This window comes from Burkholderia sp. AU45251, assembly GCF_030482905.1.
In the GTDB taxonomy this organism is placed as follows: Bacteria; Pseudomonadota; Gammaproteobacteria; order Burkholderiales; family Burkholderiaceae; genus Burkholderia; species Burkholderia aenigmatica.
The window spans coordinates 1-41,092 of the sequence record NZ_JAUJQH010000042.1 but is presented as its reverse complement, the minus strand read 5'-3'; the positions used below and the strand labels follow the sequence as shown (position 1 = coordinate 41,092).

General features: G+C 65.8%; 40 protein-coding genes and 1 pseudogene. 17 read left to right on the top strand and 24 right to left on the bottom strand.

Features of this window, described 5'->3' with window-relative positions; all coding sequences use genetic code 11:
- Both QZM67_RS38005 and QZM67_RS38000 read right to left on the bottom strand, forming a co-directional pair.
- The coding region (locus tag QZM67_RS38005) for an SDR family NAD(P)-dependent oxidoreductase (protein WP_131932263.1) at positions 1-142 on the bottom strand (142 nt) is incomplete at its 3' end.
- Between the two features lie 52 nt (positions 143-194).
- Complete coding sequence (locus QZM67_RS38000; protein ID WP_301811246.1) at positions 195-935, bottom strand: acetoacetate decarboxylase; 741 nt, start codon at positions 933-935, stop codon at positions 195-197.
- Positions 936-1,378: 443 nt separating this feature from the next.
- On the opposite strand from QZM67_RS38000, the gene QZM67_RS37995 reads away from it, so the two are divergent.
- Positions 1,379-1,960, top strand: coding sequence for an undecaprenyl-diphosphatase (locus QZM67_RS37995; RefSeq protein ID WP_301811244.1), 582 nt, complete (start codon positions 1,379-1,381; stop codon positions 1,958-1,960).
- 26 nt (positions 1,961-1,986) lie between these two features.
- Here QZM67_RS37995 and QZM67_RS37990 read toward each other — a convergent pair whose 3' ends face one another.
- From QZM67_RS37990 to QZM67_RS37980, 3 genes are all read right to left on the bottom strand, one after another.
- A complete protein-coding gene (locus tag QZM67_RS37990; RefSeq protein ID WP_175023570.1) occupies positions 1,987-2,211 on the bottom strand; it encodes a hypothetical protein in 225 nt (74 codons plus the stop codon).
- A 176-nt stretch (positions 2,212-2,387) separates the two neighbouring features.
- Entirely contained in the window at positions 2,388-3,209 is an 822-nt protein-coding gene (locus tag QZM67_RS37985) for a siderophore-interacting protein (protein ID WP_175023571.1), read from the bottom strand.
- 38 nt (positions 3,210-3,247) lie between these two features.
- Positions 3,248-3,958 carry a PadR family transcriptional regulator gene (locus QZM67_RS37980; RefSeq protein ID WP_301811241.1) on the bottom strand — a complete coding sequence of 237 codons (711 nt, stop codon included), beginning with the start codon at positions 3,956-3,958 and terminating at the stop codon, positions 3,248-3,250.
- Positions 3,959-4,441: 483 nt separating this feature from the next.
- On the opposite strand from QZM67_RS37980, the pseudogene QZM67_RS37975 reads away from it, so the two are divergent.
- Positions 4,442-4,600 (top strand): annotated as a pseudogene (locus QZM67_RS37975) (integrase); the annotation flags it as partial.
- 171 nt (positions 4,601-4,771) lie between these two features.
- Here the strand turns inward: QZM67_RS37975 and QZM67_RS37970 are convergent.
- Positions 4,772-5,035 carry a hypothetical protein gene (locus QZM67_RS37970; RefSeq protein WP_301811238.1) on the bottom strand — a complete coding sequence of 88 codons (264 nt, stop codon included), beginning with the start codon at positions 5,033-5,035 and terminating at the stop codon, positions 4,772-4,774.
- A 702-nt stretch (positions 5,036-5,737) separates the two neighbouring features.
- On the opposite strand from QZM67_RS37970, the gene QZM67_RS37965 reads away from it, so the two are divergent.
- Both QZM67_RS37965 and QZM67_RS37960 read left to right on the top strand, forming a co-directional pair.
- A complete protein-coding gene (locus tag QZM67_RS37965) occupies positions 5,738-7,192 on the top strand; it encodes an aldehyde dehydrogenase (RefSeq protein WP_301811236.1) in 1,455 nt (484 codons plus the stop codon).
- A gap of 85 nt (positions 7,193-7,277) precedes the next feature.
- Positions 7,278-8,891, top strand: coding sequence for a GMC family oxidoreductase (locus tag QZM67_RS37960; RefSeq protein ID WP_301811234.1), 1,614 nt, complete (start codon positions 7,278-7,280; stop codon positions 8,889-8,891).
- Positions 8,892-8,958: 67 nt separating this feature from the next.
- Here QZM67_RS37960 and QZM67_RS37955 read toward each other — a convergent pair whose 3' ends face one another.
- On the bottom strand, positions 8,959-9,846 hold the full coding sequence (locus tag QZM67_RS37955; RefSeq protein WP_301811231.1) for a transporter: 888 nt from the start codon (positions 9,844-9,846) through the stop codon (positions 8,959-8,961).
- Between the two features lie 426 nt (positions 9,847-10,272).
- On the opposite strand from QZM67_RS37955, the gene QZM67_RS37950 reads away from it, so the two are divergent.
- Positions 10,273-11,247, top strand: coding sequence for a helix-turn-helix domain-containing protein (locus QZM67_RS37950; RefSeq protein WP_301811228.1), 975 nt, complete (start codon positions 10,273-10,275; stop codon positions 11,245-11,247).
- A 150-nt stretch (positions 11,248-11,397) separates the two neighbouring features.
- Here the strand turns inward: QZM67_RS37950 and QZM67_RS37945 are convergent, their stop codons facing one another.
- From QZM67_RS37945 to QZM67_RS37925, 5 genes are all read right to left on the bottom strand, one after another.
- Positions 11,398-12,489 carry a porin gene (locus QZM67_RS37945; RefSeq protein ID WP_301811225.1) on the bottom strand — a complete coding sequence of 364 codons (1,092 nt, stop codon included), beginning with the start codon at positions 12,487-12,489 and terminating at the stop codon, positions 11,398-11,400.
- Between the two features lie 175 nt (positions 12,490-12,664).
- The gene (locus tag QZM67_RS37940) at positions 12,665-13,387 is read right to left on the bottom strand and encodes an SDR family NAD(P)-dependent oxidoreductase (protein WP_301811222.1); all 723 of its coding nucleotides are present in this window, start codon (positions 13,385-13,387) and stop codon (positions 12,665-12,667) included.
- Positions 13,365-14,486, bottom strand: a complete 1,122-nt coding sequence (locus QZM67_RS37935) for a 2,3-butanediol dehydrogenase (protein WP_301811220.1) — start codon at positions 14,484-14,486, stop codon at positions 13,365-13,367. The genes QZM67_RS37940 and QZM67_RS37935 overlap by 23 nt, the downstream gene beginning before the upstream one ends.
- A 1-nt stretch (position 14,487) precedes the next feature.
- Positions 14,488-15,792 carry an MFS transporter gene (locus QZM67_RS37930; protein WP_175025952.1) on the bottom strand — a complete coding sequence of 435 codons (1,305 nt, stop codon included), beginning with the start codon at positions 15,790-15,792 and terminating at the stop codon, positions 14,488-14,490.
- Positions 15,793-15,810: 18 nt separating this feature from the next.
- Positions 15,811-16,344 (bottom strand): 2,4'-dihydroxyacetophenone dioxygenase family protein, encoded by a 534-nt coding sequence (locus QZM67_RS37925; protein ID WP_043186175.1) that lies wholly within the window; start codon positions 16,342-16,344, stop codon positions 15,811-15,813.
- A 175-nt stretch (positions 16,345-16,519) separates the two neighbouring features.
- On the opposite strand from QZM67_RS37925, the gene QZM67_RS37920 reads away from it, so the two are divergent.
- Entirely contained in the window at positions 16,520-17,500 is a 981-nt protein-coding gene (locus QZM67_RS37920; RefSeq protein ID WP_175025954.1) for a helix-turn-helix domain-containing protein, read from the top strand.
- A gap of 91 nt (positions 17,501-17,591) precedes the next feature.
- On the opposite strand, the gene QZM67_RS37915 is transcribed toward QZM67_RS37920, so the two are convergent.
- The 3 genes from QZM67_RS37915 to QZM67_RS37905 form a co-directional block, all read right to left on the bottom strand.
- The gene (locus tag QZM67_RS37915) at positions 17,592-19,157 is read right to left on the bottom strand and encodes a GMC family oxidoreductase (RefSeq protein WP_301811212.1); all 1,566 of its coding nucleotides are present in this window, start codon (positions 19,155-19,157) and stop codon (positions 17,592-17,594) included.
- Between the two features lie 467 nt (positions 19,158-19,624).
- Entirely contained in the window at positions 19,625-20,605 is a 981-nt protein-coding gene (locus tag QZM67_RS37910; RefSeq protein WP_175025956.1) for a helix-turn-helix domain-containing protein, read from the bottom strand.
- A gap of 447 nt (positions 20,606-21,052) precedes the next feature.
- Positions 21,053-21,673, bottom strand: coding sequence for a LysE/ArgO family amino acid transporter (locus QZM67_RS37905; RefSeq protein WP_301811209.1), 621 nt, complete (start codon positions 21,671-21,673; stop codon positions 21,053-21,055).
- A 110-nt stretch (positions 21,674-21,783) separates the two neighbouring features.
- Between QZM67_RS37905 and QZM67_RS37900 the strand changes: the two genes are divergently transcribed.
- Positions 21,784-22,677 (top strand): LysR family transcriptional regulator ArgP, encoded by an 894-nt coding sequence (locus QZM67_RS37900; RefSeq protein WP_175025957.1) that lies wholly within the window; start codon positions 21,784-21,786, stop codon positions 22,675-22,677.
- A 48-nt stretch (positions 22,678-22,725) separates the two neighbouring features.
- Here the strand turns inward: QZM67_RS37900 and fnr are convergent, their stop codons facing one another.
- The 3 genes from fnr to QZM67_RS37885 form a co-directional block, all read right to left on the bottom strand.
- A complete protein-coding gene (fnr, locus tag QZM67_RS37895; RefSeq protein ID WP_043186160.1) occupies positions 22,726-23,472 on the bottom strand; it encodes a fumarate/nitrate reduction transcriptional regulator Fnr in 747 nt (248 codons plus the stop codon).
- A gap of 103 nt (positions 23,473-23,575) precedes the next feature.
- Positions 23,576-24,043 carry a universal stress protein gene (locus QZM67_RS37890; RefSeq protein ID WP_043186158.1) on the bottom strand — a complete coding sequence of 156 codons (468 nt, stop codon included), beginning with the start codon at positions 24,041-24,043 and terminating at the stop codon, positions 23,576-23,578.
- Positions 24,044-24,615: 572 nt separating this feature from the next.
- Complete coding sequence (locus QZM67_RS37885; RefSeq protein WP_301811206.1) at positions 24,616-25,026, bottom strand: DUF3005 domain-containing protein; 411 nt, start codon at positions 25,024-25,026, stop codon at positions 24,616-24,618.
- 278 nt (positions 25,027-25,304) lie between these two features.
- Between QZM67_RS37885 and QZM67_RS37880 the strand changes: the two genes are divergently transcribed.
- Entirely contained in the window at positions 25,305-25,538 is a 234-nt protein-coding gene (locus QZM67_RS37880) for a hypothetical protein (protein ID WP_043186155.1), read from the top strand.
- A gap of 137 nt (positions 25,539-25,675) precedes the next feature.
- Complete coding sequence (gene epsC / locus QZM67_RS37875; RefSeq protein ID WP_301811204.1) at positions 25,676-26,596, top strand: serine O-acetyltransferase EpsC; 921 nt, start codon at positions 25,676-25,678, stop codon at positions 26,594-26,596.
- Positions 26,597-26,632: 36 nt separating this feature from the next.
- Here epsC and QZM67_RS37870 read toward each other — a convergent pair whose 3' ends face one another.
- The 3 genes from QZM67_RS37870 to QZM67_RS37860 form a co-directional block, all read right to left on the bottom strand.
- Positions 26,633-27,436: an SDR family oxidoreductase gene (locus QZM67_RS37870; RefSeq protein WP_043186151.1), complete on the bottom strand. Its 804-nt coding sequence runs from the start codon at positions 27,434-27,436 to the stop codon at positions 26,633-26,635.
- A complete protein-coding gene (gene folE, locus QZM67_RS37865) occupies positions 27,436-28,068 on the bottom strand; it encodes a GTP cyclohydrolase I FolE (protein ID WP_021157584.1) in 633 nt (210 codons plus the stop codon). The genes QZM67_RS37870 and folE overlap by 1 nt, the downstream gene beginning before the upstream one ends.
- An 89-nt stretch (positions 28,069-28,157) precedes the next feature.
- Positions 28,158-29,084, bottom strand: a complete 927-nt coding sequence (locus QZM67_RS37860) for a LysR family transcriptional regulator (RefSeq protein ID WP_301811200.1) — start codon at positions 29,082-29,084, stop codon at positions 28,158-28,160.
- 116 nt (positions 29,085-29,200) lie between these two features.
- Between QZM67_RS37860 and pobA the strand changes: the two genes are divergently transcribed.
- From pobA to QZM67_RS37825, 7 genes are all read left to right on the top strand, one after another.
- Positions 29,201-30,433, top strand: coding sequence for a 4-hydroxybenzoate 3-monooxygenase (gene pobA, locus QZM67_RS37855; protein WP_301811198.1), 1,233 nt, complete (start codon positions 29,201-29,203; stop codon positions 30,431-30,433).
- Positions 30,434-30,575: 142 nt separating this feature from the next.
- Positions 30,576-31,292 (top strand): 3-oxoacid CoA-transferase subunit A, encoded by a 717-nt coding sequence (locus QZM67_RS37850; RefSeq protein ID WP_043186141.1) that lies wholly within the window; start codon positions 30,576-30,578, stop codon positions 31,290-31,292.
- Positions 31,293-31,311: 19 nt separating this feature from the next.
- Positions 31,312-31,968 carry a CoA transferase subunit B gene (locus tag QZM67_RS37845; RefSeq protein ID WP_034189746.1) on the top strand — a complete coding sequence of 219 codons (657 nt, stop codon included), beginning with the start codon at positions 31,312-31,314 and terminating at the stop codon, positions 31,966-31,968.
- An 88-nt stretch (positions 31,969-32,056) separates the two neighbouring features.
- The gene (locus QZM67_RS37840) at positions 32,057-33,430 is read left to right on the top strand and encodes a 3-carboxy-cis,cis-muconate cycloisomerase (RefSeq protein WP_301811195.1); all 1,374 of its coding nucleotides are present in this window, start codon (positions 32,057-32,059) and stop codon (positions 33,428-33,430) included.
- Entirely contained in the window at positions 33,430-34,215 is a 786-nt protein-coding gene (gene pcaD / locus QZM67_RS37835; protein ID WP_043186128.1) for a 3-oxoadipate enol-lactonase, read from the top strand. The genes QZM67_RS37840 and pcaD overlap by 1 nt, the downstream gene beginning before the upstream one ends.
- Before the next feature lie 10 nt (positions 34,216-34,225).
- Positions 34,226-34,612, top strand: a complete 387-nt coding sequence (gene pcaC, locus QZM67_RS37830) for a 4-carboxymuconolactone decarboxylase (RefSeq protein ID WP_034206288.1) — start codon at positions 34,226-34,228, stop codon at positions 34,610-34,612.
- A 372-nt stretch (positions 34,613-34,984) separates the two neighbouring features.
- Positions 34,985-36,343, top strand: coding sequence for an MFS transporter (locus tag QZM67_RS37825; RefSeq protein ID WP_301811190.1), 1,359 nt, complete (start codon positions 34,985-34,987; stop codon positions 36,341-36,343).
- A 60-nt stretch (positions 36,344-36,403) separates the two neighbouring features.
- Here the strand turns inward: QZM67_RS37825 and QZM67_RS37820 are convergent, their stop codons facing one another.
- The 3 genes from QZM67_RS37820 to QZM67_RS37810 all read right to left on the bottom strand — a co-directional run bounded on the left by QZM67_RS37820 (position 36,404) and on the right by QZM67_RS37810 (position 38,767).
- Positions 36,404-36,652 (bottom strand): hypothetical protein, encoded by a 249-nt coding sequence (locus QZM67_RS37820; RefSeq protein ID WP_043186116.1) that lies wholly within the window; start codon positions 36,650-36,652, stop codon positions 36,404-36,406.
- 110 nt (positions 36,653-36,762) lie between these two features.
- Positions 36,763-37,377: a LysE family translocator gene (locus QZM67_RS37815; protein WP_301811187.1), complete on the bottom strand. Its 615-nt coding sequence runs from the start codon at positions 37,375-37,377 to the stop codon at positions 36,763-36,765.
- Between the two features lie 694 nt (positions 37,378-38,071).
- A complete protein-coding gene (locus QZM67_RS37810) occupies positions 38,072-38,767 on the bottom strand; it encodes a TetR/AcrR family transcriptional regulator (protein ID WP_301811183.1) in 696 nt (231 codons plus the stop codon).
- Positions 38,768-39,179: 412 nt separating this feature from the next.
- Here QZM67_RS37810 and QZM67_RS37805 point away from each other — a divergent pair, with 412 nt between their 5' ends.
- On the top strand, positions 39,180-40,586 hold the full coding sequence (locus tag QZM67_RS37805) for a glycoside hydrolase family 1 protein (RefSeq protein ID WP_301811180.1): 1,407 nt from the start codon (positions 39,180-39,182) through the stop codon (positions 40,584-40,586).
- The last annotated feature ends 506 nt before the right edge of the window (positions 40,587-41,092 follow it).

Below are 41,092 nucleotides of genomic sequence, written 5' to 3'. Positions count from 1 at the left end.
CGGCGACCGCGTTCGCGCCGTCCTGGTTCAGGTCGGCGATCGCGACCGCCGCGCCCGCCTTCGCGAGCTCGAGTGCGATTTCCTTGCCGATGCCGCTCGCGGCGCCCGTGACGACTGCGGTCTTGCCATTCAGGTTGCTCATGTTCGAATTCCCGTGGTGAAAGGATTGACAGGGAGAAAGGACTGCGGACGTGTTACTGAGCCAGGTAATCGTAGACGACTTCGCCGAGGCCCAGTGTCAAATCTGCGACCAGGTGGCGGGCTTCGACGATTTCGAGCACGGGCAGGTCGGCCACGGGTGCGAGCGCGTGCGGCGCCAGCGCGAGCGATGCGGGGCCCGTCCACGCGCCCTTCATCTTGATGTCCTGCATGTAATAGCGCACCAGTTCGCAGACGCGTGCGGTGCCGTCGACGTGCGGAATGATCTTCAGCAGGAAATTGGGACCGGCGAGACGCTTGGTCTGCTCGTCGATGTCGAGTTCCTTGTGCTTGTAGCCCATCGTGCCGGTGGCGACGCGCACCTTGCCGTAGTCGAGCGTGCCGAGGATGTGGTCGGTGTTCACGTGCAGCGTGGGCGACGCGAGCTTCTTCGGGAAGCCCCACAGTTCGCGGCCGCCGGCGATCGGCGGGTGATCGTCGAGATACATCGCGAGCGTGTAGCCGCCCGGCTGGCCGTTGTATTCGACGGGAATCACCTGGCCACTTTCGGTGTAGTCGCCGAAGCCGGTCGAATCGGCCATGCGGATGAATTCGTAATGCACGAGCGGCTCGGTGATCTGCAGCGGCTCGGGGACGATTTCGCGGAGACGGTCCGGATCGGTGCGATACGTGATGATCAGGAACTCACGATCGACGAAACGGTAAGGGCCCATCGGGAAGGCAGGGCTGGTCAACGGCATCGCAAACGCTTTCGATCGGACATCGCTGGGTTTCATGCGGACTCCTTGTTGTTGATCGCTTCGTGGATGAGTGCTCGTAAGCTCGTAATCCTATGCCTGTGCGTTGCCGTTGTGCGATGCCGCATTTGGAATTAATTGTTGCCGATTTCGAAGAATTCGCGACGTAAATATTGAGATGAATGATGCAAACGGCATGGATGGCACCCGGCGTCCCGATGTTCGCACGCGTCGATGACGCCGCGATGTGAAAAAGGTGAGTCTTTACGGGATGCCGAGTGAGCCTTTTCGGGAGACGGTTGCGCGGAAATGTGACAAATGTGTGAACTTGTGCTGCAGTGCAGGCTCTAAGTGCGTTCGCCGCAGCGGGCTTCATCGCGTGCGGCGTCCGTATTAAGCATTGCTTAAGCGGGTGCGCCTTAGCATCGTTCGTATCTGGCCGGGAAACCGGCTGATTTTTTACGCCCCACGCAACCGGATTCATGCAGACCCTCAATCTCACCCTCTTTTCCGTCATCAACGCCGGGGTTGCGCCGCAGCCGGGCGTTGCCCGCCTCGCCATCTTCGCCGCCGACTGGCTCGTCTATGCGTTGCCCGCGATGCTGCTGCTGACCTGGATCTTCGGCGCGCGCCCGACGCGGCGCCAGGCGATCGAAGCCGGCGTCGGCGTGTGCGTGGCGCTCGCGCTTGCGCAGGTCATCGGGCATTTCTGGTTCTCGCCGCGCCCGTTCATGGCCGGCGTCGGCACGCAACTGATTCCGCACGCGCCGGACAGCTCGTTTCCGAGCGATCACATGACGTTCGCGTGGAGCATGGCGGCCGGGCTGATGCTGGGCGGCACGACCCGGCTCACCGGGTTCGTGATGGCCGCGATGGCCGCGGCGATTGCATGGGGGCGTATCTATGCGGGCGTGCACTGGCCGTTCGACATGGCCGGCGGCGTGCTGGTCGGCACGGCCGGCGCGCTGGCCGCGCACCTGTACGGGCAACGCGTGACCGCGCTGCTCGAACGGCTCGGCGATTCGGTGCATGCAGTCGTGATGGGCCGCCGGCACGCGCCGTAAGCGGCAGGCGATCGGGCAGGACGCCGTCAGTTGGGTGTCTTGGCCGATTCGGCCGATGCGGACGGGCCGCCGCCCGCATCGTGCAGTTCCGGCGTATCGGCCGGGTGTTGCGCGGAGTCGCGGTCCAGCGCGCTTTCCTTCAGGATCGCGCACATCGCGACGAACAGCGCGAGTACCACCGCGGCAAGGCCGCAATAGCCGGCGATCTTCAGGTTGCGAAGGAACGGCGAAGCGTGGCTTTCTTTTGTCATGACCGGGCGCTCCTGGGCTGGCTGCGGCGGCTGTCGCCCGACAGCGGCGTCGCACACACAGATATATACCAGCCACGATAGCGGTGCCAAGCCCGCTGGTGCGCCGACGCGACGATTGTGACATCGGCCGTTCGATTTCAACCGGGTACCGCTTTGTCGGGTACCCGCACCCCTTCTCAGTCTTCCAGCGTTTCGTGCACGGCCGCCGCGCCGCGCTTCCAGTACGCCGCCGCACGGATGCGCGACTTGTCGACGCCGCGCTCGCCAGTCAGGTGCTGGCGTACCGCGCGCATCGACAGCGCTTCGCCGGCCGCCCAGACGTAGCCGTCGCCGGACGGCGGCAGCGGCAGGTCGCGCACGGCATTCAGCAGCGCGTCGCCGTCCGCCGCGTCGGCTTCGGCGCGAAAGCGCCAGATTTCATGCACGTCGGCATGCGTGTCGAACGCGATCTGCGCGGTGCGATCCGCGACTTCCAGCACGACCGCCACGCGCGCACCGGCCGGCATTTCCGCGAGACGCCGCGCGACCGCCGGCAGCGCCGTATCGTCGCCGATCAGCAGGTGCCAGTCGAAACCGGTCGGGACGACGAACGAACCGCGCGGGCCGCCGATGCCGAGCCATTGGCCGACGCGTGCCTGTGCGGCCCACTGCGACGCGGGGCCCGGATGGTTCAGCACGAATTCCAGATCGAGTTCGCAGGCAGCGCGGTCGAAGCGGCGCGGCGTGAAGTCGCGCGCGACCGGCTTCGGTTCGCCTTCCGGAAACTCGGGACCGTTCGCGCCGAGCGTCGGCAGCACGGGCCGTTCGGCACCGGGCGGCGGGAAAAATACTTTCACGTGATCGTCGAACGACGCGGATTCGAAATCCGCGAGATCGGGGCCGCCGAGCGTGACGCGCAGCAGGTGCGGCGTCACGGTGTGCACGCGCAGGACCTGCAGCAAGCGGAACTTGAGGGTGTGGCGCACGCGGGTCACGGTGCGGTCGGATGTGTTCTGCATCAATCCGTTCTCCTTATGTTTTGACGGGGCGGCGCGGATTACGCGCCGGTGCCGCCTTCGATTTCGGCCGTCGCGCGGCGCATGATCGCCGCGATGCGCCGCTGTTCGGTGGCGTCGGCCGCGCTCTTGTGCAGCAGCGCGCGCTTGAGGGCGAGACGCGCCTCGACGAACTCCGGCAGCCAGCCTGCTTGCGCTTCGTCCTGCGCTTCATTGCCCGCCGATTCCCCGGCGAACGCGCGGCGCATGAACTCCATCTTGCGTGCGAGATGCGTGAGGCGCGCGAACAGCGTGTCGACACGTTCGCGCTGGGCGTCGAGATGCGCGCGGCCGGCGTCGGTCAGCGCGTAGCGCTTGCGGTTGCCTTCCGCCTGCGACGCGACGAAGCCGACTTCTTCGAGATACGTGAGTGCCGGGTACACCATGCCGGGGCTCGGGCTGTAGAAACCGTTCGAACGCGTGTCGAGCGCCTTGATCAGCTCGTAGCCGTGGCTCGGTTGCTCGGCGACCAGCGCGAGCAACAGCAACTGGAGATCGTCGGAGCTGAACTGGCGGCCGCGCGGCATGCCGTCGTCGCCGAAATCGCCAAAGCCGCCGCGCCCGCCACGGCCGCCGAACGGGCCGCCGCCGAACGAGTCGTGGCCGCGACGGTGGCGGCCGATTGCGTACCAGAGACCGGCGAACCAGTCAGGGCGGGCATGCGCACCATGACCGTCGCATCGGGCATGGCCGCGGGAAGGGTTGTGTCGCATGATCGTGTCCTATATATCGTAAAACATATCTAAAGATATATATCGAAAGATAGGGTGTCAAGGAGGATTATTGGGGGAGGATGGACGGGTCCGGCGCATCCAGTGCCGCCCGGGTTGCCAAAGAGGGAAAGGGCTCGGCGACGATGCAGTGAAGTTGCCTGCCCGTCCTCGCACGTCAGGTTGGCAACGGTTCGCTGCGATCCATCTGACTCACCCGCGCGCGCTCCGGACGCGGATCGCGTCACGCCACGGGAGCATACTGGCGCGCGTCGCAATACGCCCCCGGACCACACTCGAACCGCGCCTTGAACGCACGCCCGAAATGCGTGACGTCCGAAAACCCGCGAGCGACCGCGAACTCCAGCAACGTGCAATTGGTATCCACCGGATCTTCCAGCGCACGCCGGTTCGCCTACAGCCGATACTTCTGAATCCAGCACTGCGGCGTCAGCTCGGTCGCAGTTCGACGACTTGCTGGCGGCCGGCCAAGTCGTGTCGGTGAGCCCGCCTGCATCGGTGCGCGGGCCGAGTCACACGGCGAGCACTGGGAAAACGCCGGTGCTCATGACGAGCGAGGCACGACAACTTCGGGACAGCATCGACATATCGACGCCGGTAGGGCTGCGCGATCGTGCGCTGATCATATTCAAAATTTACTACGGCATATTTTTATCCGCGGTGCCGCTGCATCATCGGATAGTCGGTCGAGTGATCATCAGTGCCACTGCATGCAACAACACTGCCGCTGCCTTCACCCGATCGTCATTTTGTCGTCAATTATTATTTGATCACCGTCTTGATGTCTAAAAAATATCATTTCGTATCGATAAATTGGGGGTCTTTTACTATGTCATCATCAACGCCGGAGTAGTAAAGAAATCCAAGCGCCTTTGTTTTCACAAGAATTCCTTCTGACAATTTTCCACCTCCGACCAACTCTCGATCGATAAGCCAGTCGTCATACCCGGCCACACGTCGGCGTTTGTCGAAATCACAAACGACAATGCCTGTAACGTCCCCTTCGACGATAACATGATCGCCGATGTGAATATCCAATCCAGATAAAACGTATTTCACGATGAACCTCTTCTCTATCAAAGCGGGTTGAGAAATGGCTCAACCGGCGCCGCGCATAATGTTAATTGATCCAGCTTAAGCACATATTCTTGCCTCGCTAGGACGCAATCACATTTCGGATATGGCATTTGACTGATCTGGAACATATTGTGATGCGACCCGTACACACCGTGTTGCATTTCATTATCGGGTATCACGTCAGCGGTCTGTACCCATATGTGCCAACGTTGATGATTTTCCCCGACACGGTTCGGCGTGGGTTGCATTTGTTCGGGCAATCATCTTTCTCTACGCTCTTTTCTTGTGCACCGTCTGTGGACCTTGTCATGTACCAGGTGTCCGCTCCGATCATACCCAGACCGCCGATTCCTGCGCCGATATCGAGTTGGGAGCACGTCAGCCCGGCGACTACGACGAATCGCTTCAGCCGATCGCCAGGTGCTTCAGGGACGGCGGCCGCATCGGCCGTCGACATGGCTGAGCTGTCGTGTTCCGATCCGTCCTCTATGGGCGAACGCGCTGACGCCGTGCGACATGTGCACCCACGTTCGGCGCCGACGAACACTTCGCACGCGTGTGCATGTGAATCCTGCATTCGGTGCACGGATGTCCCAGCGCCGCCAGAACCCGCGTCCTACAGTGGGCCAGATATGCCGATCGGCCTTTCAGCGCGGGATCGGCCTTTAATCTGGAGGCAGCCACATGACAGCCGAGTACACCCTTCAACACCGGATCGCGGGCGAGGCGTGCGACGCCGCGCAGGGCGAGTGGTTCGAGAAATTCGAACCGTGCACCGGACACCTGCTTGCGCGCGTGGCGGCCGGCACCGGCGCCGACGTCGACCGGGCCGTACGCGCGGCCCGCGCGCAATTCGACGGCGGGCACTGGAGCCGGTTGTCGGGCGCAGAGCGCGCGAAGCTGCTGAACCGGCTGGCCGACCTGCTCGAGCACGACGCGGAACGCTTCGTCGAACTGCTCGCGCGAGAACAGGGGCGCCCGGCCATGGAGGTCCGCATGATGGACCTGCCGATGTCGATCGACACGCTGCGCTACTTCGCCGGATGGGCGGACAAGCTCGAAGGCCGCCAGATTCCGACCGGCGGCTTCATGGGGCGCCCCACCGTCAACTACACGGTGCGCGAGGCGGTCGGCGTCGCCGGCCTGATCGTGCCGTGGAATGCGCCACTGATGATCGCGTGCTGGAAGCTGGCGCCCGCGCTCGCGGCCGGCTGCACGGTCGTGATCAAGCCGTCGGAGGACGCGCCGCTCGCGGTCGGCGCGCTGGCGGACCTGGCCGTGCAGGCGGGCTTTCCGCCGGGCGTCGTGAATCTCGTGCACGGCATCGGCGCGTCGGTCGGGGCCGCGCTGGTCAATCATCCGGGTGTCGACAAGATCAGTTTCACCGGCAGCACCGAGGTCGGCCGCTCGATCGCACGCGAAGCGGGCGCGCGGTTCAAGCGGCTGACGCTGGAACTCGGCGGCAAGGCGCCGCAAATCATCTTCGACGACGCGAATCTCGAGCAGGCGATCGCTGGCGTCGCGATGGGATTGTTCGTCAACCAGGGGCAAACCTGTGCGGCCGGCTCGCGCGTGCTGGTGCAGCGCCGTCACTACGATGACGTGGTCGGCGCGCTCGCGCATGCGGCGCGGTCGGTCAGGGTCGGCACGCCGTTCGACCCGGCGACGCAGATGGGCGCGCTGATCAGCGCCCGCCATGCCGATCGCGTGAAGTCGCATATCGCAGCGGCGCTTCGCGACGGCGCGACGATGGTCGCGGGCGACGAGCCGGTGCCGTCGCAAGGCTTCTTCGTGCGGCCGACGGTGTTCGCGAACGTCGATCCGGCAATGCGCATCGCGCGCGACGAAGTGTTCGGGCCGGTCGGCACGATCATTCCGTTCGATACGGAAGACGAGGCCGTCGCGCTGGCGAACGACACCGTCTACGCGCTGTCCGCGTCGCTGTGGACCCGCGATCTCGCGACCGCGCACCGCACCGCTGCCCGTCTGCGGGTCGGCGCGGTCGCGGTGAACGCGTGGAGCCCGCTCGACGCGCGGCTGCCGTGGGGTGGCTTCAAGGACAGCGGAGTCGGGCGCGACCTGTCGCAAAGCGGACTCGATGCGTACCTGGAGGAGAAGGTCGTCACGATCGCGATGTAGCCGCGCACGTTTCGGCACGGAGATACCACAACAACAAGATTGCGGGCATTGCGTTGCTTGCCCGCCCACCCCTATCGACAGACACATGACTACTCAAGACCTGACCTTCGATTACGTCGTCATCGGCGCGGGTTCCGCCGGTTGCGTCGTGGCCGCGCGGCTGATTCAGCAGAATGCCGGTTCGGTGTTGCTGCTGGAGGCCGGCACGCGCGACGACAATCCGTTCCACCGGATTCCGGGCGGCGTGATGCAGGTGTTCCAGAAGAAATCGTGGCCCTACATGACCGAGCCGCAGCCGAACGCGAACGGTCGCAGCATGATCATCGCGCAGGGCAAGGTGCTGGGCGGCGGCAGTTCCGTCAACGGGATGATCTATATCCGCGGGCAGCGCGAGGACTACGACGACTGGGCGACGCAGTGGGGATGCACGGACTGGCGTTACGACGACGTGCTGCCGTATTTCAAGAAGGCGGAAGCGAACGAAAGCCTGGGGCCCGCGTATCACGGCCAGACCGGCCCGCTGCCCGTCAGCGAGAACCGCTATCGCCATCCATTGACGGCCGCGTTCATCCGGGCCGGGCAGGAAATGGGGTTGCCCTACGTCAACGATTTCAACGGCGAAGTGCAGCAGGGCATCGGCTATTACCAGACGACGACGCGCAACGGCGAACGCGCGAGCACCGCGCAGACCTATCTGGCATCGGTGCGCAACGACGCGAAGCTGAAGGTGGTGACCGGCGCACTCGTGCACCGGATCCGGACCGAGGCGGGGCGTGCGGTCGCAGTCGAATTCAGCGAGGGCGGCAATGCGCCCGTATCGGTACGCGTGCGTAACGAAGTCGTGGTGAGCGCGGGGGCGATCGGGAGTCCGAAAGTGCTGATGCTGTCCGGCATCGGGCCGGCGGAGCATCTCGCCTCGCTCGGGATCGAGACGGTTGCCGCGTTGCCGACCGGCAAGAACTTCCACGATCATCTGCACATGTCGGTGCAGGCGTCGATTCGCACGCCGGCGAGCCTCTACGGCGAGAACACGGGGCTCCGCGCGATGCGCCATTTCCTGCAATGGAAGTGCTTCAGGAGCGGCCTGCTGACCAGCAACATCCTCGAAGGCGGCGCATTCATCGACACGCAGGGCACCGGGCGGCCCGATGTCCAGTTCCACTTCCTGCCGCTGCTCGACAATTTCGACAATACGCCGGGCGAGAAGCCGCCGGCGAGCGAGCACGGCATGTCGGTCAAGGTCGGCCATCTGCAACCGAAATCGCGCGGGCAGGTGGGGTTGCGCAGCCGGGATCCGGCGGACCTTCCGACGATCGATGCGAACTTCCTGAGCGACCCGGCCGACCTCGACGGTCAGATCCGGGCCGTTCAGGCCGGGCTCAGGATCCTGTCGGCGAAGGCGCTCCAGGCGCACGTGAAGGAAATCGTCGCGCCGGCCCGGATCGATCCGGACGATCTGCCGGCGATCGAGCGATTCGTGCGGCAGGACATCAAGACCGTCTATCACCCGGCCGGCACTTGCAGGATGGGCACGGATCCGCGCACGTCGGTAGTCGACCAGAAGACGCTGCGCGTGCACGGCTTCTCCAATCTGCGCGTGATCGATTGCTCGATCTGCCCGCAGGTGCCGAGCGGCAATACCAATGCGCCGGCGATCATGATCGGCGAACGCGGCGCCGATCTGCTGCTCGGGCGCTGAAACGGGCGGCGCAGGGATGACCTGCGCCGCCTTCGCGTCGGGCGACGCCGACGCGGATCCATTCGAATCAGAGCGGAAACACGGCCTTGAGCCAGAACGCCGCGCCTTCCGGGCGGTTTCGCACATCGGTTTCCATCTGGTATTTGGCGGTCACGAACCAGCCCTTTCCGCCGTCGTACTTGATCGATGGGCCAATCGCGAACGAACGGCCGCGGTTGCCGGCGATGGTGTGCCCGGCCTGCAAATCGTCCGTCATCTGCCGGTAGACATAGCCGCCCGCGCCGACCGTCAGGCCGTTGCCGAAACCCCAGCCCGCCGAATAGTCGACGATGAATTCCTGGCCGGACTGGTAGTCCGTCGCGTGGTTGCGCTGGTTGAAGGTCCACATGAGCTTCGCGTCGAATACCGGCCCGGTACGGCCGCCATACGAGATGCCGGCGATCGGCTGGATCGCCCAGTAGTTTCGGCCGATGTTGGCCAGGTCGCTTTTGTCGTACCGGCCCGTCGGCGCGAAGAAATCGACGGCGAGCAGCGTGTGCAGCGTCGGGGTGACGTGCCAGCCGAGCGCCGGCCCGAACGTCATGTCGCCGACGCTGGTTCGCCGTTGCGATTGCCCGCCCGCGTGCACGTCGAGCGTCACGAGCGGCAGCAGCGCATGCATGGCCAGCGATGCGCCGGCAAACGTGTAAGGCGTGACCCACACGATCCGCGGCGTTACCGAATAGGCGGTGATGCTGAGGTCCGGCGGCGCGACGTTGCGGCCGTCGTTGTCGCGCAGTTCGCCGGCGTGATAGCGCTCCGCATAGATCAGCGCATAGAGCCCGGGCGGCGGCAGTGCGCAGCACAGGTAGCCTTCCGCCCCGGTCGGGTACACGGAGCCGCCACCTTCGGTTGCGTGGGCGCCGTGCGCGACGGCGAGTGCGGACAGCATCAGGGAAATGGATCGTCGTTTCATCGTTTGTCTCCTGCTGCGGCGCGTGAGCGGCCGCTGTTTGTCTTTGGACGGGGTGCGTGACGGCATGGGCTGGTTGCGTGAAGCCCGGCCGGAAGCCGGTTTCCGCCCGTCAGCAGGGTGCCGCGCCAGTTTTCCGCTCGCATGTGTTTGCGTGCAGAGCCATCAGGAGTGCGGTGCATCTAGGTGAAATCTTTACTGCGTCAGGTAGCGTTCCGGTCGCGCATGGGAGTTGTGCGAATGTTCTTTTGCGTCGACGCGCCGTACGCTACGATCCGATCCCCTCCCCGCTCATCGATGCTTGCCGAGTGCGTGTCGCCGCACGCGGCCGGAAGCCGGGCGAGTCGATCGTCGTGCCCGCTGCCGGCGCATGCAGGCGGCCAGGCAATGGACGTACTTGAAAGCCGGATATTTCTGGAGGCGAACGTCATGATCGATTCGGGATCGCATCCGCTGCTGCGGGAGGGCGCACTACCGTGCTGGTCGGAGCAGATCCGGCATCGGTTCTTTCCGCTGGAACTCAACGCCGGCGCGTCCGGTGCATTCGACGCCAGTGTCGACGTGTTCGATCATCCGCGCTGCCGCGTGGCGCGCATTGCGGCAAGCGCGCATAGCGCCTCCATCGGACGCGACGCCTGCAAGACGCTGAAGCACCGCTACGTCAAGGTGATCTGGCAATTGAGCGGCGTGGCGAGACTCGAGCAGGGTGCGTGCGAAGTGGTCGTGCCGCCAGGGCATTTCACGGTGTACGAGGCAAGCAGCCCGTACTGGATCCAAAGCGACGCACACGGCGAATTCGTCACGATGCTGTGCGAAGTGGCCGATCATGACGCGCTGCTGACGTTGGCCCGCCATGCGATCGGCCGCGCGATGCCGACGACGGGCGGCGCGGCCGTGGCGCTCGCCAGCCTGCAGGCGATGATCACCGAGGGCCGGCGCATGAATCCGCGCAGCCGCTTCGGCGTGCTGGAACTGGTGACGACGTTGCTCGCCGAGGCAATCGATTTCACGGACGGCACGGCGCCCGCTTCGCGACGCAAGATCCGCGAGACGTTGCTGCGCGACGCGCAGCAATACATTCATCGGCATCTGGACGACGGCGAACTGTCGCCCGATCGCATTGCGGCCGCATTGAAGGTGTGCCGCCGCACGCTTTACCAGGCGTTCGAGTCGATCGGCGAGCGGCCGCAGGCGATGATCCAGCGCCTGCGGCTCGAGAAGTGCCACGAAGTGCTGTCGCAGACCGGCGCCGACGGTGCGAGCATTACGCGTCTCGCGCTGCAGTCGGGGTTCTCCGATCCGGCCTATTTCGCGCGCCTGTTTCGCCGGCGCTTCGGCGTCACGCCGTCGCAATGTCGGGAAGCAGCGATGCAGGATGGGGGCGGCGCGGAATCGTCGGGTTAGCAGCGGCTGCGTGCATCCATGCTGCGCGATCAGAATCGGCGGGTGGCCGGCCGCTTGTGATGACGAGGGCGGCAGGGAAGCCGGCGCCGCGCCCGTGTCATCAGGCGATCCGGACGCAGGATCGCCGACAGGATCCGCCAAGGCGGCGGCCTAGAACCGCGTGCTGAACCCGATCCGCGCGATCGACTGCAGTGCGCCGCTCGACGCGCCGTTCGCGTCCATCACGCCGTTGATCTGCGCATTGCTGCCGTGGTTTGCGCGCTGATGCACGCCCGCCACGTAGACCATCGTGCGCTTCGACAGCCAGTACTGGACGGCGGCCAGGAACTGGTGCGCGTGCGCGTTGTCGAGCGTGTCGTTGCCCTTCATGTACGTGTAGCTCGCGCCGATCACCCATGCCGGCGACGGCCGCCACGCGGCGCCGGCTTCCGCCGACCACGCGCCCGCGCCGTTTTGCGCGTTGCGTACGGTCGTGAAGAGCGCTTTCCCCGTGACGGTGCCGAGCGTGTAGTGCATACCCGCGCCCCAGTTGCGCACGCTGGTCGGCGGCAGCCCGTCCGTCGCGCCGTACTTCTGGTTCGTATAGGCTGCGCCCGCGCCGAACGGGCCGTTGTCGTAGCTCGCGCCGACGCTGACCGTGTTGTTCGCGCCGACCGACCCCGCGACGTTCCCGAAACCGTACAGCGCGCCGAAGGTCAGGCCCGACAGCGACGGGCTCGTGTACTTGACCGAATTGGCCACGCGATTGCTGCCCGCGACGCGGTCCCAGTCGAATGCGCCGGTCGGGTTGTTCGGCAACGCGAGCTTGTCGAACGGGCCGTTGCGAAAGCCGTACAGCCCGACGAGATCCTGCGCGACCTCGTTGCCGCTCGCGGCCAGCGCATCGACCATGAACTCGTACTGGTTGCCGAGCGTCAGCGTGCCGTACCGGTCGTTCTGCAGCCCGACATAGGCCGTGCGCGCGAACAGCCCGCCGCCGATGATCGAGCCGTTGCCGAGCGAATACTGGTTGACGAGCCGGAAGATCGCGCGCGTGCCCGCGCCGAGATCCTCCTTGCCTTCGAAACCGAGCAGGTTCGGGAAGAAGATGTTGTCGTCGAACTTCGCGGCACCGTGGCCGCCTTGATTGCTGACATAGCTGATGCCGGCATCCATCAACCCGAACATCGTCACGCTGCTCTGCGCGTACGATGCGGCGGGAAGGGCGCATGCCGCAAGCGCCAGAAGGGTCTTTTTCGTCATCTCCAATGTGCTCCTCACATGTTTCCGATCAGGTCGGATATTTTTGATTGGACTACTGATTGATATGAACAAAGCCGAACCAGGCGAATCCCGGTTCAGCGGCAAACAAAGGAAACCGGGGTGCGGCGGGCATCGGCGGAATTCGCTCGCCCGCCGATGCCCGTTGAACAGCGCGCTAGACCGTCGAATACCCGCCATCGACCGGCACGACCGCCCCGGTCACGAACGATGCGCCGGGCGAGCACAGGAACAGGATGACTTCCGCAACTTCGTCGGCCGTGCCCCAGCGCCCGAGCGGCGTGCGCTCGAGGATGCGCCGCGACGCCTGCGTGTCGGCCATCAGGCCGCTGCTGAGCGGCGTGTCGATCCAGCCGGGCGCGACCGCGTTCACGCGGATGCCGCGATCGGCCCACGCCTGCGCGAGCGAGCGCGTGAGCTGCGCGATGCCGCCCTTGCTCGCGCTGTACGCGGGGCGGTCCTTGCTGCCGAAGTACGTGTACATCGACGCGACATTGACGATGCTGCCGCCATGCTCCGACAACGTCGGCAGTGCGGCGTCGGACGTCCGCATCACCGACGTCAGGTTCACGTTCAGCACGCGCTCGAACTGGTCCATCCGGTATTCGTCCGCGTGCCGGCTGATGCCGACGCCGTTGACGAGCACGTCGAGCCGCGGCAGCGCCGCGATCGTGCGCGTCAACGCATCGCTGTCGGTCACGTCGAGTTCCACGCACCGGATGCCCGCGTGCACGGGCGCATGCGGGCCGGCCGCATCGAGCCCGAGCGCGACGACCGACGCGCCGGCTTCCGCAAAGCGCATCGCCGTGCGCGCACCGATGCCCGATGTGCCGCCCGTCACGATGACGGACTGGCCCTCAAATGCCCACTGACGACTCATGCTCGACGCTCCCGATGGTGTGTGCGCGACGGGCCGGCCGTTGCGCGGGTGAAACGAGGATCTTGATCTGCGCGCGGTCGGCGAGCAGCGCGTCGAAGCCGTCGGCGACGGCCTCTTCGAGCGACACGGTGCGCGTGACGATCGACGCGAGGTCGAGCGCGCCCGACGCGACGATGCGCAGCAGGTCTTCATACGCATGCCGGTAACCGACGCTCGTCGTGATGGTCAGCTCGTCGTTGACCGCGCGGAACGCGTCGAAGCCCGCGCGTGGCATCAGGCCGACCATGACGACGCGCCCGCCCTTGCGCAGCGCCTGCATCGCCGATTCGAACGTGGCTGGCAACCCGGCCGCTTCGAAACTCGCGTCGACGCCGAGCCCGCCCGTGGCCGTGCGGATCGCGTCCTGCAGCGCGGGGGCACCGAGTGCGCGCGCATCGAACGTATGCGTTGCGCCGAAGCGTTTCGCTGCCGCGAGCCGTTCGGGCGACACGTCGACGGCCACGAGCGTCGTTGCCCCCTGCAGCTTCGCGAGCATGATCAGCAGCAGGCCGATCGGTCCGAGCCCGAACACTGCGCAGGTCTCGCCGAGCCGCAGTTCGCCACGCCGCAACGCGTGCAGCGCGACGGCGGCGGGCTCCATCACGGCGGCCTGTTCGAGACTCACGCCGTCCGGCAGGCGATGCAGCATGTAGGCCGGCACGACCGCGAAGTCGGCCATCCCGCCGTCACCCATCAGCCCGGCGAAGCCCATCGACACGCACAGGTTGTACGACCCCGCGTGGCAGTACGCACACTGGTGGCAGCGATATTCGGGCTCGACCGCGACGCGATCGCCCGCGCGCAGCGCCGTCACGCCGTCACCGACTTCGACGACGGTGCCGCTGAACTCATGGCCGAGCGTCAGTGGCGCGGTGCGGCGCGACAGCGGATGCGGCGTGTCGACCGGTATCGCGTGGGGGCCGTCCGCGTATTCGTGCAGATCGCTGCCGCAGATTCCGCAATACGCGACCGCGATGCGCACGTCGCCGGGGCCGACGCGCGGCGTGTCGATTTCCACGAGCCGGACGTCACGCGGGCCATGCCATTGGAGTGCCCGCATGTCAGCGTCCTCCGAGGTTGTGTGCATCGAGACGGCTCGCGGCCGTGCCGGCGAGCGCGCGCTTGCGCAGCACGGCCGGCGCGGTCTCGACGAGGCCGAACGACAGCACGCACGCGAGGATCGCGCCGGCAGCCGACGTCCACATCGCGAACTGCAGGCCGTACTTGTCCGCCGCGAATCCGGCGACGGTCGGCGCGACGAAGCCGCCGATCAGCTCGCCCGCGCCCATGATCAGGCCGAGCGCGCTGGCGATCGCGCGCGGCGGCACCGTTTCGGCCGGGATCGTCGCCATGAACAGCGTGAAGCAGCCGAGGCCCGTGTACGTGGCGAACACGAGCGCGCCGAGCGCCCAGAGCGAGCCGGCATGGATCAGTACGACCGGGCACACGGCGGCGATCAGCGCGAACGCGATCATCGTCGGCTTGCGGCCGATCCGGTCGGAGATCGCCGGCACCGCGAAGCCCCAGAACACCCAGGCGGCGCCGAGGCAGGTCATCACGACGCCCATGTCGGACGGCGACAGGTGGCGGCTTTCCACGAGGAACACCGGCGCGAACGAGATGATCACGATGAACCACGTGAGGAAGAAGCAGCTGATCAGCATGCAGAGCAGGATGTTGCGTTCCTTCAGCAGCGCCCAGCGGCTGACTGCCGCGCCGCTCGCGGCCGGCGCGCCGGCGGTATCGGCCTGCGCGTGCCGCACGCCGCCGGGCGGCACTTCGCGCACCCAGCGCCAGATGCAGAACGCGATCAGGAAGCCCGGAACGCACGACACGTAGAACGCTTCGCGCCAGCCGTACGTGGTCGCGATGCCGATGACCACCGGCGGGCCGATCATCGCGCCGAGCAGGCCGGCGGCGGAGCCTTGCAGCAAGCCCATGTTCAGCCCGCGGCGGCTCGGCGTCGAGCTTTCGACCATCAGCGATTGCGACAGCGGCAGCACGGGGCCTTCGGCGATGCCCATCAGCGCGCGGAACGCGATCAGGCTCGCGAAGCCGCCGACGAGCCCCGACAGCGCCGAACACACGGAGAAGCCGAGCACGGCCGCGATCAGCAGCGGCCTGCGCGTGCCGCGCGCGTCGGACCACGCGCCGGTCGCGGCGCCCGACAGCGCCCACGTGAGCGCGAGCGCGGACGACACCATGCCGAGTTGCGTGTTCGTCAGGTGCAACTCGGCGGACATGAACGGGAACAGGAACGACAGCGCGAGGCGGTCGAAGAACACGAAGCCGAACGTCATGAACAGGATCAGCAGCAGCCTGTTTTCATACGTCCAGGCGGATCTGGAGGAGGAAGGGGATGTCATGGTGAGCCTCGCCGCGCGTCAGCGGAACAGCTTCTCGATCGCTTGCGCGCCGAGGCCGACCTTCTCGTAATGCGCCTTGCACATCGCGATGTACGAGTGCACGTCGAAGTAGCCGTCGGGGTTGCCGGCTTCGTCGAGCCAGATCAGCGGCCCCTTGACGATGAAGAACGCGCGCATCGGCTCCGGGTGATCGAACGCGACGAGCGTGTGGCCTTCGCCCGGCGTCTCGTACACGAAATCGCCGCGCGTCGCGGTCCATTCGTGCTCCAGATAACCCCACTTTCCTGACAGCGTGTAAGCGAACACCTCGTGCGGGTGATAGTGCCGGTTCACGAGCCCGGCTTCCTTGGCCATCAGGATGTCGCACCATTTGTTCTGCGACGGCGAGATCCACAGCGGCCGCGACGAAACCGTTTCGGTGAACGGAACGTAATAGCGTTCGTCGTCGGTGGCCGCGTTCGCGATGTACGCTTCGGGCAGCGCATCGGGCTTGAACGGATTGGCAATCGGCGGGATGTTTTGCCAGAATTCGGCTACGGCTTTGTCGACCACGGTCTGTCTCCTTGTATGGGTGTCGTGGGCTCGACTTTAGCCAGCCGGTGCGCGCCGCTCTTGACTGGGCGGGACGAATTGCTTGACCGCGCCGGACATTGCATCGCACCAGAATCCAGACGAACCATCCCCCAATCCGTGCCGCTCCGCACGACAGGCGCCAGCAGGAGGCGACGTGACGAATACGACCGTTTTTTCCCGCACGCGAGGCTCGACCGCCGACGTGCCGGCGCGCGACAGGATGGCGTACTGGGATGCGTTCAATGCGGCGACGCTGGTCGGCCTGCGCTGCTCGTCACTGTCGCCGGCCGGGCTCGAGGTCGAGAAGACCGATATCGCGCTGCCGGGCCTTGGCATCGCGGACATCAGCGGCCAGGATCACGTGATCGAGCGCAGCCCCGCCTTGGTGCGCCAGTTGCCGAAGGAGTCGCTGTTCGCGTGCCAGATCCTGAGCGGGCGCGCATATTTCATCCAGCGGGACCGCTGCCTGCTCGCGGACGCCGGCGATGTCGTCGTCTACGACACGCGCGTGCCCTATCTGTTCGGATTCCTGACGCCGATGCGGCAGCTGCTGATCGATATTCCGATCACGACGTTCGACGACCGGCTCGATGCGGAACTGGCGGCGCTGCCGCTGCGAATCGCGCCGAAGCCGGGTGCAGGCGCGATGCTCGGCGCGACGTTGCGCGCGAGTGTCGAGCGGTTCATGAAGGATCCGGTCGAACGCGATGCCGCACGGTTCGCCGAACACACGCGCACGCTGATCGCGGAACTCATCGACGCGGAAGTGAACGGTGCGGGCGCGTCGCGGGCTTCGCTGTCGTATCTGCTGACGGCGAAGCAGTACATCGCGACGCATCTCGGCGACCCGGAGCTCGGGCCGCAGGCCGTCGCCGACGCGGTCGGGCTGTCGCTGCGGCATCTGAGCCGGCTCTTCGCGGCCGAAGGCGAGTCGATCACGCAGCACATCTGGTCGGAACGGCTGTCGAATGCGCATCGCGAGCTGACCGATGCGAGGCTGCGCAAGACGAGCGTTGGCGAGATCGCGTTTCGCTGGGGGTTTTCGAGCCAGGCACACTTCAGCCGTGCGATTCGCGATCGCTATGGTGCGTCGCCGATGGCGCTGCGCGAGGCGGCGCGCGCGGCCGGGCGTTGATTCCGGCAGGCGATGCAGATGGAGCGGCGGCGCGTGTCTCACGCGCCGTTTTTTATTGTCGTGAACGAAGGCGCCCGCGCGCCGCGTTGCGCTATTCCGCCAGCATGAACTCCGCACAGCGCTCCGCGATCATGATCGTCGGCGCGTTCGTATTGCCGGACACGATGCGCGGCATCACCGACGCATCGCAGATCCGCAATCCGTCGACGCCTTGCACCGTGAGGTGTGGCGTTACGACCGCATGTTCGTCGTTGCCCATGCGGCAGGTGCCGGCCGGGTGATAGACGGTTTTCGCGCGACGCCGCACGTAGTCGGCGAGTGCCGTGTCGGTCAGCGTCTCGGCTTCGCGCACGATGCGGGCGAGCGACGGCGCACGGATGATCCGCCGCGCGAGCGCGACGCCGCGCACGAGGCCGTCGACATCGGCCGGGTCGGACAGCGCGCCGCTGTCGAACAGAATGGGCGCGGCCGGATCGTTGCCGCGCAGTTGCACGGAGCCGCGCGAGCGCGGCCTGAGCAGGCACGGGTTGATCGACAGGCCGTGGCCGGGCAGCGGTGCGCGATCGACGTCGCCGACGAGCGTCGGCAGCACGTGGAACTGGATGTCCGGACGGCCGCTGCCGGTCGTGTCGACGAACGCGCCGGATTCGACGACGTTCGACGTCAGCAGGCCCGTGCGGCACAGCATCCACTGCAGCCCGTGCCGCAGCGCCTTCAGCCCGCGATCCTCGCCCAGCAGGCTGACCGGCGCGTGGCTGCGGCCGTAGATCGAGACTTCGAGATGATCCTGGTAGTTCGCGCCGACGTCGCGGCTGTCGTGCAGCACGTCGATGCCGTGCGCGTGCAGGTGCGCGCCGGGCCCGATGCCCGACAGCATCAGCAGCTTCGGTGTGCTCAGCGCACCGGCTGCGAGCACGACGTCGGCGCGCGCGGCGGCCGAACCCGTCGCACCGCTTTCCGTCTGCCATTCGACGCCGGTCGCACGCCGGCCGTCGAAGCGGATGCGCGTGACGCGGCAGCCGGTCAGCACGCGCAGGTTCGGATGGCCGAGCGCGTCGGCGAGATAGGTGGCCGCGGTACTGCCGCGCTGCCCGTCGAAGATCGTTGTGTGGTAAAAGCCGGCGCCATGTTGCGCGGCGCCGTTAAAGTCGTCGTTGTACGCGATGCCGGCTTCCTGCGCGGCTTTCACGAACGCGAGGCTCAACGGATGCCGGAAGCGCGTGTCGCCGACCTTCAGCGGCCCGTCGGTGCCGTGAAACGGCTCGGAGAGCCGCAGGTGCGATTCGGCACGCTTGAACACGGGCAGCACGTCATCCCAGCCCCAGCCCGTGCAGCCGAGTGCGGCCCAGTCGTCGTAGTCGTCGCGCGTGCCGCGCACGTACAGCATCGCGTTGACCGAACTGCCGCCGCCGAGCGTGCGGCCCTGCGGCACGTAGGTCTTGCGTCCCGCCGCACCGGGTTGCGGCTCGCTTTCGAACGTGACCGTGCGCCGCGTGCCGAGCACGCGGATGAACGTCGCCGGAATCCGGATGAACAGGCTGTCGTCCTTCGGGCCGTCCTCGAGCAGCAGCACGCGCCTGCCGGCCTTCACCAGCCGGTGCGCGACCGTGCAGCCGGCCGAACCGCCGCCGACGACGATATGGTCGTACGTCTCCATCCCGCTTCTTCTCCTTGCTGTCGGGCGGCGAAACGAGTGCCGCCGCGCAGGAAACCAGCTTAGCGAGCGCCATGCCGCCCCATTTGACCGGGACGGACGCCGTGCTTGCCTTGTAGGGACACGGCGGCGGGTAGTGGGTGGCAGGTGGCGGCTTAGGGCCTGTTCACGCTAATAACGGGCTTGCGCTGGCCACCAGAAGGGCCGAGCGCAAGGATTGCGACGAAGCGAATACTCGACGTATTCGCGAGGAGCATGACGCGGCGATCGGCCCTTCTGGTGGCCGCCCCACGAATGAATTTTCCCGAACAGGGGAACGTGCCTCTCCGCCCGCATTGCGGCGTCGTTCGTCGCTTGTCCCCCAAGGGGACTTCCTTCGGGGCGTTTGGCACGGCCAAACCGCGCTCGTCACTTCTTGCACTGCGAGCGGAAAGGCGCGTTCGCAAGCCCGTTATTAGCGTGAACAGGCCCTAGCGCGCGTCGGCCGGCGCCGGCGTAGGCGCGCGGGTATCGCTCGGCGTCTCGCCGAAGCGCGCGCGATAGCTGCGGCTGAAGTGCGCGCTGTTGTTGAAGCCCCAGCGGAATGCGATCTCGCTGACCGTCAGGTGCTTCAGCGACCGGTCGCGCAAGTCGGCGCGGCAGCGTTCGAGCCGTCGCGCAAGGATATAGCGCGTGAGTGGCATCCCTTCGATTTCGAATACGCGCGCGAGCTGGCGCGGCGACAGGTTGATCGCGCGGCTCACCGCCCGGCTGTCGAGGTCATCGTCGGCGAGATGGCTGTCGATGAACGCCTTGGCGCGCGACAGCGTGTGGACGGTCGACTTGGTCGGCGACGCGTCGCCGTCGCGCAGCCGCAGCATCGACTGCACGAGATCGAGGATCGCGGCGGCGCGCCGTTCGCGCGCATCGGGCGTCGGCTCCTGCGGCGCGGCGAGCAGCGCGTAGACCTGCCGCACGGCCCACGACGCGACGCCGTCGCCGCGATCGATCTTGACGAGGCTGCGGTAGCGCCACGGGCCGACGCGCGCCTCGAATACGTCGCGCGGCACGTCGAGCACGGTCATCGCCATGTCGGCGGGAAAGCCGTGACCGTACGGCATCGACGTGTCGTACAGCACGAGATCGCCGGGCCCGTGCTGCATGCAGTCGACGTCTTGGAACGTATAGCCTTGCCCGGCGTGCATCAGGCAGATGAACACGGCGTCGCGCTGGTCCGCATGGATGTTGTGCGGCGTGCGCACGACCGCATGCCGGTTCGCGACGATGTCGCACGCGCCGAACAGCCCGAGGTCGCGCTTGCGCAACGTCGCGTCGATGCCTTCGGATGACTTGCCGCTGCATTCGATCCGCACGAGCGTGCGCGCGACATGGTCGACCCAGAAGTCGACGCGCTCGTGGCCGCGTACGGCGCGCGTCGAGATCGTGGCGATCTCCGTGCTGGTGTCCGGCATGACGTTCTCCCAATGACCGCCCGAGCGGCGCAGTCTCGGGCAGGTCGGCGGGCGGGGTCAATCGGTGAAAGACCGGGGCGGCGGCGTGACGCGCTTGCAGCGGGGCGTTGCGGCTGCGCGCGCGATCGATGTCCGGCTGAGTCAACACAAGCGGCCGTGCCGGTCAAAACGCGATGATGGTTTTCGTCTATATGGCGTGCAATTCGGTATGCACTGCAGACAGGTGTCGCCGGCCTATTTCGACGAAGGCGACGTCAGCCCGAGCGAAACGTCCTGCTCGTCACCCATCCTGTTGTCGCGGAACTCGACGGTCGCATGGCCGGGCCGTTGCGCGTCGTACGTCCGCAGCGATACGTGGACGGATGCATTGCCGATCGTGCCGGTGTCGAAGCGGGGTGCTCCGGCGTGGCGCCGGAGCGGGCGGGACGACGGGCGACGGTGTGCCGGTCAGCGCAACTGTACGGCCGCGAGAAACAGCACCATGCTGCCGATCGCGCCGTCCAGCACGCGCCACGCAACAGCCTTGCGGAACCACGGTGCCAGCAGTCGCGCACCGTAGCCGAGCCCGAGGAACCACACGACGCTGACCGACATCGCGCCGATCGCGAACGCGAGCCGCGTGCCTTCCGGCTCGCGTGCGCCGGCCGTGCCGATCAGCAGGAACGTATCGAGATACACGTGCGGGTTGAGCCACGTGAACGCGAGGGTCATCAGCACGATCGCCGGGCCGCTTTGCGGCGGCGGCGCGACCGCGTCGCCGCGCACGTCGAGCGTTTCGTGGCCCGGCTTGAACGCGCGGCGCAGCGCGTTGATGCCGAACCATGCGAGATACGCGAGGCCGATGTACAGCACGACGTGGACGAAGGTCGGATAGCGTTCGACGAGCACCGATGCGCCGCCGACGCCCGCGCCGATCAGGATCATGTCGGACAGTGCGCACAGCAGCACGATCTTGCCGATATGCGAGCGCATGATGCCCTGCCGCAGCACGAAGGCGTTCTGCGCGCCGATGGTGACGATGAGCGAGCCGCAGAGTGCGGCGCCGTGGGAAAAAGCGAGCCAGTTCATGGAGAGTGACAGCCGTAGAAGCAGTGGACGAATGAATCGGGTAGCGCTAGTCTGCGGTCAGCATGAAAATAAGAGAAGCTAATTCACCTAATGCAGATTAAGGAAATCTAATGCTCGACTACGCGTTGCTCGATGCCCTCGCGGCCGTGATCCGGCACGGCTCGTTCGAGCGGGCAGCCAAGGAGCTGAATGTCACGGCGTCGGCGGTGTCGCAGCGCGTGAAGCTGCTGGAGGAACGGGTCGGCAGCGTGCTCGTCAAGCGCGGGCAGCCGTGCGTCGCGACCACGTCAGGGGCGCTGCTGTGCCGGCATACCGAGCGCGTGCAACTGCTCGAGGCCGAGCTGGGGGGCCGGATGCCGGCGCTGCCGGGTCAGATCGCGAGCGCGTGGCCGACGTTGCGTGTGGCCGTCAACGACGACAGCGTCGCGACGTGGTTCATCGACGCGGTCGGGCCGTTCTGCACGGCGCGCGAGACGTTGCTCGACCTCGTGATCGACGACCAAGATTACACGGCGTCGCGCATTCGCGACGGCAGCGTGCAGGGCGCCGTGACGGCGCAGGCCGAGCCGATCCAGGGGTGCCGGTCGGAGCGGCTCGGGCGCATCCGCTATCGCGCGGTGTGCTCGCCGGCGTTTTACGAGCGCTACTTCGGCGCGGGCATCACGCGCGATGCGCTGCGCCGCGCGCCGTGCGTGATGTTCAATCCGAAGGACGGGCTGCAGGCGCGTTTCATCCGGCGCGTGACGCGTGCGGATCTCGATCCGCCGCAGCACTGGATACCGCACGTCGCGGGCTACCTGCGCGCGTGCGAAACGGGATTGGGATGGGGAATGTGTCCGGACCGGATGGTCGACCGCCAGCTGGCGGCGGGCGAACTGGTCGACATGTCGCGCGGGCGAACCGTCGACATCGAGCTGTACTGGCAGAGCTGGCGCCTGTCGATCGGCTGGCTCGACGATTTCAGCGCGGCGCTGAAGGCGCGCGCCGCGCTGTTTCTCGACTGATCGGTGATGCGAGGCGGGTGGCGCGCGAGAGGGGCGCGCCGCGTGGCATCAGAGGTGCTGCAGGCCGTCGAAATCGACGATCTGGACGTGGCGGCCCTGCATTTCGATCAGGCCGCGCTTCTGGAATTTCGACAGTGTGCGGCTGACCGTTTCGAGCGTCATGCCGAGGTAGCTGCCGATGTCTTCGCGCGTCATCCGCAGGTTGAACTCCGACGGCGAGTAACCGCGCTTCAGATAGCGCGACGATACGTCGAGCAGGAACGCGGCGACGCGTTCTTCGGCATTGAGCGAACCGAGCAGCATCGTTTGCGACGTTTCGCGCACGATCTGTTCGCTCATCAGCTTGTGCATGCGCAGCTGCATCGAACCGGCTTCCGAGCACAGCGTCTTGAGCGCGCTGTACGGGATCACGCAGACGGAGCTGTCTTCCAGCGCGACCGCGGTGCGCGGATGCGTGTCGTCGCAGATGCCGTCGAGGCCGAGCGCTTCGCCGGCGAGATGCAGGCCGGTGACCTGCTCGCGGCCGTCGTGGCGCGTCGCGACGGTTTTCAGCGAACCCGAACGCACCGCGTACAGGTTGTCGAATGCGTCGCCTTCGCGGAACAGCGCTTCGCCGCGCTTGACGGGGCGCGCCGCGCAGATGACCGACTCGAGGCGACTGAGCGCTTCGGGCGCCAGGCCCTGCGGCATGCACAGGTGCCGCATGGCGCACGTCGAGCAGTGCGCAGCCTGGCGAGGAGCCCAACTGCCCGCATGAGGCGTGGCGGCGGGACGTGTAGCGACGGGCGTCAGCATGATCGTTTACTCCGGCGTTGAATCGACGGAATCATTGTCCCACCGCAACTTGCCGGTGTCGGGTGACAAAACGTCGCGACCGGCCGCGCATGCCGACCGCCGTTCATGCAGCGGGTTCGTCGACGTTGGCGGCCGCCGGAATCAGCAGCACGGGCAGCGTGGCGTGGCGTACGCATTGCTCGGCGATGCTGCCGAGCACGAGGCGGCGGAACCCGCGGCGGCCGTGCGTGCCGAGCACGATGAGATCGGCATCGAACGCTTTCGCGCCGTCGAGGATCAGCGACGATACGTCGTTGAGCGACGTCGCTTCGCTCAGCTTCGTCTCGCCTTTCACGCCCGCTGCCTGCATCAGCGTCGTGAAATCCTTCGCGAGTGCGTTGCCCTGCGCGACGAGCTGATCGCGCAGCACGGACGGATCGTAGCCGGGCACGTTGTAGTAGATCGCGGCGTTCTCGACGACGTAGAACGGTTGCAGCTCGGCGCCGTGCGATTTCGCGAGCGCCAGCGCGGCATCGAACGCATGGCGGGACGTGTCGCTGCCGTCGACGGCAACCAGAATACGCTTGTACATAGTGTCTCCGAGTGGCGGGTTGAAACGAAGTCGGCCGGATGGCCGATCGGGCGGGGCAATGCACACTGCTGCGAGGCAGAGTAAACCAATGGCCGGGACTTTGCAGTGAGGTGCCGGCCGTGCCGCTGCCGTTTCTGCGGCGCACGGCCATGCACGTGGCGCATGCTGCGCCGCGCGCCGCGCGCCGTGTGACGTGCAGCGTGGTCGCCGCCGCCGTCCGCAGCGTCGCCCGGATGGCATGCGCAAGCATCGGTGTTGCGTGCGGCACGTGCATCCGCATCGCCGCGCACGCTGGTTGCATCGACACGGCGCGACAGTCACGCGGACGCATCGCCGCCATCGCCATTCAATCGCAACCGTGCCGTTTCGACATGACCTCGATCAACGCATGTGCGTTGGTGCGATTCACGGCATGCATGAAATCGCCGGTGCCGCTACGCGGAATCGTCCGCTGTTGCAGCGCGCGGTTACCCGTGCGCGGTCGGCGCACAGTGGCGCGCGCCGATCCTCGGCCATCGGCTGTCGGCCGATGCCGGTTCGCAAACGAACGATCGATTCAAACGCCGCGCCCGCTACCTCGGTACGGACGTCAGCTCGAATACGCGCTCCGGCCGCCGCTGGTGGCCGGGCCAGTACGCGCTGCCGTACATCCGGTGGACGGGGCCGAACAGCGCATCGCTCATGGGCTGCGGCGCGTCGAAGCCTTTCTCGATCACCATGTAGCCCGCGCGCAGCGCGAACGCCGGATGATTGCCGCCGGGGCGGCTGTCGAAACCGGCGAAGCCGTCGCCGGCTTCCGGCATCGCATTGACGAGCGACGCGTTGCTGCGCGTGATCTCGTCGGGCGAGATCGGTCCGCCGCCGGCGAGGCGCGCCGCCTCGCGGTTCTTGCCGTCGGTGTCGACCGTACTGTCGTGCGTGTCGTCGTTGTCGAGCTCGATGCTGCGCGGGCGCGAACGATCGGTTTGACCGGATGTTTCCATCGCGGCTCTCCTCGCGGCGAAGCGTGCCGGATCGAAGCAAATCCCGTTCCGGGCGTGACGGGAAAAGGCGCGCGGGCGATCGCCGCGGTCGCGCGACGCGCACTGATTTGTCATGATTTATTTCAGCTAGAACACCCGTTTTCTACAGAGTATGATTCTTTTCCTGCGAAGCGGCGACAGGGGATTCGGTCGCGCCGCCTCTGCCCGCGCCGGGGGGCCGCAGCACCCTTTAAGACGGGTAGTGAACAACAAAGCAAGGGACTAGAGGTGGCGGATTCATGCAAGCGACTACTGCCTTCACGCACCGCGGTTATCTGTTGAACTGCGCGCCCGCGCGCGCCAGTGACGGTTCGTTCAAACCCTACGTCGTGATCTCCCGATCGAGCGACGGGGAACTCGTTGCGAACCGGTTTTTTCCGATCGAGCTCCAGTTTCACGACGAAGGCGCCGCGATCGCGCACGCGCGCGACTGGGCCGTCCGGTGGATCGACGCGAGCAGCATCACGATCTGACACTGCCGCGATTCGGCGCCATCGGCCGTCCGGCCGATCCCCGGCGTGCCGCTGCGGGACAAAAAACGCGGTAATCTTGCGGAACCCGTCACTTTATTAGCGGCCGTGCGACCGAGCGCGGCTGCCTGCATTGGCATATGTCGACATCACCCGCCCGTCAGTGGGGCCTTGAAGAAATCGTTGCCGGCTTGCGCGAGTCGCGCGAGGAACTCCATCGCACGCGCCATCCGCGCGGCATCCGCGAACTGCCGTCGCGCGATGCGATCTGCAAGATTGTGACCGGCCTGCGCGCGTCGATGTTTCCGACGCACTACGGCGCACCGGATCTGACCGACGAAAGCGTCGACTTCTATGTCGGCCACACGCTCGAAAGCACGCTGCGCATTTTGTCCGAACAGATCCGCCGTGCGCTGCCGTTCCTGCCCGAGCATGTCGATACACCGTTCGCCGAGCTCGACGAACGCGCGTTCGAAATCGCGCGCGAATTCGGCCGGCAGTTGCCGGCGGTCCGCGCGCTGCTCGTCAGCGATATCCAGGCCGCGTATGCGGGCGATCCGGCCGCGCAGCACATCACCGAGATCCTGCTGTGCTACCCCGGCGTGCTGGCGATGATGCACCACCGGCTCGCGCACGCGCTGCACCGGCTTGGGGTGCCGCTGCTTGCGCGGTTCATCAATGAAATCGCCCACTCGGCTACCGGCATCGACATCCACCCGGGCGCGCAGATCGGCCCGAGCTTCTTCATCGACCACGGCACGGGCGTCGTGATCGGCGAGACCGCGATCATCGGCGAACGCGTGCGCGTGTATCAGGCCGTCACGCTCGGCGCGAAGAGCTTCCCGGCCGATGGCGAAGGTGCGCTGGTCAAGGGCAATGCGCGGCACCCGATCGTCGAGGACGACGTGGTGATCTATGCGGGCGCGACGATTCTCGGCCGCGTGACGATCGGGCGCGGCTCGGTGATCGGCGGCAACGTGTGGCTCACGCACAGCGTGCCGGCCGGCACGAGCGTCGCGCAAGGCAAGGTGCGGGAAGGCGGGAGCGCCGAGAAACCGTAACGCGGCGCGCGGCCGTCGGCCGCCGCGCGCGCGCGGTCAGTGCTTGCCGTCGGGCGCGCGGTGCTTGTACAGCACGTCCTGGTCGACGCGGATCAGGTTCTGCCCTGCATCGACGACGAAATCCACGCCGTTGTACGCGTTGCCCGTCAGCATCAGGATCGCGCTCGCGACGTCGTCGGGGCCTGCGATGCGCGCGAGCGGCGTCGATGCGCGGCTCGCGTGTTCGAAGTCGGCCTGCGTCTGGTCGTCGCTCGGCAGCATCAGCCCGGGGAATACCGCGTTCACGCGCAGCACGGGCGCGGACGACAGCGCGAGCATCTGCGTGAGGTTGCCGAGCGCGGCTTTCGCGACCGTATAGCTGAAATGGTCGCGGTGAAAGTTTTCCTTGATCTTCTGGTCGACCACATTCACGACGACACCCTGCGTGCCGGCCGCGCGGGCCCGTTCGTAGAACGCGCGCGTGAGCAGGATCGGCGCGCGGCAGTTGACGGCCCACGCCTGGTCGAATGCCGCGAGGTCGAAGCTCGGGAAATGGTCCTGCCAGAATACCGACGCATTGTTGACGAGCACGTCGAGGCGCCCGAAGCGCGCATACACCTGGTCGATCAGCGCGGTGATCTGCGCGGCATCCGACAGATCGGCCTGCAACGCAACCGAATCGTGCCCGCGTTCGGCGATCGCGCGGGCCGCCGCCTGCGCCGCATCGGCCGAACGGTCGTAATGCACCGCGGTGCGATAGCCGTGCGCGGCGAAATACTCGGCGAACGCGCGCCCGGCCCGGCGCGCAGCGCCGGTCACGAGCACGACGGGCGCGTGCGCCGCTTGCTTCGTCTGCTCCATTACGTATTCGTCAGGTTCACTGAAGAAGGATTCGCGACGATCGACAGGAATTCGCGCCGCGTCGACGGATCGGTGCGGAACGTGCCGAGCATGCGCGACGTGACCATCTCGACCCCCGGCTTGTGCACGCCGCGCGTCGAGATGCACTGGTGCGCGGCTTCGAGGATCACGCCGACGCCCTTCGGCTGCAGCACGTCGAACAGCGTGTCGGCGATCTGCACGGTCATCTTTTCCTGGATCTGCAGGCGCTTCGCGAACGCGTCGACGAGGCGCGCAAGCTTCGAGATGCCGACCACGCGATGATTCGGCAGATACGCGACGTGCGCGCGGCCGATGATCGGCACCATGTGGTGCTCGCAGTAGCTCTCGAAGCGGATGTCCTTCAGCACGATCATTTCATCGTAGCCGTCGACTTCGCTGAACGTGCGCGCGAGGATGTCGCGCGGCTCCAGCGCATAGCCGGCGAAGAACTGCTCGTACGCGCGCACGACGCGTGCGGGCGTGTCGATCAGGCCTTCGCGCGCGGGGTCGTCGCCGGCCCAGCGCAACAGCACGCGAACCGCGTCTTCCGCTTCTTCACGGCTCGGGCGGGATGCGGCCGGCTCGGGCCGCGCGGACTTCTTTTTAGCCATCTATCTGCTCCATCGAATGCCGCCGCCGGGGCGGCGCGGAATCCGGGCATTGTTTCATGCTTTTGCGGGTCGCGTGTGGGGCCCGGCATTCACCTCGGCCATTCGTCCTGCTCGTCGTTGAACAGCGACGCGACCACGCCGCGCAGCCACGCAGTGCGCGGATCGTTGTGGTACTTGCGATGCCAGTGCTGCTTCAGGTCGAAGCGCGGCAGCGCGAGCGGCGGTTCGACGGGCACGATGAACGCGTGTTCGGCCGCATACGCATAGCCGATCGCGTGCGGCACCGTCGCGATCAGGTCGGTGCGGCTCAGGATAAACGGCAGGCTCATGAAGTGCGGCGTCTCGAGCACCGCGCGGCGCTGCATGCGCTGCTTCGCGAGGTACTTCTCGAGCACTTCCTGGCTGCGGCCTTCGGCGCGCACCACCGCGTGCCCGCACGTGAGGAACTGCTCGACCGTGAACGGCGGCGCCTGCTCGAACGGATGGCCGCGCCGCATCAGGCATACGAACCGGTGCGTGAACAGCCGCTGCTGAAAGAAGTTGTTGCCGTCGAGATCGGGAAAGTAGCCGACCGCGAGATCGATCGTCCCGGCTTCGAGGCCGCGACCGACCTCGTCGTGCGCGAGCGAGACCGAGCGCAGGTTCGCATGCGGCGCGCGCGTCGCGAACGCCTGCAGCAGCTTCGGCAGGAACACGATCTCGCCGACGTCCGACAGCGCGATCGAGAACGTATGCGTGCTCACGGCCGGGTCGAAGTCGTGCGGCGCGACGAGGCCGCGCTCGATCTGCGCGAGCGCGTCGCGGGCGGCCGGCAGCAGCGCGAGCGCACGCGGCGTCGGCTCCATCCCGCGCGACGTTCGCACGAACAGCGGATCGCCGAAATACGCGCGCAGGCGGCCGAGCGCCGTGCTCACGCGCGGCTGGCTGACGCCGAGCAGATCGCCTGCGCGGCTCACGTTGCGCGTGTCGTCGAGCGCGACGAGGTAGGGAATGAGGTTCAGATCGAGCGCATCCATCGCCAGGCCAGTATCGTCAAAACGTATACAACATATCTCCTGAATCGCGTTGCCGCATAGTCGGGAAAGCGCTCAAATGTGTTCCACGATTCGAATTAATGTTCAGGAGACGAACAATGCGCACCCAAGTCGCGATCATCGGCGCCGGTCCGTCCGGCCTTCTGCTGTCCCATCTGCTGCGCCTGCAAGGCGTCGATTCCATCCTCGTCGAAGCGCGTTCGCGCGAATACTGCGAGAACCGCATCCGTGCCGGCGTGCTGGAGCAGGGCACGGTCGACACGCTGAACGAAGCCGGCCTCGGCGACCGGATGCGTCGCGAAGGGCTCGAACATCACGGCATCGAACTGCTGTTCTCGGGCCAGCGCCATCGCATCGACCTGTCCGCGCTCACCGGCGGGCGCGCGATCACCGTCTACAGCCAGCATGAAGTCGTGCGCGACCTGATCGCGGCCGGCGTCGAGCATGGTCACGCGATGCACTTCGAAGTGAGCGACGTCGCGTTGCACGACGTTGAAGGCGAGCACCCGTTCGTCACGTTCAAGCATGCCGACGGCCGCGAGGACCGCATCGACTGCGACTACATCGCCGGCTGCGACGGCTTCCACGGCATCGCGCGCCAGACGATTCCGGCCGAGCGGCTGAACACGTTCGAGCGCGTCTATCCGTTCGCGTGGCTCGGCATCCTCGCCGACGCGGCGCCGTCGCTCGACGAGCTCGTCTACGCGCATCACGACAACGGTTTCGCGCTGTTCTCGATGCGCTCGCCGACGGTCACGCGCCTGTACCTGCAGTGCAAGCCCGACGAAGACCTCACCGAATGGTCCGACACGCGGATCTGGGACGAATTGCACACGCGCTTCTCGAACGACACGGGCTGGACGCCGACCGAGGGCCGGATCACGCAGAAAAGCGTGACGCCGATGCGCAGCTTCGTATCCGAGACGATGCAGCACGGTCGCCTGTTTCTCGCCGGCGACGCCGCGCACATCGTGCCGCCGACCGGCGCGAAGGGGATGAACCTCGCGGTGGCCGACGTCCGCGCGTTGTCCCGCGCGCTCGGCGCGCGCTACCGCAACGGCGACGCGACGCTGCTCGACACGTATTCGGCGACCTGCCTCGAACGCGTGTGGCGCGCCGAGCACTTCTCGTACTTCATGACGAACATGCTGCACGCGTCGCCGGAGGACTCGCCGTTCGTCAATCGCCTGAAGTTTGCCGAGCTGAAATATGTGACGCGCTCGCGGGCCGCTGCGCAGGCGCTCGCCGAAAACTACGTCGGGCTGCCGTTCGACGATGCGGCGGCCCCCGAGGGAACCCGCCTTGACAACGCGCTGTGCGCGACTCTATGATCGGCCATCGTTCGCTAATCGAATCTAGGTTCGAATAGCGAACAAATACCGGGATCGAGATCGGCCCCGGCGCGGCACGCGGCACGCGCGTGTCCCCTCGACAGGCCGCGCATCGAGCCGCGGGTTCGTATCAGGAAGAGACATGGTCAACAAGATTTTCGAATCGCTTCAGTCGGCGGTGGCTGACATCCACGACGGCGCGACAATCATGATCGGCGGCTTCGGCACGGCCGGCATGCCGTCCGAGCTGATCGACGCGCTGATCGAACAGGGCGCGCGCGACCTGACGATCGTCAACAACAACGCGGGCAACGGCGAGACGGGCCTCGCGGCGCTGCTCAAGGCGAAGCAGGTGCGCAAGATCATCTGCTCGTTCCCGCGCCAGAGCGACTCGCAGGTGTTCGACGGGCTGTACCGTGCCGGCGAGATCGAGCTGGAGCTCGTGCCGCAGGGCAACCTCGCGGAGCGTATCCGCGCCGCGGGCGCCGGCATCGGCGGTTTCTTCACGCCGACCGGTTACGGCACCAAGCTCGCGGAAGGCAAGGAAACGCGCGTGATCGACGGCAAGCCGTATGTGTTCGAGACGCCGATCCATGCCGATTTCGCGCTCGTGAAGGCGTACAAGGGCGATCGCTGGGGCAATCTCGTGTATCGCAAGACCGCGCGCAACTTCGGGCCGATCATGGCGAGCGCCGCGAAGGTCGCGATCGTGCAGGTGTCGGAAGTCGTGCCGCTCGGCGCGCTGAACCCGGAACACATCGTGACGCCGGGCATTTTCGTCCAGCGCATCGTCGAGGTGCCGCAGGCCGCGCATGCGGCCGAGCTGGCCGCCGAACACGCCACGTCCCAAGCCGCCTGAGCGCCCGAGGAGCATTCAAATGAAACGACTGACCCGCGATGAAATGGCCAAGCGCGTCGCCCAGGACATCCCTGAAGGCGCATATGTGAACCTTGGCATCGGCGTGCCGACGCTGGTGGCGAACCACCTCGACCCGAGCAAGGAGATCTTCCTGCACAGCGAGAACGGGCTGCTCGGCATGGGCCCCGCGCCCGCGCCCGGCGAGGAAGACGATGAACTGATCAACGCCGGCAAGCAACATGTGACGCTGCTCACCGGCGGCGCGTATTTCCATCACGCGGATTCGTTCGCGATGATGCGTGGTGGCCATCTCGACTACTGCGTGCTCGGCGCGTTCCAGGTGTCCGCGACCGGCGACCTCGCGAACTGGCATACGGGCGCGCCCGATGCGATTCCGGCGGTCGGCGGCGCGATGGATCTCGCGATCGGCGCGAAACAGGTGTTCGTGATGATGGAGCACCTGACGAAGCAGGGCGAGAGCAAGATCGTCGCACAGTGCTCGTATCCGGTTACCGGCGTGCAGTGCGTGAGCCGTATCTATACGGATCTCGCGGTGCTCGACGTGACGGCCGACGGCCTCGCGGTGAGCGAGATCTTCACCGACCTGTCGTTCGACGAATTGCAGAAGCTGACCGGCGTGCCGCTGATCGACGCGACGCAAAAGGCCGCTGCCTGAACCGCGAGCGTGCCGGCGCGTGCGCTTGCGCGCATGCCGGCACGCTTGGGTGGACAATAGGCGCACGCCGTTTCCCCAATCTGATGCCATGCTCGAAGACAGCGCCCGCCTGACCTCCCTCATCTGCGGCACCGAGCCGCTCAACCGGATCTGGTCGCCCCGCGCGACGATCCAGCGGATGCTCGACGTCGAGGCCGCACTCGCGCGAGCGCTTGCTGCGCAGCAGGTGATTCCCGCCGCCGCGGTCGCACCGATCGAGCGCGCGTGCGATGCCAGCCGGCTCGACGCCGACGCACTCGCGCACGGCGCGGCGCTCGGCGGCAATCTCGCGATTCCACTCGTCAGGCAGCTCACCGCGCAGGTGAAGGCCGACGATCCCGAGGCCGCGAAGTTCGTGCACTGGGGTGCGACGAGCCAGGACATCATCGATACCGCCACCGTGCTGCAGTTGCGCGACACGCTCGACGTGCTCGAGCCGATGCTCGACGAAGCGTGCGTGTCGCTCGCTACACTTGCGCGCACGCATCGCGCGACACCGATGATCGGCCGCACGTGGCTGCAACAGGCGCTGCCGATCACGCTCGGCCTGAAATTCGCGCAATGGCTCGATGCGCTGCTGCGCCATCGCGCGCGCTTCGCCGCATTGCGCGAGCGAGCGCTCGTGCTGCAGTTCGGCGGCGCGGCCGGCACGCTCGCGAGCCTGCGCGAGCAGGCGGCCGGCGTCACGGCCGCGTTGGCGGCGGACCTGAAGCTCGCGGCCCCGGCCGTGCCGTGGCACACGCAGCGCGACCGCATTGCGGAAGCCGCGTCCTGCTTCGGGATGCTGACGGGTACGCTCGGCAAGATCGCGCGCGACGTATCGCTGCAGATGCAAACCGAAGTCGGCGAACTTGGCGAGCCGGCCGCCGCCGGCAAGGGCGGCTCGTCGACGATGCCGCACAAGCGCAACCCGGTCGGTTGCGCAGCCGTGCTGTCGGCTTCCGTGCGTGCGCCGAACCTCGTCGCGACGGTGTTCGCGGGCATGGTGCAGGAACACGAGCGCGCGCTCGGCGGCTGGCAGGCCGAATGGGACGCGTTGCCCGATCTCGCGCGCCTGACCGGCGGCGCGCTTGCGCAGATCGCGCAGATCGTCGCGGGCCTCGACGTGAACACCGAACGCCTGGCCGCGAACCTCGGCCTGACGCGCGGGCTGATTCTCGGCGAAGCGGTGATGCTCGCGCTCGGCGACAAGATCGGCCGGCTCGACGCGCACCACGTCGTCGAGCATGCCTCGAAGGAAGCCGTGCGCACGGGCGCGACGCTGTTCGACGTGCTCGCCGCCGATGCGACCGTGTCGGCGCACCTGTCGCGCGACACGCTCGCGCGGCTGCTCGATCCCGCTCATTACGTCGGCGAGGCGCAGGCCTACGTCGACGCCGTGCTCGCGCTGCACGCGGGCGCGCAATCACCAGGAGAACATTGATGCCTTTCGCCACTGTCAACGGCGTGAAACTGCATTACCGAATCGACCGTGCCGCGCGCGACGACGCGCCGTGGCTCGTCTTCTCGAACTCGCTCGGCGCCGACCTGCAGATGTGGGCACCGCAGATCCGTCCGCTCACGCAGCACTTCAACATCCTGCGCTACGACACGCGCGGCCACGGCCATTCCGACGCGCCGGCCGGTTCGTACACCGTCGAGCAGCTCGCCGGCGACGTGATCGGCCTGCTCGACCACGTCGGCATTGAACGCGCGCATTTCTGCGGGATCTCGATGGGCGGACTGACGGGCGCTGCCCTCGCCGCACGCTTCCCGTCGCGCATCGTTCGCGCGGTGTTGTCGAACACCGCCGCGAAGATCGGCTCGCCGGAAGTGTGGGCGCCGCGTGCGCAGAAGGCGCGTGCCGAAGGGATGGCCGCGCTCGCCGACGCCGTGCTGCCGCGCTGGTTCACCGACGCGTTCGTCGAGCGCGAGCCGCGCCTGTTCGATGCGATCCGCGACACCTTCGTGCATACCGACAAGGACGGCTATGCGGCGAACTGCGATGCGCTGAACGCAGCCGACCTGCGCGAAGAAGTGAAAGGCATCGCGCTGCCGGTGCTCGTCGTGACCGGCGCGAAGGACATGTCGACGCCGCCCGACCAGGGCCGCGCACTGGCCGCCGCGATTCCGGGCGCGCAGCACGTCGAATTCGACGCCGCGCATATTTCGAACATCGAGTGCACCGACGGCTTCAACCGCGCGCTGCTCGATTTCCTGACCGCGTGAGGCACCGGCGATGGATGACCAGGAACGTTACGAAGCAGGGATGAAGGTGCGTCGCGCGGTGCTCGGCGACGCGCACGTCGACCGTTCGCTCGAGAACCGCACCGAGGTGACCGACGAGTTCCAGAACCTGATCACGCGCTATGCATGGGGCGAGATCTGGACGCGCGACGGCCTGCCGCGCCATACGCGCAGCCTGCTGACCATCGCGATGATGGTGGCGCTGAACCGCGGCGAGGAACTGGCGCTGCACCTGCGCGCCGCGCGCAACAACGGCGTGACGCGCGACGAGATCAAGGAAGTGCTGCTGCAGACCGCGATCTATTGCGGCGTGCCGGCCGCGAATTCCGCGTTTCATCTCGCGGACAAGATCTTCAAGGAGCAGGATGCGGCCGGTTAAGTGCCGGACGTAGTTCGATGTTGAGTCGAGGCCCGCTGATGGTAGGCGGGCCTCGACGATGAACGAACGCGCCGGCAGAGCATCGGCGCGCGGCGTACCGGATGGCTGGTGCGCGAACAAAGGCAAGACGCGGTTCCGAGGTCGCGTCGCTTATAAACAATTAGCTATGCATGCGACCAGGGTAGGCGCTAAGGCGTCAACCTGGATCGACCGCGAAGCATGGGATCCAAGTAAGTGCTGAAGCGCTAACCTGGATCGACCGCATAGCATGGGATCCAGGTAAGCGCTGAAGCGCTAACTTAGATCGACCGCATAGCATGGGATCCAGGTAAGCGCTAAAGCGCTAACCTGGATCGACACAGGAGACTAGCGATGAATCGCACACCCGTGGTCGATGTCCAGACCTTCATCAACGAGCAGCCGTTCGGCGGTTTTCAATGGCTCGTATTCCTCATGTGTTTCGTCATCGTGCTGCTCGACGGCTTCGACACGGCCGCGATCGGCTTCATCGCGCCGTCGCTGCTCGGCGAATGGAACCTCACCAAACCGGATCTCGCACCGGTGCTGAGCGCCGCGCTGTTCGGCCTCGCGTGCGGCGCGCTCGTGTCGGGCCCGCTGTCCGACAAGCTCGGGCGCCGCTCGCTGCTGCTTTGCTCGGTATTCCTGTTCGGCGTCGCATGCCTGATGTCCGCCTTCTCGACCACGATCGGGCACCTGACGATCCTGCGCTTTATCACCGGCGTCGGGCTGGGCGCGGCGATGCCGAACGCGGTTACGATGATGGGCGAGTTTTGCCCGGACAAGCGCCGCGCGACCGTGATCAACCTGATGTTTTGCGGCTTCCCGCTCGGTGCCGCGTTCGGCGGCTTCCTGGCCGCGTGGATGATTCCGCATTTCGGCTGGCGCAGCGTGCTGATCCTCGGCGGCGTGACGCCGCTGCTGCTCGGCGTGCTGCTGTTGCTCAAGATGCCGGAATCGGTGCGCTTCATGGTCGCCAACGGCCACGCCGTCGACAAGATCCGCGCGACGCTCGCGCGAATCTCGCGCGATGCACTGAACGCCGGCTCGTTCGCGATGACCGAAGCCGCGCCGCAGACGGGCAGCAAGGGCCTGGGCGTCGTGCTGTCGCGCTCGTACATCGTCGGCTCGGTAATGCTGTGGCTCGCGTACTTCATGGGGCTCGTGATCTTCTACGCGTCGATCAACTGGATGCCGATCCTGCTGAAGGATGCCGGCCTGACGCCGAAGAGCGCGACGCTGATCTCCGCGCTGTTCCCGCTCGGCGGCGTGGGCGCGGTGCTGTGCGGCGTGCTGATGGACCGCTTCAACGCGAACCGCGTGATTGCCGTGTGCTACGCGCTGACCGCGGTGAGCGTCTATGCGATCGGGCAGGCGGCCGGTAACGTCGGGCTGCTCGTGCTGGTCGTGTTCGTGGCCGGCGTGCTGATGAACACCGCGCAATCGTCGATGCCGGCGCTTGCCGCCGCGTTCTATCCGACCGAAGGGCGTGGCACGGGTGTTGCATGGATGCTTGGCGTCGGCCGCTTCGGCGGGATTGCGGGATCGTTCCTCGTCGCCGAACTGACGCGCCGGCACTTCTCGTTCGCAGGCGTGTTCGCGACGATCGCCGTCGCGGGCCTGCTCGCGTGTGTCGCGCTGCTGATCAAGCAGATGGCGCGGCCGCATGGCGTGACGCAGCCGGCAGGCAAGATCGAATCGCTCGGGCATTGAGCGCAGCGCGGGCCGGTGCGATGCGCCGGCCCGTCGATACTGCGGCCGTCGGGCCGCCGGCTATTCTTCCGCGTCGTGTTTCTTCACGAAGTTGCGCAGATACGCGCGCAGCGCGGCCTCCCGGCTGCGATGATCGGCGAGGTTCGCGGCGCCCATCTCTTCCTCTTCGCCGAACATCGTCGGCGGCGCGCCGTAGGTGCCGATCTCGATGTCTTCGCGCAGCACGCGAATCTCGTGCGTGAGCGGGTGATATTCGGCGATCCAGTGCATCCCCTCGATGTGTTCGCCCGCCCTCAGCAATGGCTTCATCAGCACTCTCCCGGCAGCAGCGGCGCAACCGCCGAAACGGTTGCGCGCGCCCGTACCAAAAGGGTACGCCTGCATCGGACGAATCTCAACGGGCGCGCGGTGAGCGCTCACTACGCCAGCAGATGCGCGACAAGCGGATACAACGACAGGACGAGCAGCGCGGCCATCGTCATGTTGAAGAGGCGCAACGCGCGGCGGTTCGACAGGAACCGGCGCAGGCCGAGGCCGAACGCAGCCCACAGGCTGATGCACGGGAAGCCGATCAGGATGAACACGACGGCCATCCACGCGGCGTTCATCCCGTAGTCGGCGGACAGGCGGATCGTCGTTGCGGCGGTCAGCACCATCATCCATGCCTTCGGATTGATCCACTGAAACGCGGCGGCTTCGATGAACGTCATCGGCTGCGGTTTGCCGCCGTGCGCCTTTACTTCGCCCGACGTGCCGATGCGCCACGCGAGGTACAGCAGGTACGCGACGCTCGCGGCTTCGAGGATCGTGTAGAGCAGCGGGACGCGCTTGAATACCTCGCCGAGCCCGAAGCCGACGCAGAGCATCAGGATCGCGACGCCGATGCTGATGCCGCACAAGTGCGGCATGGTGCGGCGGAAACCGAAATTGACGCCGGACGCGAGCAGCATCGTGTTGTTCGGGCCGGGCGTGATCGTCGTGACGAGCGCGAACAGCATGCCGGCTGGCAGCGCGCTCAGGGTGAGGAATTCCATCGCGGATTCTCCATTCTGTTCGGGACTGGGATGGAGGTCAGTTTAGCGACGGTTTTCTGTACAGTACCGGTACAGTCGGTTTGACGAATACCGGTACGGGGTAAAGGGCGGGATGGTTGCTGCGGGACGTTGGTGTGGGCTCTCAAAAAAGATGTCCGCAGTCTCGATAAGTTGTCTTTGAATAAAAGGCGACATATCGGCGGCTGACCTCGTGACACCGAACGAGATTGCGGCGAAATGCATAGCCGATGTGCCGGCTCAAGCTATCGCGATCTAGGCGCCTTCCGGCAATCATCATTTACGGCTTTATGGCAAGCGAGTCCCCAGCACCGTCTTGACTGGCTGGGCAACTCGCTTACGTCACGGGCGACGTCAGGACCTATGACAGATTGCTCGATGCACGGTATTTGCACGACTTGTGGCACAAGCTGACCGGTGCCGCCGGACGCCGAAACGCACTTCCACGGCATTGTTTGTCGCGAGGTTTCGTCGATGCACCCAGGCGGGGTCGCGACATTCCCCAAGACGAGTTTTCTGAGAATTTCCGTGCCCAAGGACATCTTTTCCGAGAGCCCGCATGTTGCAAGTTGACGTGCGGTCTCTGCGGCCGTTGCAAGCGCGACGTGCGCTTCGCCAGCGACCAGCGGGACGGTGACCTGCTCTGGGTGTCCTGCCTACGCGACGCGCAACCCGATTACGGCTGATGCGCGCGGGTTATTTGCGACTCCATACGTGCCAGCAATTCAGGTAATTCCTTGGGTGGCTTCACTTTGTTCAACAGCAATTCCACAGCCTTGTCCATTTGATCACGATCGTTGTGAACCCCAAAAGACTGCACCACCAAGCCATGAAGTAACAACTGCAAAGCCAAAAGTTCAGGATCGGAGTGATCGCGAGGCTCCATTCCATATACGCGTTCTGGCACCGCGGCGTATAGCGGTTCGATGCGTTTGCTCAAGCGGTCGTCGCCGCGCGCCGCCATCCAGATTTCGAACAATGCCAAAGACGGGTGGCGCCGGCCGAGCCGCAGCACCATGTGGAGCGACAAGTGAAGCCGCGTAGCGGGCGACATGGGGCCGAGCGTTTCCTTCGTCGCCGCATCGTTGTCAAGCAGATGCGCCACAACGGCAGGCAGCAGGTCGTAACGCCCGGCCGGAAAGTGATAGCGCAGAGCGCCCCGGCTGATTCCCGCCATTTCACACACCCGAGCTTCTCCAAAGGCCGCGTAGCCTTGCTCGTTCAGCAGCGTAATGGCTGCCTTGATCAGGAGCTCCCTCGTGGACGTACTTCTCTCGGCTTGTGTGCGCATGGGCGTGATTGTACGTGAACTGCGCAAGCCCGATCCCGGCGCCACGGCGAGCACGTCGCATGTCACAAATAAAACATACATGTTTGTTTAAATCTCGTCCGCGCAGGCTTGCGAGCTGCTGCACCGGCGCGACCCGCACGACGACAACGCCCCTCCTGATGAACAAAACTCTTCGGGCAGGCTGGCTGTTTGCCACCTGTGTCGCCCTCGGCGCGGCTTTAGGCGTGGTCGCGTGCGATCGAAGCAACGACAACAGCGCCTGGTTCGGTTCGAACATTTTGTTGAAGGTGTTTTCAAAGTTTCTCTGCTGTCGCGTTCTTGCTTTGGAGATAACGAGGTCGGTGTAGCCCGGTAGGCAGCCATCTTTGCAGGCTTGACCTTCACATGACGATCAACGCATCAACGCCGAATTAAACGTTCATACAAAGAAATTCGTAAACGGCCCATTGGTTATTAGTCATCCGAATAAATTTTCAGAAAACTGGAACAGGAAATGAATGCCACATCAGGTCAAGGTCGACGACGATTTCTGATGCAAGGAACCGCCGTGCTGGGCAGCGGGTTGCTCTCCGCGTGCGGCGGCGACTCGATCGATTCCTCTGCGCGGTTTGCCGATGGATTCGTCTGGGGGGTTGCGACAGCAGCGCCGCAGATTGAAAGTCGTGACGGCCGCGGGCCAAGCATTTGGGACGCGTTTGCTGATACCCCCGGTAAGGTCTCTGACGGCTCCACAAACGCACGCAACATCGAATTCGACACGCGCTATCCGGGCGATCTGGCGCTGCTAGGTGGCGCTGGTCTGCAAGCGTTCCGGTTTTCCACCGCGTGGCCGCGTATCCAGCCGGACGCCTCGGGCAAGATCAATGAAGCAGGATTGGCGCTATACGACCGCATGGTAGATGCCATGCTTGCGAACAACTTGACGCCCTATCTGACCCTGTTCCATTGGGATATCCCGACATGGGCCGGAGATTTCCGCGACCGCGACATTGCCTATCGTCTGGCCGACTACGCGGATATCGTTTCGCGCCGCCTCGGCGATCGTGTCAAAAACTGGATGATGCTCAACGAGCCGAACGGCGTTGCGCTGGCCGGATACAGTGCAGGCATGATGCCGCCATATGCTGCGTCGCCCGCAGCGATGTTTGCCGCCGTCCACCACCAGAATCTGGCTCAGGCCCTGATGTTTGACGCGGTGCGAGCAAACGTAAAGGGGCCTGCGCAAATTGGCACCACGATCAGCGGTCGACCTGTGCATGGGGCAACAAACGATCCGAAGGACCAGGCTGCTGCTGCGCAGTTCGACATGATCTGGCATCGAGTGTTTCTCGATCCGCTGTATGGCAAAGGCTACCCCGCGCCATTGCAACAGGCATTCGCATCGCTCGTCAAACCGGGCGACATGGAGAAGATCGCGGCCAAGCCGGATTTCCTCGGTGTGCAGTACTACAACTGCTTCTTCGTGAAGGATGACGGAAAAGGCGGTTTCACGATGACCGCATCGCCCGCGGGTGAGCCGCAGACGCAAGCGTACCCGGTCGAGCCCTATGGCATGTCGGAAATGTTGCTGCGCGTACACCGCGATTACAACGCACCCGACATCTACATCACCGAAACCGGCTTTGCGATCAAAGATCCGGCGCCGGTTGGGGGCTTCGTTGAGGACGCGCCTCGTATCGAATATCTCAAGAGCTACCTGAACGCCGCTCACGATGCCTATAAGCAGGGTGTCAAGTTGCGTGGGGTGTTCTGCTGGTCGGCATTCGACAACTGGGAGTGGGGCAGCGGCTTCTCGAAAAAGTTTGGCCTGATTGACGTCAATCCGGTCACGCAAGTGCGTACGCCGAAACGCAGCCTTGCCTACTACTCGCGATGTATCGCCAGCAATGCGGTCGCTTGACGTTGGCTATCTAAAGTAAATCGAGTTGCTCGGCAACTGCTGTCTGAGACATGCGTTTCCAGACCACAATCAGTCGGGAAACGTTGCGGACTGCTGATTGCCGTTCAATGCGATCTAGTCGTCAACTGGACGATGGCGGCCTCCTTTTTTGCCCTTGCCTGAACTCGGAAATCCGGGGGTGCGGGGTGTGGCTGCCGTCGGAGCATGACGGATCCGGGCAGCCGCCGTTCCCTCGTGTATCCGCTGGGCAACTTGGCCACGCGGCTCGGCATGTAGCGACACGATCTGATCAAACAAGCGTATTCGAGCGGCTGAGCCTTTCAGAATTCCACATTCCATCGTTATACCCAAACTCGGAACTGCCATGTCTTTTCATTACTGGATGCGTGCCACGCTGGTGGCCGCGCTCGGATCGCTCGTCGCGCTGATTGTCACCGCGTGCGGATCGTCGTCGATGCAGGCGAGCGGCCAGCAGCAGATTCGCCACGTGTTCGTGATCACGCTCG

Coding starts and splice junctions, on each gene's coding strand:
- QZM67_RS38000 (WP_301811246.1), bottom strand. CDS start 935: ATGAAACCCAGCGATGTCCGATCGAAAGCGTTTGCGATGCCGTTGACC.
- QZM67_RS37995 (WP_301811244.1), top strand. CDS start 1,379: ATGCAGACCCTCAATCTCACCCTCTTTTCCGTCATCAACGCCGGGGTT.
- QZM67_RS37990 (WP_175023570.1), bottom strand. CDS start 2,211: ATGACAAAAGAAAGCCACGCTTCGCCGTTCCTTCGCAACCTGAAGATC.
- QZM67_RS37985 (WP_175023571.1), bottom strand. CDS start 3,209: ATGCAGAACACATCCGACCGCACCGTGACCCGCGTGCGCCACACCCTC.
- QZM67_RS37980 (WP_301811241.1), bottom strand. CDS start 3,958: ATGCGACACAACCCTTCCCGCGGCCATGCCCGATGCGACGGTCATGGT.
- QZM67_RS37965 (WP_301811236.1), top strand. CDS start 5,738: ATGACAGCCGAGTACACCCTTCAACACCGGATCGCGGGCGAGGCGTGC.
- QZM67_RS37960 (WP_301811234.1), top strand. CDS start 7,278: ATGACTACTCAAGACCTGACCTTCGATTACGTCGTCATCGGCGCGGGT.
- QZM67_RS37955 (WP_301811231.1), bottom strand. CDS start 9,846: ATGAAACGACGATCCATTTCCCTGATGCTGTCCGCACTCGCCGTCGCG.
- QZM67_RS37950 (WP_301811228.1), top strand. CDS start 10,273: ATGATCGATTCGGGATCGCATCCGCTGCTGCGGGAGGGCGCACTACCG.
- QZM67_RS37945 (WP_301811225.1), bottom strand. CDS start 12,489: ATGACGAAAAAGACCCTTCTGGCGCTTGCGGCATGCGCCCTTCCCGCC.
- QZM67_RS37940 (WP_301811222.1), bottom strand. CDS start 13,387: ATGAGTCGTCAGTGGGCATTTGAGGGCCAGTCCGTCATCGTGACGGGC.
- QZM67_RS37935 (WP_301811220.1), bottom strand. CDS start 14,486: ATGCGGGCACTCCAATGGCATGGCCCGCGTGACGTCCGGCTCGTGGAA.
- QZM67_RS37930 (WP_175025952.1), bottom strand. CDS start 15,792: ATGACATCCCCTTCCTCCTCCAGATCCGCCTGGACGTATGAAAACAGG.
- QZM67_RS37915 (WP_301811212.1), bottom strand. CDS start 19,157: ATGGAGACGTACGACCATATCGTCGTCGGCGGCGGTTCGGCCGGCTGC.
- QZM67_RS37910 (WP_175025956.1), bottom strand. CDS start 20,605: ATGCCGGACACCAGCACGGAGATCGCCACGATCTCGACGCGCGCCGTA.
- QZM67_RS37905 (WP_301811209.1), bottom strand. CDS start 21,673: ATGAACTGGCTCGCTTTTTCCCACGGCGCCGCACTCTGCGGCTCGCTC.
- QZM67_RS37900 (WP_175025957.1), top strand. CDS start 21,784: ATGCTCGACTACGCGTTGCTCGATGCCCTCGCGGCCGTGATCCGGCAC.
- fnr (WP_043186160.1), bottom strand. CDS start 23,472: ATGCTGACGCCCGTCGCTACACGTCCCGCCGCCACGCCTCATGCGGGC.
- QZM67_RS37890 (WP_043186158.1), bottom strand. CDS start 24,043: ATGTACAAGCGTATTCTGGTTGCCGTCGACGGCAGCGACACGTCCCGC.
- QZM67_RS37885 (WP_301811206.1), bottom strand. CDS start 25,026: ATGGAAACATCCGGTCAAACCGATCGTTCGCGCCCGCGCAGCATCGAG.
- QZM67_RS37880 (WP_043186155.1), top strand. CDS start 25,305: ATGCAAGCGACTACTGCCTTCACGCACCGCGGTTATCTGTTGAACTGC.
- epsC (WP_301811204.1), top strand. CDS start 25,676: ATGTCGACATCACCCGCCCGTCAGTGGGGCCTTGAAGAAATCGTTGCC.
- QZM67_RS37870 (WP_043186151.1), bottom strand. CDS start 27,436: ATGGAGCAGACGAAGCAAGCGGCGCACGCGCCCGTCGTGCTCGTGACC.
- folE (WP_021157584.1), bottom strand. CDS start 28,068: ATGGCTAAAAAGAAGTCCGCGCGGCCCGAGCCGGCCGCATCCCGCCCG.
- QZM67_RS37860 (WP_301811200.1), bottom strand. CDS start 29,084: ATGGATGCGCTCGATCTGAACCTCATTCCCTACCTCGTCGCGCTCGAC.
- pobA (WP_301811198.1), top strand. CDS start 29,201: ATGCGCACCCAAGTCGCGATCATCGGCGCCGGTCCGTCCGGCCTTCTG.
- QZM67_RS37850 (WP_043186141.1), top strand. CDS start 30,576: ATGGTCAACAAGATTTTCGAATCGCTTCAGTCGGCGGTGGCTGACATC.
- QZM67_RS37845 (WP_034189746.1), top strand. CDS start 31,312: ATGAAACGACTGACCCGCGATGAAATGGCCAAGCGCGTCGCCCAGGAC.
- QZM67_RS37840 (WP_301811195.1), top strand. CDS start 32,057: ATGCTCGAAGACAGCGCCCGCCTGACCTCCCTCATCTGCGGCACCGAG.
- pcaD (WP_043186128.1), top strand. CDS start 33,430: ATGCCTTTCGCCACTGTCAACGGCGTGAAACTGCATTACCGAATCGAC.
- pcaC (WP_034206288.1), top strand. CDS start 34,226: ATGGATGACCAGGAACGTTACGAAGCAGGGATGAAGGTGCGTCGCGCG.
- QZM67_RS37825 (WP_301811190.1), top strand. CDS start 34,985: ATGAATCGCACACCCGTGGTCGATGTCCAGACCTTCATCAACGAGCAG.
- QZM67_RS37820 (WP_043186116.1), bottom strand. CDS start 36,652: ATGAAGCCATTGCTGAGGGCGGGCGAACACATCGAGGGGATGCACTGG.
- QZM67_RS37815 (WP_301811187.1), bottom strand. CDS start 37,377: ATGGAATTCCTCACCCTGAGCGCGCTGCCAGCCGGCATGCTGTTCGCG.
- QZM67_RS37810 (WP_301811183.1), bottom strand. CDS start 38,767: ATGTATGTTTTATTTGTGACATGCGACGTGCTCGCCGTGGCGCCGGGA.
- QZM67_RS37805 (WP_301811180.1), top strand. CDS start 39,180: ATGAATGCCACATCAGGTCAAGGTCGACGACGATTTCTGATGCAAGGA.